This is a genomic window from Actinoallomurus soli (assembly GCF_024055715.1).
Taxonomy (GTDB): Bacteria; Actinomycetota; Actinomycetes; order Streptosporangiales; family Streptosporangiaceae; genus Actinoallomurus; species Actinoallomurus soli.
In genome coordinates, this window is record NZ_JAMXMV010000009.1 from 285,778 (window position 1) to 328,476 (window position 42,699).

The 42,699-nt window shown below is 71.3% G+C and carries 39 protein-coding genes (1 of these 39 only partly in view); 19 read left to right on the forward strand and 20 right to left on the reverse strand.

Annotated elements, in window-relative coordinates; all coding sequences use genetic code 11:
- The 5 genes in view from asnB to NDW01_RS23665 are tightly spaced (at most 50 nt apart) and all read left to right on the forward strand, a layout consistent with a single transcriptional unit that may run on beyond the window.
- A protein-coding gene (gene asnB, locus NDW01_RS23645) for an asparagine synthase (glutamine-hydrolyzing) (protein WP_252823458.1) crosses the window boundary here: on the forward strand, positions 1-44 show its final stretch. The gene continues 1,798 nt to the left of window position 1, outside the view; only the last 44 of its 1,842 coding nucleotides appear in the window; its start codon lies off the left edge, out of view; it ends in the stop codon at positions 42-44.
- The gene (locus tag NDW01_RS23650; RefSeq protein WP_252823459.1) at positions 19-1,071 is read left to right on the forward strand and encodes a hypothetical protein; all 1,053 of its coding nucleotides are present in this window, start codon (positions 19-21) and stop codon (positions 1,069-1,071) included. The genes asnB and NDW01_RS23650 overlap by 26 nt, the downstream gene beginning before the upstream one ends.
- 50 nt (positions 1,072-1,121) lie before the next feature.
- Positions 1,122-2,570 (forward strand): aldehyde dehydrogenase family protein, encoded by a 1,449-nt coding sequence (locus NDW01_RS23655; protein WP_252823460.1) that lies wholly within the window; start codon positions 1,122-1,124, stop codon positions 2,568-2,570.
- 8 nt (positions 2,571-2,578) lie between these two features.
- Positions 2,579-3,604, forward strand: coding sequence for a threonine aldolase family protein (locus NDW01_RS23660; protein ID WP_252823461.1), 1,026 nt, complete (start codon positions 2,579-2,581; stop codon positions 3,602-3,604).
- Positions 3,601-4,359: a phytanoyl-CoA dioxygenase family protein gene (locus tag NDW01_RS23665; RefSeq protein WP_252823462.1), complete on the forward strand. Its 759-nt coding sequence runs from the start codon at positions 3,601-3,603 to the stop codon at positions 4,357-4,359. Before NDW01_RS23660 ends, NDW01_RS23665 begins: the two co-directional genes overlap by 4 nt.
- A gap of 36 nt (positions 4,360-4,395) precedes the next feature.
- Here NDW01_RS23665 and NDW01_RS23670 read toward each other — a convergent pair whose 3' ends face one another.
- The 4 genes from NDW01_RS23670 to NDW01_RS23685 form a co-directional block, all read right to left on the reverse strand.
- Positions 4,396-5,712, reverse strand: coding sequence for an MFS transporter (locus tag NDW01_RS23670; protein WP_252823463.1), 1,317 nt, complete (start codon positions 5,710-5,712; stop codon positions 4,396-4,398).
- 138 nt (positions 5,713-5,850) lie between these two features.
- The gene (locus NDW01_RS23675) at positions 5,851-6,519 is read right to left on the reverse strand and encodes a sulfotransferase family protein (protein WP_308211766.1); all 669 of its coding nucleotides are present in this window, start codon (positions 6,517-6,519) and stop codon (positions 5,851-5,853) included.
- A gap of 31 nt (positions 6,520-6,550) precedes the next feature.
- Entirely contained in the window at positions 6,551-6,985 is a 435-nt protein-coding gene (locus tag NDW01_RS23680) for a carboxymuconolactone decarboxylase family protein (RefSeq protein ID WP_252823464.1), read from the reverse strand.
- 23 nt (positions 6,986-7,008) lie between these two features.
- Entirely contained in the window at positions 7,009-7,875 is an 867-nt protein-coding gene (locus NDW01_RS23685; RefSeq protein WP_308211767.1) for a helix-turn-helix transcriptional regulator, read from the reverse strand.
- 142 nt (positions 7,876-8,017) lie between these two features.
- Here NDW01_RS23685 and NDW01_RS23690 point away from each other — a divergent pair, with 142 nt between their 5' ends.
- Positions 8,018-9,604, forward strand: a complete 1,587-nt coding sequence (locus tag NDW01_RS23690; RefSeq protein ID WP_454923422.1) for an acyl-CoA carboxylase subunit beta — start codon at positions 8,018-8,020, stop codon at positions 9,602-9,604.
- Between the two features lie 50 nt (positions 9,605-9,654).
- Here the strand turns inward: NDW01_RS23690 and NDW01_RS23695 are convergent, their stop codons facing one another.
- Genes NDW01_RS23695 through NDW01_RS23715 form a run of 5 tightly spaced genes read right to left on the reverse strand, consistent with a single transcriptional unit; the run spans position 9,655 to position 14,581 of the window.
- Complete coding sequence (locus tag NDW01_RS23695) at positions 9,655-11,406, reverse strand: ABC transporter ATP-binding protein (protein ID WP_305883805.1); 1,752 nt, start codon at positions 11,404-11,406, stop codon at positions 9,655-9,657.
- A 48-nt stretch (positions 11,407-11,454) separates the two neighbouring features.
- Positions 11,455-11,724 carry an acyl carrier protein gene (locus NDW01_RS23700; protein ID WP_252823467.1) on the reverse strand — a complete coding sequence of 90 codons (270 nt, stop codon included), beginning with the start codon at positions 11,722-11,724 and terminating at the stop codon, positions 11,455-11,457.
- Positions 11,725-11,748: 24 nt separating this feature from the next.
- The gene (locus tag NDW01_RS23705; protein ID WP_252823468.1) at positions 11,749-12,966 is read right to left on the reverse strand and encodes a ketosynthase chain-length factor; all 1,218 of its coding nucleotides are present in this window, start codon (positions 12,964-12,966) and stop codon (positions 11,749-11,751) included.
- The gene (locus NDW01_RS23710) at positions 12,963-14,234 is read right to left on the reverse strand and encodes a beta-ketoacyl-[acyl-carrier-protein] synthase family protein (protein WP_252823469.1); all 1,272 of its coding nucleotides are present in this window, start codon (positions 14,232-14,234) and stop codon (positions 12,963-12,965) included. Before NDW01_RS23710 ends, NDW01_RS23705 begins: the two co-directional genes overlap by 4 nt.
- Positions 14,231-14,581: a TcmI family type II polyketide cyclase gene (locus tag NDW01_RS23715; RefSeq protein WP_308211768.1), complete on the reverse strand. Its 351-nt coding sequence runs from the start codon at positions 14,579-14,581 to the stop codon at positions 14,231-14,233. Before NDW01_RS23715 ends, NDW01_RS23710 begins: the two co-directional genes overlap by 4 nt.
- Before the next feature lie 404 nt (positions 14,582-14,985).
- Between NDW01_RS23715 and NDW01_RS23720 the strand changes: the two genes are divergently transcribed.
- On the forward strand, positions 14,986-15,435 hold the full coding sequence (locus NDW01_RS23720) for a helix-turn-helix transcriptional regulator (RefSeq protein ID WP_252823470.1): 450 nt from the start codon (positions 14,986-14,988) through the stop codon (positions 15,433-15,435).
- Between the two features lie 46 nt (positions 15,436-15,481).
- On the opposite strand, the gene NDW01_RS23725 is transcribed toward NDW01_RS23720, so the two are convergent.
- Positions 15,482-16,258: an alpha/beta fold hydrolase gene (locus NDW01_RS23725; protein WP_252823471.1), complete on the reverse strand. Its 777-nt coding sequence runs from the start codon at positions 16,256-16,258 to the stop codon at positions 15,482-15,484.
- 585 nt (positions 16,259-16,843) lie between these two features.
- Here NDW01_RS23725 and NDW01_RS23730 point away from each other — a divergent pair.
- Complete coding sequence (locus NDW01_RS23730; protein WP_252823474.1) at positions 16,844-17,641, forward strand: AfsR/SARP family transcriptional regulator; 798 nt, start codon at positions 16,844-16,846, stop codon at positions 17,639-17,641.
- 295 nt (positions 17,642-17,936) lie between these two features.
- On the opposite strand, the gene NDW01_RS23735 is transcribed toward NDW01_RS23730, so the two are convergent.
- Positions 17,937-18,338 carry a GNAT family N-acetyltransferase gene (locus NDW01_RS23735; RefSeq protein ID WP_252781625.1) on the reverse strand — a complete coding sequence of 134 codons (402 nt, stop codon included), beginning with the start codon at positions 18,336-18,338 and terminating at the stop codon, positions 17,937-17,939.
- Complete coding sequence (purB, locus tag NDW01_RS23740) at positions 18,322-19,608, reverse strand: adenylosuccinate lyase (protein WP_256512779.1); 1,287 nt, start codon at positions 19,606-19,608, stop codon at positions 18,322-18,324. Before purB ends, NDW01_RS23735 begins: the two co-directional genes overlap by 17 nt.
- A gap of 250 nt (positions 19,609-19,858) precedes the next feature.
- Here purB and NDW01_RS23745 point away from each other — a divergent pair, with 250 nt between their 5' ends.
- The 5 genes from NDW01_RS23745 to NDW01_RS23765 all read left to right on the forward strand — a co-directional run bounded on the left by NDW01_RS23745 (position 19,859) and on the right by NDW01_RS23765 (position 25,964).
- Positions 19,859-21,274 carry an amidase gene (locus NDW01_RS23745; RefSeq protein ID WP_252823479.1) on the forward strand — a complete coding sequence of 472 codons (1,416 nt, stop codon included), beginning with the start codon at positions 19,859-19,861 and terminating at the stop codon, positions 21,272-21,274.
- 2 nt (positions 21,275-21,276) lie between these two features.
- On the forward strand, positions 21,277-22,773 hold the full coding sequence (locus NDW01_RS23750; protein ID WP_252823491.1) for a type I glutamate--ammonia ligase: 1,497 nt from the start codon (positions 21,277-21,279) through the stop codon (positions 22,771-22,773).
- 43 nt (positions 22,774-22,816) lie between these two features.
- A complete protein-coding gene (locus tag NDW01_RS23755) occupies positions 22,817-23,611 on the forward strand; it encodes a DUF3050 domain-containing protein (protein WP_252823501.1) in 795 nt (264 codons plus the stop codon).
- 80 nt (positions 23,612-23,691) lie between these two features.
- A complete protein-coding gene (locus NDW01_RS23760; protein WP_252781630.1) occupies positions 23,692-24,030 on the forward strand; it encodes a 4Fe-4S dicluster-binding protein in 339 nt (112 codons plus the stop codon).
- On the forward strand, positions 24,027-25,964 hold the full coding sequence (locus tag NDW01_RS23765; RefSeq protein ID WP_252823503.1) for a hypothetical protein: 1,938 nt from the start codon (positions 24,027-24,029) through the stop codon (positions 25,962-25,964). Before NDW01_RS23760 ends, NDW01_RS23765 begins: the two co-directional genes overlap by 4 nt.
- A 158-nt stretch (positions 25,965-26,122) precedes the next feature.
- On the opposite strand, the gene NDW01_RS23770 is transcribed toward NDW01_RS23765, so the two are convergent.
- Genes NDW01_RS23770 through NDW01_RS23795 form a run of 6 tightly spaced genes read right to left on the reverse strand, consistent with a single transcriptional unit; the run spans position 26,123 to position 33,478 of the window.
- Positions 26,123-26,863 carry a hypothetical protein gene (locus NDW01_RS23770; RefSeq protein ID WP_252823505.1) on the reverse strand — a complete coding sequence of 247 codons (741 nt, stop codon included), beginning with the start codon at positions 26,861-26,863 and terminating at the stop codon, positions 26,123-26,125.
- A 29-nt stretch (positions 26,864-26,892) separates the two neighbouring features.
- Entirely contained in the window at positions 26,893-28,419 is a 1,527-nt protein-coding gene (locus NDW01_RS23775; RefSeq protein WP_252823507.1) for an FAD-dependent monooxygenase, read from the reverse strand.
- Positions 28,406-29,893, reverse strand: coding sequence for an FAD-dependent monooxygenase (locus tag NDW01_RS23780; protein ID WP_252823509.1), 1,488 nt, complete (start codon positions 29,891-29,893; stop codon positions 28,406-28,408). Before NDW01_RS23780 ends, NDW01_RS23775 begins: the two co-directional genes overlap by 14 nt.
- Complete coding sequence (locus NDW01_RS23785; protein WP_252823512.1) at positions 29,890-30,849, reverse strand: aromatase/cyclase; 960 nt, start codon at positions 30,847-30,849, stop codon at positions 29,890-29,892. The genes NDW01_RS23780 and NDW01_RS23785 overlap by 4 nt, the downstream gene beginning before the upstream one ends.
- Before the next feature lie 29 nt (positions 30,850-30,878).
- Entirely contained in the window at positions 30,879-32,393 is a 1,515-nt protein-coding gene (locus NDW01_RS23790) for an FAD-dependent monooxygenase (protein ID WP_252823514.1), read from the reverse strand.
- Between the two features lie 56 nt (positions 32,394-32,449).
- A complete protein-coding gene (locus NDW01_RS23795; RefSeq protein WP_252823517.1) occupies positions 32,450-33,478 on the reverse strand; it encodes an acetylserotonin O-methyltransferase in 1,029 nt (342 codons plus the stop codon).
- Positions 33,479-33,687: 209 nt separating this feature from the next.
- On the opposite strand from NDW01_RS23795, the gene fabG reads away from it, so the two are divergent.
- Entirely contained in the window at positions 33,688-34,473 is a 786-nt protein-coding gene (gene fabG / locus NDW01_RS23800) for a 3-oxoacyl-ACP reductase FabG (protein ID WP_252823529.1), read from the forward strand.
- A gap of 161 nt (positions 34,474-34,634) precedes the next feature.
- On the opposite strand, the gene NDW01_RS23805 is transcribed toward fabG, so the two are convergent.
- Positions 34,635-35,513, reverse strand: a complete 879-nt coding sequence (locus NDW01_RS23805; protein ID WP_252823531.1) for an NmrA/HSCARG family protein — start codon at positions 35,511-35,513, stop codon at positions 34,635-34,637.
- 47 nt (positions 35,514-35,560) lie between these two features.
- On the reverse strand, positions 35,561-36,289 hold the full coding sequence (locus tag NDW01_RS23810) for an SDR family oxidoreductase (RefSeq protein ID WP_252823533.1): 729 nt from the start codon (positions 36,287-36,289) through the stop codon (positions 35,561-35,563).
- A gap of 184 nt (positions 36,290-36,473) precedes the next feature.
- On the opposite strand from NDW01_RS23810, the gene NDW01_RS23815 reads away from it, so the two are divergent.
- The 5 genes from NDW01_RS23815 to hemG all read left to right on the forward strand — a co-directional run bounded on the left by NDW01_RS23815 (position 36,474) and on the right by hemG (position 42,633).
- On the forward strand, positions 36,474-36,683 hold the full coding sequence (locus NDW01_RS23815) for a hypothetical protein (protein ID WP_252823535.1): 210 nt from the start codon (positions 36,474-36,476) through the stop codon (positions 36,681-36,683).
- 110 nt (positions 36,684-36,793) lie between these two features.
- The gene (locus NDW01_RS23820) at positions 36,794-38,284 is read left to right on the forward strand and encodes an FAD-dependent monooxygenase (protein WP_252823538.1); all 1,491 of its coding nucleotides are present in this window, start codon (positions 36,794-36,796) and stop codon (positions 38,282-38,284) included.
- 32 nt (positions 38,285-38,316) lie between these two features.
- Positions 38,317-39,795 carry an FAD-dependent monooxygenase gene (locus NDW01_RS23825; protein ID WP_252823541.1) on the forward strand — a complete coding sequence of 493 codons (1,479 nt, stop codon included), beginning with the start codon at positions 38,317-38,319 and terminating at the stop codon, positions 39,793-39,795.
- An 80-nt stretch (positions 39,796-39,875) separates the two neighbouring features.
- Complete coding sequence (locus tag NDW01_RS23830; protein ID WP_252823543.1) at positions 39,876-40,979, forward strand: ParB/RepB/Spo0J family partition protein; 1,104 nt, start codon at positions 39,876-39,878, stop codon at positions 40,977-40,979.
- A 184-nt stretch (positions 40,980-41,163) separates the two neighbouring features.
- Entirely contained in the window at positions 41,164-42,633 is a 1,470-nt protein-coding gene (hemG, locus tag NDW01_RS23835) for a protoporphyrinogen oxidase (RefSeq protein WP_252823545.1), read from the forward strand.
- The last annotated feature ends 66 nt before the right edge of the window (positions 42,634-42,699 follow it).

The following is a 42,699-nucleotide window of genomic DNA, read 5'->3' on the forward strand; positions in this document are numbered from 1 at the left end:
GACAAGGAGGTCAAGGGCGTGTGGAAGCATCGGGCCCTCGCTGACGCCGCGGAACTCCCGGCACGGCCGTCGGCGGTGCCGCCGGAACAGGCACAGGAGTGGTGCAATTTCGTCGTGTGGACCCCCGAACGTCTGCCGGCCGGGTGCGAGCTGCTGACGGGCACCCTCCGTAAGGAGGCTCCGCCGGGCCGGCTCGAGGAGCACCTCTCGGGTCACACTCCGTGGAGCGACAACAACCCCGCCGCCTACCGGTTCGAGATCGCCGGGGACGGCCGGCGGCTGCGGGTCAAGGAGTTCCTGTACGACTGGGCCTTCCCCGCCCTCGACCACCCCTGCCTCTGGGAGAGCCGGACCCACGCGGCTCCGGTCGACGACCGCCACGTCGTGTGGTTCGGCACGGACTATCTGAAGAACGCCGCCGCGTCGGCCCGGCTCGACCGTACGACGGTGGAGCTCTCCGTGCTGTCGGGGACGTTCGCCGAGGAGGAGATCCTCGACCTCTACCGGGCGATGCGGCCGGCCGACCCCGCGGTCGCCGCCGAGTTCGCCGCGACGCCGTTCGCCGCGCTGAGCTACTGGGCGCGCCGCGCGGACGCCGCCGCCGTCAACGTCCCGGTGGGGCTGTGGACCTTCCGCCGCCGGCGCTCGCACGAGAGCCGGTGGTCGACCGGCGCGGAGGCCGAACGCCTCGTCACGGAGCTGGGCCTGCCGCCCGCGCTGGGCGGGCTGGACCTGGACAGCGCGGCACGGTTCGTCGACGACCAGGGCCGCGAGGACGTCGAGGCCGTCTACTCGGGCCGCCCGGAGCGGGGCCGCGAGCTGCGGGTGATCGCCCAGAAGCGCGGCCGGGGCAGCCTGCGCGTCCCGTCCGAGCCTGAGGACCAGCCCGGTGAGCGGGACACCGTCCGCGTCGGCGGCGTCGATGTCCAGCTCGGCTGGATCGACGAGCGGTACGGCCCCTTCCAGGCCGTGTACGCCCACGGCGACGTCGAGGCGACCCTCCTCAGCAGCACCGGGGTCGGCCTGGACCGCGCGTGGTTCCTCGACGCGCTCGCCGCGGCGATGCCCTGACGTCCCCGAGACGAGAAGTCCCGATCCGCTCTACCCGGAGGTGAGACAGGATGACCCCGCGTCCCGGCCTGCTGGACCGGATCGGCGGTGTGGCCGTACGCGGCCGGATCGAGAAGGCGCGGGGACCGTCCCGGGTGCTGTACGACCCGTCGTACGGCACGCCGATCGCCGAGTTCGCCGAGGCGTCCGCCGATGAGGTCGCCGCGGCCGTCGCAGAGGCGGTGCGGGCGTTCCCGGCGTGGGCCGGATGCCATCCGCGGGACCGGCAGGACGTCCTGCTCGCGCTCGCGGACCAGGTCGACCGGGCCACGGACGAGCTCACGGAGCTGGAGGCGCTGAACTCCGGCAAGCCGCTCGCCCAGGCCCGCGGCGAGATGACCTTCGCCGTCCGCACCCTGCGCTATTTCGCCGGCACGCCGATGCGGCCGACCGGCGAGCTCAATCCGTCGGCCGGGGGCACGCTCGCCTACACCGACCGCACCCCGCTCGGCGTCTGCGCGGCGATCGCGCCGTCGAACTACCCGCTGCTCCTGTCGGTCTGGAAGCTCGCCGCGGCGCTGGCGTACGGCAACACCGTCATCCTGAAACCGGCGGAGGAGACGCCGCTGTCGGCGCTGCGGTTCGCGGAGCTGGCGCACGACGCCGGCCTGCCGCCGGGCGTCCTGGCCGTCGTGACGGGCGGTCCGGAGACGGGCCGGCTGCTGTGCCGGCACCCCGACGTGGCGGCGGTCTCCTTCACCGGATCCACCGCCGCGGGCCGCGACGTCGCGGCCCTGTGCGCCGAGGGGATCAAGCCGGTCTCGCTGGAGCTCGGCGGGGTGAGCCCGTTCGTGGTGCTCGCCGACGCGGACCTGGACGCGGCCGCGGCGGCGCTGGTCGAGGGGTTCACCGGCAACACGGGCCAGATGTGCGTGGCCGCCGGGCGGCTCATCGTCGAGAGCCCGGTGCGCGAGGCGTTCGTCGAGCGGGTGGCCCGGGCCGCGGCCGCCAGGCGGATCGGCCCGGCCTTCGACCCCGGCACCGAGCTGGGGCCGCTGGTCAGCGCGGAGGCACGGGACCACTGGGCGCGGCAGGTCGACCGGGCCCTGACGGCCGGCGCACGCGTCGTCGAACCGCGCGGCGCCGAACCGTCCGGCGGCGGCTACTACGTCGCTCCGGTCGTCCTGGACGGCGTGCGCCCGGACATGCCGATCGCCCGGGAGGAGGTCTTCGGGCCGGTGCTCCCGGTCATCGACGCCCCTTCGGCGGACGAGGCGCTCCGGCTCGCCGCCGACACGCGGTTCGGTCTCGCCGCGTCCCTGTGGACCCGCGACCTCCACCAGGCGCACCGCGCCGCCGGAGCCCTCCGTGCCGGGATGGTGTGGATCAACACCTACGGTGACACCGAGGAGCACATCAGCGTGGGCGGCATCGGCCTGTCCGGCTACGGCAGAGAGCTCGGCGAGCACGCGCGGGAGCAGTACACCGCCACCCGGGCCGTCTTCCTGGCGCACGGTTAGGCGGCGGCGTGCACGTCATCGACCTGCGCAGTGACACGAGGACGAGGCCGGACTCCCGGATGCGCGCCGCGATGGCGCGGGCGGAGGTCGGCGACGACAGCTTCGGCGACGATCCGACCGTCGCGGAGCTGGAGGAACGGGTCGCCGACCTGCTCGGCGCCAAGGCGGCGCTGTTCACCGCCGGAGGGACCATGAGCAACCTGCTCGCGGTCCTCACCGGTGCCGGCGCCGGCGGAGGGTCGGTCGTGGCCGGGGCGCAGTCGCACCTGCTCCACCACGAGAACGACGGCGCGCGCGTGCTCGCCCGCGCGCGGATCCACACCGTGCCGGACCCGCACGGCGAGCTCGACGAGGACGCCGTGACCGCCGCGCTGGCCGAGGGGGCCCGCCCGTCCCTCCTCTGGCTCGAGAACACCAGCAACCGGTACGGCGGCAACGCCCTCGACGAGGCGTCCCTGCGCCGGCAGGCCGCTCCGGCCCGGAGCGCCGGAGCCGCGGTGCACCTCGACGGCGCCCGCCTGGCCAACGCCGCCGTCGCCCTCGGCCGCAGCCCCGCGGAGCTGGCCGCCGTCGCCGACACCGTGTCGTTCTCGCTGTGCAAGGGGCTCGGCGCGCCGGCCGGATCCCTGCTGTGCGGTCCGGCCGAGCTGATCCAGGAGGCGCGTTACTTCCGCCGGATGATCGGCGGAACGCTCCATCAGGCCGGGGTGCTGGCGGCCGCCGGCCTGGTCGCGCTGGACCGTCTCCCCGACCTGGCCGAGGACCACCGCCGGGCCGCCGCGCTACGCGCGGCGCTGGCCGGCGTCGCGGGCGTCGAGCCGTCCGCCATCCCCCGGCCGACGAACATGGCGTTGTTCCGGGTCCCCGGCGTCCCCGCCGAGAAGGCGCTCGAACGGCTGGCCGGCGCCGGGGTCCTGGGGCTGCCGATCACCGCCGACCTCGTACGGCTGGTGGTGCACCGCGAGCACTCCGACACCGACATCGAGCGGGCCGCCGAGCGGATCGCCGCGGTCTTTCCCGGAGGGAAGATATGAACCCGATCGACGAACTGCGGACCGAAGGCTACGTCGTCCTGAACGGGCTGGCGGACGCGGCCGGCCTCGGCCGGCTGCGGGCCGTCGTCGCCGGCCTGGAGGCGGCGGCCGCCGAGATGACGCGATCCACCGACGACTTCGTGCTGGAGGCCGAGGGGGTCGGCGGCTGGGTGGCGTGGCAGCAGGGGACCGCCGCGGTGCCCGGCACCCTGCGGTCGGTCAGCCGGGTCCACGTCCACCGGCCCGAGCTCGTCCGGATCGCCGCGGACCTGGGCCTGCCGGGCAAGCACGTGGAACCCGCGGTGGGAACGCCGGTGGAGCTCATCAACACCTTCCTCTGGGCGAAACCGGCGCGGGTGGGCTCGGAGAAGCCGTGGCACCAGGACATGGCCTTCGCCCCCGACGGGTTCACCGACCGGCACGGCAACGTCGTCACCGTGTGGGTGGCGATCGATCCCGCGACACGGGAGAACGGCTGCCTGGAGTTCTACCCCGGCTCGCACCGCGGCGGGCTCCTCCCCCACGTCGGCGACGAGGAGCGCACCGGCGACGGGCCGCGCCTGGAACGCCCGGTCGAGCCGCACATCGACGCGGCCGCGCTACCGGCGGACTCCACGCCCGTACGGGTGCCGCTGGCCCCGGGCTCGGCGGTGATGTTCGACGGCCGGATCGTGCACCGGTCGGCCCCCAACAGCGCGGGGACTCCCCGGCGGGCCATCAGCTTCGTCTACGCGCTCCCGCGCGACGGCAACTGAATCCCGCAGGACGGAGCCGGGCGCCGCTCCCGGCGGTCACTCCGGGGTGACGGCGGTGGCGTGCCCGTCGTAGGGGGCCGGGCCGTCCTGGAGCCCCCCGCTCCGGGCGCGGCCGCCGAGCCGTGCCGGCAGGACGCAGGCCGCGCCCAGGACGGCGAGCCCGACCGTCGAGAGGCCGGAGAGCAGCAGGGTGCCCCCCGAGCCCAGGTCGGCCACCAGCCGCCCTCCCAGCGCCGCGCCGAGCGGGGTCGCCGAGACCAGGATGGCGCTGCGGAACGCGCTCAGGCTCACCAGCTCGTCCGGGGGCGCCTCCCGCTGCATGAGGGTGACCGACAGCGGGCCGTACGGGGCGTAGATCAGCCCGCCCACGGCGAAGCCCGCGATCCCCGCGGCGAGGGTGCCGAACGCCGCCAGGGGGAGCATCGCCAGACCCCAGCCGGCGACGATGGCGAGCGTGGCCGGCCACAGCGGCAGGCGGCGCAGCGCTCCGGTGATCACCGTGCCGGTCACCGCTCCGGCCCCGAACGCGCCCCAGATCCAGCCGAGCGTCGTCGGGTCCCCGCCCAGGTGGTCGGCGACGAACACCGGGACCGCCACCTCGACCGGCCCGTAGAGCAGGTAGAACAGGTAGCTGAGCGCCAGCAGGCCCACCAGCGCGGGACGGTGGGCGAAGGTCCGTACGGTCCGGCGCAGCGGGATCGGCGGCCGGCGGCCCACCGTGCCCCGCACGCGTACGCGTACGACCGTCAGGGTCATGAAGGCGTAGCTGAGCGCGTCGCACAGCAGCACGGCGCCGGGGCCGAGCACCGACGCCACGGCGCCCGCGAGGGGCGGGCCCGCGATGTAGGAGAACTGCTCCTCGCCGGCGATCATCGAGTTGCCCGCCAGGCGGCTCTCCGGCGGCAGGCACTCGGCGACGAAGGTCTGCCGCCCGGCGATGCCCCAGGCGTGCAGCAGTGAGGACGACGCGAGCAGGATGATGTAGGTGGTGGCGTCCAGCAGCCCCGCCCACTGCAGCACCGGGATCAGCGTGAAGACGATCCCGCGCAGCACCGAGTCCAGGAGGATGAGGCTGCGGGCGTCGCGTGAGCTCAGCCAGCGTCCCAGCGCGATCGACCCGATCGCCCCCGGCAGCGAGTAGGCCGCGACGGCGAGCCCGGTCACGGTGGCCCGGTCGGCGGGCGAGGCGAGCCGGATGGCCAGCCAGGCGACGCCCAGCAGGCTCATCCCGTCGCCGATGAAGGAGACCAGGAAGCCGGGCTGCATCCGGCGGAAGTCCCGGTCGGCCAGGCAGCGGGCGTAGCCCTCGGGCACCAGCCGGCGAAGACGCCCGCTCCGCCCGCTCAACGTCATCGGCTGGTGGCCTCCGCCTCGCTCACCGCGCGCCGGAACCCGACCTCCGGGCTCCTGATCATCGGGAGCTTACCGGCTCGGAGTACGGCGGTCGGCAGGGCCGGTGAGGGCGGGCAGGGAGCCGACGAGCGTCTCGCCTCAGCGTCCGGCCGCCGCGGGGCCCGCCACGCCGAAACCCTGGCGAAGGAAGTTCTGCATGGAAGCGGAGTCGTTGGCATGCGGGAATTCCTCAGAGGGCACATCGACCCCCAGATAGGCGCACAGCGGTTCCCAGCCCTGCTTCACGTCGTACACCAGGAGGTTGTCCGCGCCGACATTGCGAATGACCTCCTGGTTGTGCCGGTGGAATACCTCGATCGCGTGCTCCTTGTCGGAGAACCGGCCGTCGAAGAGGCCGCTCCAGGTCATGGTGTCGGTCACGCGGTACGTCCGCGCCGGCCGGGAACCGGCCGGCGGAGGGTTCTCCTCGCTTTTCAGGGCGAATTGGTAGAGCGTGTCGTAGGTGCTCCGATACCAGCGCTCGGCGTCGCGGACCGTGAGGATCATCTTGGCCTCGGGGAACGCCTCCATGAGCTGCCGGTAGTAGATGGCGCTGGGCCCGTCCACGGCGGAGGTGTAGCCGTCGAAGACGGCTTTCCAATCGGGCGGTTGCCCGTCGCAGACGATCTTTTCCCACTGCCCGAGACGCTCTTCGCTGCCCACGATGTCGAACATGTGGTAACACGGCCCGTATCCGAGCCGTTCCAGCGCCACCTTCAGCGAGGTCGTACCCGTCCTGCCCAGCCCCGCGTTGATGAGCTTCAACAAGGCGATGTCCCTTTCCTCGTCCCTTTCGTCCTCAGCTTAGATCGCCCGGTACCTCGCGAGTGGCGACGTTGATGCGATTCCAGAGATTGACCAGTCCGATCTGTATGACCACCGCGCCGAGTTCCTGCTCGGTGTAGTGACGGGCGGCCTCCAGCCAGACCTCGTCCGGCACGGGGTCCTCCGCCCGGTCGCTGATGCGGGTGAGCACTTCGGACAGCGCCAGCGCGGCGCGCTCGGCGTCGCCGAAGCAGGACGCCTCCCGCCACTCCGCCGCCTTGAGCAGACGTTCGTCCGTCTCCCCTTCCGCGAGGCGGATGGGACGCCCGTTGATCTGGCTGACGCGCAGGCGGATGAGGTCGAGCGTTCGCTGCGGCAGGCCGACCTTGCCGATGACCTTGGTGAGTTCGAGAAGGGGGGGCAGGGCGTCGGGAACGACCAGCGACGGGTTGGTCATCCGTGGTGACATGGGTTTCCTCCCGGAAGACGTGTTCAACTGACGGAATGGCGCAGATGAAATCCGGCGGCCCGGCGGTGGCCGGCCGAGACGGGGCGGGGGGTGATGGCGGGGCACCCGGCGACCGCCGCGAGGGGAGGCGGAGGCTCGAGGTCGGGCAGCGCGAGCAGGACGGGCGGGTCGGCCGGCCGGCCGCGGCGCAGGCGCACCGCGGCGCTCGTGACGCTGTCCGCGGTCACCGTCACCGCGTCGCGACCGCCGATGAGCGTGGTCCGGTCGTCCCACGGGTCGGGGCCGACGCCGTCGGCCACTCCGACCGCGTGCACGAACCAGGTGCCTTCGGGAACGTCCGGCAGGTGGTAGCAGGACGGACGGCCGCTGGGCACGTCGACGATGACGGCGGCGGCCGACGGGTGCTGGACGATGGGCGTCCGGAAGGCGCCCACGTACACGCGCGCGTTCCCGTGGCCCTCCGGCAGGCTGATCGTCCCCGCGACCGCGCCGACCCCGGTGCGCGGATCCGGCTGCGGGCCGGGCAGGTCGAATCCCCCGGTCCGCGACAGACGGCGGAACCGGCCGGGAGAGACGCCGACACTCGCCGTGAAATAGTTCGTGAACGAACCCAGGCTGTTATATCCGACCGCGGATGATATGTCGGTTATGCTCATAGAGGTGTTCAGCAGCAGCCGCTTGGCCTGGTGGATGCGGATCGCCGCGAGGAACCGGCAGGGAGTGATTCCGATCGTGTCCCTGAAAAGGCGGGCGAAGTAGAAGCGGCTGAGCAGAGCGCTCTCCGCGATCTCCGTCAGCGACAACGGCTCACTGTAGCGCTCCCAGATACACTCGATCGCCCTTTCAATTGCGCTGTCCATAGTCACCTCACTGCATTCCGTACCGGCCATCAGAGTGGCCCGCGTGCGTCGCGGTCAGGTCGAGCAGCGCTCGGGACGCGCCCGGAGGGCAAGCTACGAGATGGATGCGTCGGGCGATCGGCGCACGCTAAGAGATCGCCGAAGCCCCGCCGTAGGAGAAGAACGCATGACCATGAGCGAACAGCCTTCCGATCCGGTGCCGGAATCCGCGCGGCACGCGGCGACGACCAGAGACCACGTCCGCCGCCTGCTGGAGATCCGCGAGCGGGCGGTCAAAGGGGATGAGCTGGCCACCGAACGCCAGCACGCGAAGGGGAAACTGACCGCCAGACAACGGCTCGAGCACCTGCTCGACAGCGGTTCCTTCACCGAACTCGACCTGTTCCGGCGGCGGACGGCCGGCGCGGGACCCGCGGGACCGTTCACCGACGGGGTCGTCGCCGGCGCCGGCACCGTACACGGCCGCCGGGTCTTCGCCTACGCCCAGGACTTCCGCGTCTTCGGCGGCTCACTCGGCGAGGAGCACGCCGCGAAGATCCACAAGGTGATGGATCTGGCCATCGCCGCCGGCGCCCCGCTCATCGCGCTGAACGACAGCGGCGGCGCGCGCATCCAGGAGGGCGTCACCGCGCTGGCCGGCTACGGCGGGATCTTCCGCCGCAACGTCCGCGCCTCCGGCGTGATCCCTCAGATCAGCATCGTGCTGGGACCGTGCGCCGGCGGCGCGGCGTACTCACCGGCGCTCACCGACTTCACCTTCATGGTCCGCGAGACCTCGCACATGTTCATCACCGGACCGGACGTCATCAAGACCGTGACGGGCGAGTCGGTCACGCACGAGGAGCTGGGCGGCGCACAGGTGCACGCGGCCACCTCCGGCGTCGCGACCTTCGTCTACGACGACGAGGCGGCCTGCCTGGACGACGTCCGCTACCTCCTGTCGCTGCTGCCGTCCAACAGCCACGACCTCTCCCCCCTCTGCGAGACCGGCGACCCGCCGGACCGGCGATGCCCCCGGCTCGCCGACATCGTGCCGGCGAACCCGAAGATCCCCTACGACATCCGCGAGGTGATCACGGAGATCGCGGACGACGGCGAGTTCATGGAGGTCCACGAGCACTGGGCCCAGAACCTCGTCTGCGCGCTGACGCGCCTTGGCGGCCGGACGGTCGGCATCCTGGCCAACCAGCCGGTCGTCCGCGCGGGGGTCCTCGACATCGACGCCTCCCAGAAGGGTGCCCGGTTCGTGCAGATGTGCGACGCGTTCAGCATCCCGCTGGTCACGCTCGTCGACGTGCCCGGCTTCCTGCCCGGCGTGGACCAGGAGCATCAGGGGATCATCAGGCACGGGGCCAAGCTGCTGTACGCGTACTGCAACGCCACCGTCCCGCGGGTGCAGGTGATCCTCCGCAAGGCCTACGGCGGTGCGTACATCGTGATGGACTCGCGGTCCATCGGAGCGGACCTGTCCTTCGCCTGGCCGATCAATGAGATCGCCGTGATGGGCGCCGAAGCCGCGGTCGGAGTGATCTACCGCAAGGAGCTGGCCGCCGCCGACGATCCCGAGGCGCTCAGGTCACAGCTCATCACCGAGTACACCGAAGAACTCATGCACCCGTACTACTCGCCGGAGAGGGGCCTGGTCGACGACGTGATCGATCCCGCGGACACGCGGGTCATGGTCATCCGGGCGCTCGACCTGCTCAGCGAGAAGCGGCCGGAGCTGATGCCGCGCAAGCACGGGAATCCCCCGGCGTGACGCGCTCCCCGGCCCGGAGGCCGGGGAGCCGGTCCGCGTCGTGTCAGGGGTCAGGCCGTCCGCCGGGCGGCTTCGACCAGGTCGGCGTCGCGGTTGACCAGCGCCGCGTACCGGCCGCCGAGGGCGAGCAGCTCGTCATGGGTGCCGCGTTCGGCGATCTGACCGCGCTCCAGCACGATGATCTCGTCGGCGTGCCGGATCGTGGACAGCCGGTGCGCGATCGTGATCGTGGTACGGCCGGCGCTCGCCGCGTCGATCGCCTCCTGCACGGCCCGCTCGGTCTGCGTGTCGAGGGCGCTGGTCGCCTCGTCCAGGACGAGGATGGGCGGGTCGCGCAGGACCGCGCGGGCGATCGCCAGGCGCTGCTTCTCCCCGCCGGAGAACCGGTAGCCGCGCTCCCCGACGACCGTGTCGTAGCCGTCGGGCAGAGACGTCAGGTGGTCGTGGATCTGGGCGACCTTCGCGGCCGCGAACAGCTCCTCATCGGTCGCGTCGGGCTTGGCGAACCGCAGGTTCTCGGCGACCGAGGCGTGGAACAGGTAGGTCTCCTGGGAGACCAGGCCGACCGCGGCGGCGAGCGCGCCGAAGGACATGTCCCGTACGTCCGTGCCGTCGATCGTGACGCGGCCGGACGACACGTCGTACAGCCGCGGGATGAGGTAACTGAGAGTGGTCTTGCCGGACCCGGTCTCGCCGACGATGGCGAGGCTGTGCCCGGCGGGGACGGTCACGTCGATGCCGCTCAGCGCGGGCCGTTCCGCGCCGGCGTAGACGAACCGGACGTCCTGCAGGCGCACGTCCCCGCGCAGGGGGACGGGATCCCTGGGGTGATCCGGCTCGGCGATGTCGACGGGCAGGTCGAGGTACTCGAAGATCCGGCCGAACAGCTCGAGGGAACTCTGGATCTCCACCCCGACGCTCAGGAGCTGGACCGCCGGCCGGAACAGCTGCTGCTGCAGGGTGGTGAACGCGACCAGCGTGCCGAGGGAGATCGCCATGTCGTCGCCGCGGCCGGTCAGCCCGGTCACCCAGTAGATCACCGCGGGCATCGAGGCCAGCACGATGTTGATCATCGACTGGCTCCAGCGGCCCGCCATGCTGGAGCGGACCTCCAGATCGGCGACCTTGCCGGACTCGTCGGCGAAGGCGCCGGTCAGCGATCGGGACCGGCCCATGCTGTGGCCGAGCAGGATGCCGCTCACCGACAGCGACTCCTGCACGATCGAGGCGATCGTGGCGAGTTGCCGCTGACGGTCACGGGTGATGCGACGGCGTTCGGCGCCGATGCGGCGGCTGATCCAGAGGAAGATCGGCATGATCACCATCGACGCGATCGTGAGCCGCCAGTCGAGGACGACCATGGCGATGAGCGTGGCGATCGCGGTGGTCAGGTTGGACACCAGCGTCGTCGCGGTGGTCGTGACCGTGGCCTGCATGCCGCCGATGTCGTTGGCGATGCGCGACTGCACCTCGCCGGTGCGGGTCCGGGTGAAGAAGGCCAGCGACATGCGTTGCAGATGCGAGTAGACCGCGGTGCGCAGGTCGTGCATGACCGACTGGCCGACCTTGGTGGACACGTAGGTCTGCCAGACGCTGAACGCACTGTTGGCGACCGCGACGACGATCATGCCGAGCGCGAGCAGGGTCAGCAGACCCGTCCGCCCCCGGGGCAGGGCCACGTCCATGATCTCGCGGATCATGAACGGGTTGACGAGGGAGACGAGCGATGAGGCGCCGACGAAGATGGCGACGGACAGCAGGCTCCACCGGTACGGGCGGAACAGCCGGAAGATGCGCCGCATCGGCACACGGGGGTCGGCGGTAGTCGATTCGGCGGTAGTCACAGGACCCTACGAGGCTTCCTGCACGGTGAGCTGCGCGTTGACGGCCTCGATCAGGGCTCGAGGGGTGGGCGAGTCGAACAGCGTCGAGTCGTCCAGCGTGATGCCGAACTCCCGCTCGATCCGGCTACCGGTCTCCAGCAGCGCCAGGGACTCATAGCCGAGCTCGATGAACTCGGTGTCCATGGTGCCGACGTCGACGTCGGCGCCGTCACTCTCGCCGGCGGCCTCGTGGAGGATGCGCTTGAGGTCCTGAACGGTGAATTCACCGGATGCCATGCTCGTTCCCTTCGTTCGGTCCGTTCAGTCGGTGGATCGCAGGACGACGGCCGAGTTGAAGCCGCCGTGGCCTCGCGCCAGGACGACGGCCGCGTTCACGGACGCTCGCCGCGGCAACGTCGTCACCAGGTCGAGGTCGTACTCCGGAGAGAGGGTGACGTTCGCCGTCGGCGGGATCACTCCCGTCCGCATGGCCAGGAAGGCAGCGGCGACGTCCAGCGGAGCGGCGCCCGAGCCGAGCCTGCCCGTCATGGTCTTCGGCGCCGTGACCGGGACCCCGCGGCGGCCGAACACCTCGGTGATCGCCGTGGCCTCGACGCGATCGAGCTCCGGGACGGCGGCCGCGTCGGCGAAGACGACGTCGATCTCCCCCGGTGACAGGCCCGCGTCATCGAGCGCGATCTCGATCGCCTTCCGCAGCGCCGGCTCCCGCCCGCTGCCCGGCCTCGGGTCGAACGTGGACCCGTAGCCGCGGATCTCGCCGTAGACGCGGGTCACACCGCGCCGGCGCGCGGCCTCGGCGTCCTCGATGATCAAGAGGGCGCCGCCTTCGCCGGGCACGTGCCCGGCCGCGTCGGTGTCGAAGGGGAGGTAGGCCCGGTCCGGCTGCTCGCTGGTGCTCAGCCTTCCGCCGGCGAGCTGCGCCACCCACCCCCACGGGCAGATCGACGCGTCGACGCCGCCGGAGAGGATCAGGTCGCTGCCCTTGCGGATCAGCCGGCGCGCCTGCGCGATGGCGTCCAGCCCGCCCGCCTGGTCGCTGACGAGCACGCCGCTGGGGCCGCGCATGCCGTTCCGGATCGAGATCTGGCCGGTGTTGACCGCGTAGAACCAGGCGAAGGACTGGTACGCGCTGACGTACTGGCCGCCCTTGCTCCAGAGGTTCTGCAGCTCTCCCTGGCCGAACTCGAAGCCGCCGCAGGAGCTGGCGGTCACCACGCCCATCCCGAACTCGGGCAGGTCCCCCGTGCTCACCCCGGCGTCGGCGAGCGCGTGATCCGCGCCCACCAGGGCGAGCTGGGTCATCCGGTCCGTCTGCGGGATGAGCCTGCTCGGGAGGTGGTCCTCCGCGCTGAACCCGGACACCTCGCCGGCGAGTCGCGCCGGATATCGCTGGGGGTCGAAGCGTGTGATGCGGCCGATGCCGCTCTTACCGCCGCAGGTGGCGGTCCAGTAGTCCTCCGCGCCGAATCCGTTGGGAGAGACGACGCCGATGCCGGTCACGACGGCCCGCGAGGTCATGCCGGGTTCCTCTCGGGACGGGTCAGGACCATCGCGCTCTGGAACCCCCCGAAACCGCTGCCCACCGTCAGGACCGTGTCGGTTCGCCAGTCGCGCGCGGTCAGCGGCACGTAGTCCAGGTCGCACTCGGGGTCGGGCACGTGCAGATTCGCGGTAGGAGGGACCACGTTGTTCTCCATGGCCAGGACCGAGGCCGCGATCTCGATCGAGCCGATCGCGCCGAGCGAGTGGCCGACCATCGACTTGATAGAACTCACGGGCGTACGGCGGGCGTGCTCACCGAGGCTGCGCTTGAAGGCGGCCGTCTCGTGCCGGTCGTTCTGCTTGGTGCCCGAGCCGTGCGCGTTGATGTAGTCGACGTCCTCCGGATCCGCCCGCGCCTCGTCCAGTGCCGCGCGGATCGCCTCGGCCATCTCCCTGCCATCGGGACGCAACCCGGTCATGTGGAAGGCGTTGCACCGGGAGGCGTATCCGGCGATCTCGGCGTACAGGTGGGCGCCACGGCGACGCGCGGACTCCAGCTCCTCCAGGACGAACATCGCGGCGCCCTCACCGAGCACGAAGCCGTTGCGCGTGCGGTCGAAGGGCCGCGAGGCGTGCTCGGGATCGTCGTTGCGCGGCGTGGTCGCCTTGATCGCGTCGAAGCACGCGACGGTGATCGGCGAGATCGGCGCGTCCGTGGCACCGGCGATCATCACATCGGCCGTGCCGTCGCGGATCAGCTCGACCGCGTAGCCGACCGAGTCCAGCCCCGAGGTGCAGCCGGTGGAGACCACGGTGGCCGGCCCCTCGGTACCGGCCGACCAGGCCACCTCGGCCGCGAAGGAGCTCGGCACGAAGTAGTCGTACAAGTGCGGGACGGCGTACTCATGGTCGACGAGGTCGAGCCGGCCGCCGTCGCTGACCACGCGGTACTCCCGGTCCAGGCCCATGGTGGCGCCCACGGCGCTGCCGACGGTCACCCCGGCGCGATGAGGCGCGACGTCGTCCAGGTCCAGGCCGCTGTCGGCCATCGCCTCCCTCGCCGCGACGACGGCGAACTGCGCCGCCCGGTCCATGCGGCGTATCTCCTGCGGCCCGAGACCGTGCTCCCAGGGATCGAAGTCCGCCTCGGCCGCGACCCGGGAACGGAACGGCGACGGATCGAAGAAGGTGATCTCCCTGGTCGACGTCCGGCCTTCGCTGAGGAGGCTCCAGAAGTTCTTGACCCCGATGCCTCCCGGCGCCAGTACCCCGATTCCGGTGATGACCACTCGCCTGCCGGTCACGCGGACTCCCAGCTGTAGAACCTCTTCGCCATGGCGTCCGCCGGCGATCGCCAGGTCGCCGGGTCGTAGGGGTCGATGAAGGGCTTGAGGTCCGCGCTGATCCGAATGAAGCGCGGATCGGTCTTCGCCTCCTCGATGAGCTCCCCGCCGTTCTCGCCGTCGAAGTCCTGGAGGTGGAAGTACAGGCCGTGGAACGAGAAGAGCTGACGTCGCCGCGTGCCCATGCGATGGGGCATGTCGGTCTCGTCGAAAGCGCGGAAGAGCTCGGCCACCTCGGCGCTCGAACGAGGGTCCATCCTGGCCACGATCAAATTGCTGTGCATTGTAGCGCCACCTCGGTCATTCATGGCAGCAACGTGCGCGTACGCCGGGGAAGAGCGCCTCCATTCCGGATGTCAGGGTCAGGCCCCTTGTCGCGGGGTTCGCGCGCCCCCGGCCCACTCCGCCGTCACCTGTCCTAGGACGGGGAACCAGCCATCGCCACTTTGCGCCGCGGCTCTCAAGAGAGAGCCGAGAAAGCGTCGAAGCTCGCTGGAGACCCGGTTCCCGGCGGGCCCCGGCACGGCGGTGGACGATCGTCTGCAGGAAGAATGGCACCGGGCGTTCCGGCGAAGATTTGGGAAATGCCCGGAATAGGGGATCGCCGGCCGTAGGCGCGCGGCCCGGGATGATGCCGAGCGAACCCGGCCAAGCCGACACGAGACCTCAGGGATGCTGGGAAACGTCGGTGGCCCGTGGGACGATTCCCCGTGTGACCAGCAGACCCGACAACGCGCAGCACCTGCGCGACCTCGCACGCCTGCGCCGTGTCCGCGACCGGATCGACCGGGAGTACGCACAGCCGCTGGACGTCGAGGCCCTCGCCCGCGGTGTGAACATGTCGGCAGGGCACCTCAGCCGCCAGTTCCGCGCCGCCTACGGCGAGTCGCCGTACTCCTACCTGATGACGCGGCGCATCGAGCGTGCGATGGCGCTGCTGCGCCGGGGGGACCTGAGCGTCACCGAGGTCTGCTTCGCGGTCGGCTGCTCGTCGCTGGGCACGTTCAGCACCCGCTTCACCGAGCTGGTCGGCATGCCGCCCAGCACCTACCGGCGGCAGGCGACGGGCGCGACGGCCGGGATCCCGGCGTGCGTGGCGCAGCAGGTGACCAGGCCGATCAGAAACCGGGAGGCGCGGCTCACCGAGCCGCAACCGGCGTGACCACCGGGGCCGCGCTCGGCGTCGCGGCCCATGGAGCGGCTCCGTCTCAGGTGGTGGCGAACCCCACCAGGACCCGGGCGAGCATCTCCGTCTCGATCCTGTGCCACGAACCGGGCAGTTCCAGCCCCCAGCCGTTGGGCAACGCGGCCGCGGTCGCACGGGCCGCCGCACGCAGCCAGTCGCCCGTGCCGTCGCTGTTGAGGATCAGCGCCGGCGTCCGGAGAGCGGCGAGACGCTCGGCCGGAACCTGGAAGTCCCCGCAGATCTCCGTGTCGTAAGGGAGGGTGTGGGCGTTCGCCTCGTTCGTCGCCCACAGCGGGCCCTGCCGCCAGTCGGCGATCATCTCGGGCGGGAGGCCCAGGAGTTCGGCGAGGAAGTACTCCGAGGCCTCACCGCGCTCCCCGCCCGCCAGCAGGCCCCGAAGGTGCTCCATGAAGTCGGCCGGGGGCTTCGGATAACCCTCGACCCGGTAATACGGCTCGTGCAGCGCCAGTTTGGTGATCGGTGTGCCGGCCATCGCCGCTTCGAGCGCGAGGTTCGCCCCGATGGATCCGGCGAACACCACCGCCTGGCCGCCGGCCTCGTCGATCACCGCTTCGAGGTCCTCGATCTCCCGCTCGACGGCGTAGGCGGGGGAATCACCGCTCTCCCCCCGGCCGCGGCGGTCGTAGACGTACGTCGTGCAGTGCGGCGCCAGCTCCGGAACCAGGGAGTCGAAGATCGTGTGATCACGGAAAGCGCCGTTGAGGAGCACGATCGGCGGGCCGTCGCCGGCCTTCTCATAAGCGATCGTCGTGCCGTCGCGCGAAACGACCTTGTTCATGACGCTCCCCTCACACCGAATGGATGCATTCGCGTCGCCAATTTCGAGCATGCCGGTTGACGGCCGGTCGAGAATCGGTAACAACCATCGGAGGGTGGCGAGCGTGTTGACTTCTGCGCAGCGAGTAATCGCGGCACTAAAAGCCCAACGAACCGAGACATTATCAGCCGAGCCGACTCGACAGCAAGACACGGAAGTCGCCCCCAAGGCGACCCCTTGATCATTAACGCGCGGCCGTTGCGGCAGAGCGTTTCCGCAGGTGGGGGCACTCATATGCGCAGGTGAGGCCGCTCGACGGGCACGGCGAAACCATCCGGTAAGTGCTCTTGATCACGGCCGGCTCGGACCCAAGAGCCCGTACACAACCCAAACACGGAAATCAACACGCGATCCAGGTGACAAAACTATGACTTTGCCCGGCAGAGTCCCCGGATTAGTCTCTTATGCCCCGCCCGAAGTCCTGGATGCGTCGTTAGGCCACCCCTTTTCGCTATGTGACATTCTCACTGGAAATTTGAGCCGCCCTAGAGGCATGCTCAGCGGGACAGAGATCCGCCTGTTACACGAGGGGTATGAGGAGACGGCATGAACCGGGATCCCAGGCCGCTGAGCATCGGGCTGCTCGGCCCCCTGTCCCTGCGCCTGAACCAGACGCCGGTGAGGACCAGCGCGCCCAAGCAACGTCAGGTCCTGGCGGTGCTCGCGCTGAATGTGGGCCGGGTCGTCACAGTACCGACGCTCATCGAGGAACTCTGGGCAGATTCCCCGCCGCGCAGTTACGCAACGACGTTGCAGACTTACATCTTGCAACTGCGGAACGCGCTCGCTGCCGCGAATTCCGGCAACCCGGACGCACGGCAGATGCTCAGCACCCGCCACAACGGTTATCTGCTTGAGGAAGACGCATGTCGCACGGACGTCGAAGTGTTCGACCGGCATGTACGTGCCGGTCGCGCGGCCGCCGAGGAGGGTGATCATCGCCTCGCGTCCGAGGAGTTCAATCGCGCACTGCAGCTGTGGCGCGGCCCTGCTCTGGTGGACGTACGCATGGGTCGTGTCCTGGAGATCGAGGCGGCGTCGCTGGAGGAGTGCCGGCTCGGCGCGCTCGAGCGGCGCATCGAAGCCGATCTGGCCCTGGGCCGGCACGCCGACCTGCTCGGCGAGCTGACGCTCGTCACGGCCAGGAACCCGATGAACGAGAACCTCTGCGCGTTCTTGATGACCGCTCTGTACCGCGCGGGGCACGTGGGGCGCTCGCTGCAGGCCTTCCACCGCCTCCGCTCCGTCCTGAACCGCGAGCTGGGCGTCGAGCCCTGCGCGAGACTGCAGCGCCTGCAGGCGGCCATCCTGTCGGGGGATCCCGCGCTGGTGCTCCAGGGCTGACGTGATCAGGGCCGGGCGCCGAGCCCGGCCGGACGGGCCCACGGACCTCCCGTCGCCACGGCGTCGACCGAGATCGACGAACGGCGGGAACTCCGTGGGCCTTCTGCCGTCCGCGGCCCGGACGCGCTCTGAGCCGGATCGCCCGAGCGCCGGCCTGTCACCGGAGAACGCGCGAGCGGCGCGCCGCGCCGCCTGAGCCGGATCGAACCGGTGGATCAGGCGGCACCGCGCGCCGCTGCGAATGGAGCACCCGGGCGGAGCCGCGAATGGGGCACCCGGGCGGAGTCGTACGCCGCTAAGGGTTCAGCACCCACGCGGAGTGGTGCTGGGTGAAGCCGATGTGCGGGTAGTAGTCCGTCGCCGCGGGTGCCGACAGCAGCACGATCTTGGCCTGCGGCGCCTCTTTACGGGTCGCGTCGATGAGGGCTCTTCCGATGCCGGACCGCTGGTGCTCACGGGCGACCGCTATGTCGGAGAGATACGTCACATAAGAGAAGTCCGAGACGCTCCGCGCGATGCCCACGAGCTCGCCATCGACGCGGCAGGTCACGACCAGGTTGGCGGTCCGCACCATCGCCGCCATGCGTTCGGTGTCCGCGATCGGCCGGCGTTCGCCCAGCCCCGATGACCGGTAGACCTCGAGCACGTCGTTCAGGTCCAGGTCGGCGCCGTTCTCGCGCTTAATGTCCCAGGTCACGCAGGGCTTCCAATCGCTCGAAGATGACGTCATGGTGCGTGAGGAAACGCTCCGGCCGCAGCGGGCCGACGTCGATTCCCTCGGCCCGGAGAAGAGTACCGAGATCCCCGTCGCCGGATATCGCGCCGTTCGCGGCGGCCTGGATCGCCCGGTAGGCCCGTTCGCGCTCCGTACCGCCCTCCAGGAGGTCGGCCAGCACCGCCGAGCTGTACGCCAGGCCGTTGGTCTGGTCGATCGCGGCGCGCATCCGTTCCGGGAAGACCTCGAGCCCCGCCACCAGGTCCGCGGCCGCGGTCGTCTGGTAGTGCGCGACGATCAGCGCGTCCGCCATGGCGACCCGCTCGACGGACGAGTGGGACAGGTCCCGCTCGTGCCAGAGCGCCACGTTCTCCAGCATCGTTCCCGCGTACCCGCGCAGCAGCCGGGCCAGCCCGCAGAGGCGCTCGCTGGTCGTCGGGTTGCGCTTGTGCGGCATGGCGCTCGACCCCTGGTAGGCGGCCGTCCGGCTCTCCTCCACCTCGCGCACCTCACTGCGCGACAACAGCCGCACCTCGGTGGCGATCTGCTCGATGCAGGCGCCGAGCGTCGCCACCGCCTGCAGGAGCTGGGCGTGCCGGTCGCGGGCCACGACCTGGCTCGGCGCGGGCTCGACACCGAGGCCGAGTTCGGCGCACACGTACTTCTCGACGAAGGGGTCGATCAGCGCGTACGTCCCGACGGAGCCGGAGATCGTGCCCACCGCGACCTCCGCGCGGGCGGTCTCCAGCCGGCGTACGGAGCGGTCGATCGCGAAGGCGAACCCGGCGAGCTTGTGGCCGAACGTCGTGGGCTCCGCGTGCATCCCGTGCGTACGCCCGATGCAGACCGTGTCCCAGTGCTTCACGGCCTTGTCCACCAGCACGCCGCGAAGCCGGGCCGCCGCCTGGAGCAGGAGGTCGCAGGCACGGGCGAGGGTGTGCCCCAGGGCCGTGTCGACCAGGTCATAGCTCGTCATGCCGAGGTGCACCCACCGCGCGGAGTCGTCGGGGATGCCCTCGCAGAAGGCGGCCAGGAAGGAGAGGATCTCGTGGTCGCGCTCGCGCTCGTGCTCGGCCACCCGTGCCGCGGACGGCGCCGGGGCGCGCCGGATGTCGGCCAGCGCGCTCTCGGGGACCCGGCCGAGCAGCGCCTGCGCCTGAGACGCCAGAACCTCCACCTTGGCCCAGGTGGCATAGCGGGCCTGATCAGACCAGAGCTCCACCATTTCGGGCAGTGAATAACGGGAAATCATGATCGCAGTCCCTTCAAAATCATAACTGCCGAGCGCAGGATACAAATGCGGGCGGCGAGGTGTATAGCAGGCCTCCGCCGGAACGCCCCCGACTTCTCCGTGCGTGCTGTCGTTCGACTGCCGATTCTCCCCAGTTGAACGCCCTGAGCCCGACGACTTCCGGATTTACTTATCCGAGCTTGCCGCACCCGGCGCGTTTCTCCGCGTTCGCGACTTGCACCGCATTCCACCGGCGTCATGTAGTTGGGCTGTGTCAGTCTTCACCGCCACGGTAAATAAGCAGCCGATCTGCCGCAGCATTCACGAGACGCGGCAGGCGTTCCTCCAAGGTCGTTCCACGGTCGCCGAGCACGTGCGATCCGTGCTCACCGCCATCCGCGAGACCGACGCGGGGCTCGGCGCCTATGTCGCGGTCGCGGACGATCGCGCGCTGCGGGAGGCGGAGGCGGCCGACCGGCTCATCGCCGGCCTCGGCGCGGCCGCCTTCCGCGACCGGCCGCTCCTCGGGGTCACGCTCTCGGTGAAGGACCTCATCCAGACGCGGGACCTCCCCACCAGGAGAGGGTCGCTTCTGCCGCACCGCCGCGCCGCCGCGGACGCGCCCGCCGTGGCGCGCCTCCGGGCGGCGGGTGCGATCGTCGTGGGGAAGACGGCGACGTCGGAGCACGGGTGGAGCGCGAGCACCGTCAGCAGGGTCGCCGGCCCGACCCGTAATCCCTGGGCGCGCGACCGGTCCGCCGGAGGCTCGAGCGGCGGCTCCGCCGCCGCCGTGGCGGCGGGACTGTGCACGGCGTCGCTCGGCACCGACGGAGCGGGATCCATCCGCATCCCCGCGGCGTTCTGCGGCGTGGTCGGGTTCAAGCCGTCCTTCGGCCGGATCCCGTACGTGCCGCCCTGCGCCGAGCGGCTCTCGCACGTCGGGCCGCTCGCGCGGAGCGTGGCCGACGTCGCCGAACTCACGTCCGTGCTGACCGGGCCGGACCCCCGCGACCCGGACTCGCTGACCGGGCCGCCCGCAGCCGGGACGCGGCCCGCCCCGCTGCGGATCGGCTGGATCGAGTTCCCGCGGACGTCCGACGAGGTGCGCGGGGTGACCGAGGACGTCCTGCCGGCGCTGACCGGGCTGGGGCACCGCGTCGACCGCGTCGACGTCCCCTTCCCCGACCCGTACGCCGCCCTGGTGGACGTCCTCGCGGCGACCGAGGCGAGCGGCACGGCGCCCGAGGACGAAGAGTGGTGCGACGAGGGCAGGCTCGCGGTCGTACGGTACGGGCGCTCCCTGAGCGGCGCCGCGGTCATGCGCGCCGAGGAGACGCGGCTCGCGCTGCGGGCCACGCTGGCCGCGGTGATGGAGGACTACGACCTCCTGGCGATGGCGACCGTTCCGGCCGAGCCGTTCGCCGCCGGCGCGATCGCCCCGCCCTGGGCCGCCGACCCGGAGGACCTGCTCTGGCTCGCGTGGTCGCCCGCCACCTATCCGTTCAACATCACCGGCCAGCCGGCCCTGTCCCTTCCCGCCGGTTTCACCTCCGACGGGCTCCCGGCCGGGCTGCAGCTCGTCGGCCGGGTCGGCGATGACGACCTGGTCCTCTCGGCCGCCGGACGCATCGAGGCGGAACTGGCTCTCACGATGGTGCCTCCCGCCGGGCACCCGAAAGGGGAATGAACATGATCTCCAGGCCATGGTCCCGGTACGGCGACGAGAGCGGCGTCGGGCGCCCCTCGTTCGTGGCCGAGTTCGGGCTCTGGGACGACCGGCAGACCGCCGCGGCCGAGCAGGTCGAGGTGGAGCTGGACGAGGTCGATCTCGTACGGGTCGTGTTCTGCGACCCGCACGGACTGGCCCGCTCCAAGACGGTGCCCGCGAACGTCTTCCGCACGGTGCTGCGCAACGGCATGGACTTCAGCGCCGGGCCGTTCCTCTTCGACACCGGCCACGCCGTCGCCGTCGACTTCCTCGCCGACTCCGGCGTGGGGGTCGGCGAGCTGCTCGGCGCGGGCGACTTCGTGCTCGTCCCGGATCCGCGCACCTTCCAGGTGCTCCCCGGGACCGAGCCGAGGACCGCGTGGGTGCTCGGGAACGAGTACCTGCGCGACGGCTCGCCGCACCCGCTCGCCTCCCGTGACGTCCTGCGGCGTGTCTGCGCCGAGTACGCCAGGCGCGACCTGGCCCCGGTCATCGGCCTCGAGGTCGAGTGGTACCTCACGCGCCTGATGGGCGGGCCGCCCGGCAACGCGGGGAACGGTTTCGGCCTGCAGGGACCCGCCCCGGCGGTCGAGGCGATGAATCCCGGCTACCAGTTCAACCTCGACGCCTACTACGACTCGGTGGCCGAGGTCGCCGACCCGCTGGCCGGGATGCTCATGGCGCTCGGCCTGCCGTTGCGCACGCTCGAGCACGAGTCCGGTCCCGGGCAGCTCGAGACGACCTTCGGCCCGATGCTGGCCCTGGACGCGGCGGACGCGATGCTGCTGTTCCGTACCCAGGTCAAGCGGTTCTGCAGGCGCCGCGGCTTCCACGCGTCCTTCATGACACTGCCGCGCCTGGACGGTTTCGACCCCAGCGGCTGGCACCTGCACCAGTCCGTCACGAGCACGAAGACGAACGCCAACGTGTTCGCGCCGGACGGCGGCGCGCAGGACACCATCTCCTCCGAGGGAGAGGCCTATGTCGAGGGCCTGCTGTCCCGCGCGCGGGAGTTCTGCCTGCTGTCCGTTCCGACCGTGAACGGCTACCGGCGGATGGATCCGCGGTTCACGCTGTCCCCCACGTCGGTCGACTGGCGCTTCGAGGACCGCAGCGCCATGGTCCGGGTGCTCAGCGGTGACAGCTCCACGCACGTCGAGAACCGGATCGGCGAACCGTGCGCGAACCCCTACCTGGCCATCGCCTCCCAGCTCTACGCGGGCCTGGAGGGACTGACCGCCGGCACGCCGGCGAACCGCGCCGCGTATCCGGCGCTGCCGAACTCGCTGCCCGAGGCGCTGGACGCCTTCCGGGAGAGCGGCCGCGCCGAGGAACTGCTCGGAACACCACTGAAGACCTGCCTGACGAAGCTGAAGGAGAGCGAGGCGTCGCGGTTCGGCGAATGGTGCGCAGCCCAGCAGCCGCCCGCGGACGAGGTGACCGAGTGGGAGCACCGCGAGTACTTCGGTGTCTTCTGACCGCAGACGAATCCCTGTTACCTGAATTGAAGGAGAGAAAGTCATGTCACGGTACGAATGGGGAGAGACGAACCCCGCCATCGAAAGGCTCAAGGAGTCCATCGAGCCCGCCCGTCAGAAGGTGATCGGTCATCCGCTGTATCACCAGTTGAACACGATGGACGCGGTGGTCACCTTCATGGAGCACCACGTGTTCGCGGTATGGGACTTCATGTCGCTGCTGAAGTCCCTGCAGCGCAGTCTGACCTGTGTCGAGGTGCCCTGGGTGCCGTCCGGGCCGACCGGCAGCCGCAGGCTCATCAACGACATCGTCCTCGTCGAGGAGAGCGACGAGCTCGGGCAGGGCTTCATCAGCCACTTCGAGCTGTACGTGGAGGGCATGCGGCAGGCGGGCGCCGACACGACCCGCGTCGACGCCTTCCTCGGCCTGCTGCGCGCCGGCCGGCCGGTCCTCTCGGCGATCACGGAGGCGGACGCGCCGAAGCCGGCCGCCGAGTTCGTGGCCAGGACGTGGGACTTCATCGAGAACGCTCCGGTGCACTGTCAGGCCGCGGCGTTCGCGTTCGGGCGCGAGGACCTCATCCCGGACATGTTCGACCAGGTCGCCGCGCTGAACGCGGAGTTCGGCGCGCTGTCGACGTTCGTCGACTACCTCAGGCGGCACATCCAGGTGGACAGCGAAGAGCACACGCCGATGGCGATGCAGATGCTCGCCGACCTGTGCGGCGACGACGACGGCGCATGGGCGCAGTGCGAGGAGACCGTCAACCTCGCGCTCGCGGCCAGGACGAGCCTGTGGGACGGCATTCTCGGCAGGATCCTCGAGCGCTCCCGCTGATCGGACCCGATCTCCCATCCCCCGGGCCCGCACCCCCACGGGCCCGGGGGCGTCGCCAGAAACCAAGGTGAGGACACGACATGCCGTGGGCGAAGGAAACCCCTCCCGCAGCGAACACCGGGCGCGCGGAGCGGATCGCGCACCGATCCCGGAACGAGAACTGGAAGAAGCCGCCGCGTCGCATCGAGGCGTCGGAATGCATCACGTGCGACACGTGCCTGCGTAACTGCCCTCCTGAATTCGGGGCGATATTCGATCGCGGACTGGACGTCGTCATCATTCCTGAACTGTGCTCCGGCTGCCCGGTGTGCGTGATGGTCTGTCCCGTCGACTGCATTTATGTGGATGAGCAATGGACCCCGACCGAGGCCCAGATGTGGGACCACATCGAGCTGACAGCCGAAGGAGAGTCGCGATGACCTTGCCGATCGAACGGGATACCGGGCTGTCCCGTAAGGCCGCGCTGGCGAAGGCGCGGCAGAGCCGCCGGCCCAGCCGGCTCGGCCGGCGGGCCGGGACGGCGGCCGAGCCGGACTACCCGGTGGCCGAGGACGCCGGGTTCCCGGGACTGCTCAAGCGGGTCTGGCGGGAGGCGTCCGCCGCTCCGGACCTGCCCTCCGCCGTGGACACCCTGCTCACCCTCGCCGGGCACGTACCGGCGGACATCCAGCTGCGGGCGCTGCCCGTCGCGGACGAGTGCGCGCTGAAGGTCCTGTTCGGCAGGTCGTGGCGAGGGGACGGCATCGAGGCGGCCCGCGACGCGGAGGTGGTGGGCGACGCCGAGGCGGCCCGCGCCATCGGGGCGGCCGACGATGCCGAGGCGGCGTTCCTCGGCGAGGTCGGGCTCAACACGAGCGGCCGGGTCGTCCTGCGCGTTCCCTCGAAGGGGCCGCTGTCCGGCGCGGAGGAACTCGTGGGCGGCGTGCTGCGCGTGCCGTGGTCCGGCCGTGACCTGGCGGACTACCAGGCCGAGCTCGCCCGCGCCACCGCGCGCTTGCGGGACTCGGTCGCCGACTGCCGCGCGTGGCTGACGGCGGCCGGCCCCGACGGCCGCCGGGACATGCTGGAGACCCTGAAGGAGGCGGCCCGCCGTACGGCGCCCTTCGTGCTGTACTCCGGGGACCGGCAGTACACCAACTTCCGCGACCGGAACACGCTGACCGGGAAGACGCTGTGGCCGGGTCACCCCGACTGCGCGCTGAGCAGTCTGGCGCCGATCCCGCTGGAGCTGTGGTCGGACAGCGACGTGCTGATGGTGACCTGCCTGACGCTGCTGGTGCGTTCGGCCGGCTTCGCCCGGATCGAGGAGGCCAACGGGACACAGCTCACGATCGACCACGTGGCCCACCTCCTGGAGCGGACGCGCCTGGCGTACAACGGCGTGCCCGGCGGTGGGCAGGTCCCGCCCGCGGCCTCGCCCCGGGTGGCGGCGCTCGGTGACCTCGCGGAGGCGGTCGCCCGGCGGCGCCGGGAGATCACCTCGAAGGTTCAGCTCTACCGTGAGATCCATGGTCCGCTGATGCACAAGATCGAGCGCGTCGCCGGCGCTCCCGCCGGCGACGCGCGGCGGCTGGAGGCGGACCTCTGCGCCCGCGTACGCGACCGGTTCCCGGTCACCGGCGACACGCTCGGGGAGCTGGGCGCCGCCATCGCGGCATCACCCGGGTGGCTGGCCGAGCCGCACGGCGAGTTCGGGACGGGCCTGGAGTCCCTGGTCCATGAGACCGTCCGCGCGGCGACCGCGACGTTCGACGCCGACTTCGCGATGAGCCGCGGGATGCGGTCGCTGACGGCGCTCGTCACGGCGCTGCGCGAGCAGGAGTGGGCGGAGATCGCCACCTGGGACCTCCCCCACTTCTTCTGCTGCGTCGTCCCCACGCCCGAGGCCCGGCGGTACTTCGCGGACTCGCCCGCGCAGCTGGCCGACGTCGCCTGGTCGATGTCCGCGCGGATGCAGTACAACTCGTGGCACTTCCTGGTCGGCAATCTGCCGAAGTCCCCCGAGATAGCCGCCCGCGACTACTTCGTCCCGCCCACGATCCCGGACATCGCGTACTACTCCGACCAGCATCACCACGGCCACGTGGCCGCCAAGGTGCGCTTCAGCATCCGCAGCCCGCAGTCGGTGGAGGTGCTGGGCCGGGCGTTCAACGGCTTCGTCGATCTGCGGCTGCTGCGCTGCGAGGGGCTGCCGTTCGACGAACAGGACCTGCTCGCCGCCCATCGCGCCTCGGGCTTCATCGCCAAGGCCACCGGCCTCGCCGCCGCGCTGGCCGCCGAGGGCGCGGACTTCGACATCACGGCGTTCGACACGCAGTGGCACTGGGAGAAGATCGCCCGGTCCCCGCGCTGATCGGAGGTACCGGGACGGACGGACGGCGAGCCCGCCCTCGTCGCACCACCGTTCGCCCGACACCTGACGCCCGACGCCCGACGGAATCGACGCCCGGCCGTGGACCGCCCTGTACGGGCGGGCCCACGACCGGGCGTCGATGGGTGTGGCCGGTCCGGTCAGGCCGTCGCCGGCTGCGGTGCCGACCGGGTGTGGACGACGCGGTAGGTGTTCCAGTCGGTCGCGGTCGTCAGCGCGTTCCGCCGGTCCTGGCTCTTGCGCCGCGCGGCGGGCCGCTCGTCCTCCGCGAGCGCGCGGTACGCGTCGTAGGAGCCCTTGCCGTCCCACTGGGAGTAGACGACCACGAAGTCGTTGTCCGTGCCGATGGCCGCCAGGCCGCTGCCGCCGTCGGGGCCACGGGACCGGATGCCGCGCAGCACGGTCTGCGAGCGGTAACCCGGCACGTCCACCAGCCAGTCGTGGGCCGCTCCGAGGACGCCGATCAGGTCGGTCTGGTCGCGGGGCTCGACCCCGAGGATCTCGATGACCGTGTAGTCGTCGCGGTCCGGGGAGATCTCCGTGACGTCGCCCTGCGCGGGGTGGCGCCGGCTCGACTCCACCTCCGTCTGCATCAGCCGCATGTACGTGGTGATCTGCTGGAACACCGGCACCGTGTGGTGCTTGAACTCGGCGCCGTCGTACCGCGACTCCAGGTCCTGCCGACCGCGCCACTGGATGAAGTTCGCGGTTCCCGCCTTCTCGTGACCCCGGTGCACGGTGCTGGAGATCCAGCCGGGGAAGGCCGCGGTGTCGACGATCGCCCGCATCTCGTTGACCAGCCGGTCCACCCGGTCCGGCGCGTCCGTCTTGAACAGGTTGAGGACCGTCAGGTACCCGTCCTCGGGATTGATGAACGGCATGTTCTCCTCGCTTCTTCCGGTTACCGTGCCTACGGCCGTGCGCCCGCCGCGGCGGGCGTCACGCCGTGGTGACCTTCCTGTGGCCGGCCGAACCAGCGGGTCAGGGCCTCCGGCAGGCCCGTCGCCCCGGCCCCGCCGGAGCCGATCCACGCGATGTAGCCGTCCGGCCGCACCAGCGCGGCCTCGATGTCCGCCAGCGCGCCGTGCGGGCGGGAGGTCGTGGTGACGACGTCGATCCGGTCCGCCCACGGCGCGGCGGCGGCGCGCACCTTCCCGTCGCCGGCCAGGTCGAGGACGACGCCGCGCCCGGCGTTCAGGAGCCGGAAGGCGCGCGCCGTGCCGGACGGCCCGAAGTCGCCCGTGAGCTCGGCGTCCGGCAGCCGCCGGCCGAGCAGCGGGTGGTCGCCCGCCCCGACGTCGTACCGGATGTCCAGGCCGGTGACCATGCCGACCAGCAGCTCCTGGACCTCCTCATAGGCCAGCAGCTCGGTCAGGACGGCCCGCATCGGGTCCATCTCGTCGCCGCTGAGGTACAGGATCCGCTGGGCGAGCGTGTTGACCAGGATGCGGGCCCCGACCGGGTGCCGCTCGGTGTGATAGGTGTCCAGCAGGTCCGCGGGGGCATGACCGTTGATCTCGGCGCCGAGTTTCCAGCCGAGGTTCACGGCGTCGCCCACGCCGGCGCTCATCCCCTGGGCGCCGATCGGCAGGTGGATGTGCGCGGCGTCGCCGAGAAGGAAGACCCGCCCCCGGCGGTACTCCGCCGCCTGGCGGCTCGAATCGGTGGTCCAGCTCGTCCACAGCGGCGTGGCGCCGCTGATGTCCTCGCCGGTCAGCCGGTTCCACGCGGCGGCGATCTCGCCGAAGTCCGGCGCGCCGTCGCCCTGTCGCGTCCCGCCCCGCTCGTGGAGGATCACGCGGTTGATTCCCGGGCCCGTCGGCAGGACCATGACCATTCCGCCCGGTACGCGCTCGCCGGAGAACCGCGGCCGCAGGTCGCAGCCGGCCACGTCGGCGAACCACAGCTCGATGGCCGGATCGCTGCCGGGGAAGTCGACGCCGATCAGCTTGCGGACGGCGCTGCGGGCGCCGTCGCAGCCGGCGACGTACCGGGCGCGCAGGCGTTCGCGGCCCTCCGGCGTGACGACGTCCACCGCGACGCCGTCGTCGTCGGAGGCGAGCCCGGTGACCTCGTGCTCCCGGCGGACCACGGCGCCCTGTTCGGCGGCCCACCCGGCCAGCACCCCCTCGGTGAGGGACTGGGGTTTCCCCCGCGCGCCGTAGGAGCCGCCCTCGACCACCCGGTAGTCGATGGGCAGCCCGCCGAAGTGGCCGAAGGGAATGGTCTGCAGGTCGCCGAAGCGCGGCAGCAGCCCTCGCTGGTCGAACTCCTCGATGGCGCGTGCGGAGAAACCGAGCGCACGCGACTGCCTCGTCGGCTCGGCCAGCCGTTCGAGGACGATGGTACGGACTCCGGCCAGGCCCAGCTCACCCGCGAGCATGAGCCCGGTGGGGCCGGCCCCCACGATGATGACGTCCGCGTCAAAGCCTTGCATCGTCCTTCCCTTCTTCCGCGCGCAGCAGCCTTCCGAGCGCCCGGTCCAGGTCCTCATCTCCGTCGTCGGCCCAGGCGACGTAGCCGTCGGGCCGCAGGAGGAGGGTGGTGATCCCGGGGAGACGGTCCTCGTCAGCGGTCGCGCGAATCGTCGGTACGGCGAATCGGCCGAGGTCGCCGGCGGAGTCCGTGCGGCCGGCGGACTCCCCGCGGCCCGCCGGGCCGGTCAGCCGTACGAGGACGGGCTCGGTGCCCGTGGCCCGTAGCGGACCCGACTCCGTCCGCAGCCGGAGGTTCGGGACGCGCCGCCCGGCCAATGAGGAGCCGGGAGGGCCGTACCGGTCGTCGAGGTTGCCGGCGACCCTGGCCAGGTGGTCACGGACCTGCGGCAGGCCGGTCAGCTCGGCGAGCACCGCGCGCAGCGGCTCGATCTCGGGTCCGCCCAGCAGCAGGAGCTCCTGGGCCGCGACGTGGTCGAGCACCCGTGCCGCGGCGGGATGCCGCTCGTCGTGGTAGCCGTCCAGCAGTTCCGGCGACGCCCAGCCGTTCACCGTCCCGGCGAGCTTCCAGCCCAGGTTGACCGCGTCCTGGAGTCCCACGTTCAGCGCCTGGCCGCCGATCGGCATGTGCCAGTGGGCGGCGTCGCCGGCGAGGAGGACCCGCCCCCGCCGGTAGGAGTCGGCCTGGCCCCTGGCGTTGTCGAAGGAGTCCAGCCAGACGGCGGTCCCGCCGGAGATGTCCTCGCCGGTCACCTTCTCCCAGAGCCGTACGACCTCGGCGAACTCCGGCGGCCCGGTGCGTTCGGCCACTCCCTGGCCCGCCGCGTGCATCATCACCCGGGTGACGCCGTCACGGGTCGCCGCCACCGCGAACCCGGTCGCGAGGCGCTCGAATCTCCGGTCGCGGATCTCGACGCCCGTCAGGTCGGCCCGCAGCAGTTCCTTCGTCGGCGCCGTGGCCGAGACCGGGAACCCGCACAGTTCGCGCACGGTGCTCTGGGCCCCGTCGCACCCCACGACGTACCCTGCCCGGATCCGGACGTGGCCCTCGGGGCCCCGTACGCCGCAGACGACGTGGTCCGGCAGCTCGGTGATCTCGGTCAGCTCGTGCGCCCGCAGCAGTGTCGCGCCCAGCGCCTCGGCGCGCTCGCCGAGGACGGCCTCGGTGCGGTACTGGGGCACCTTCCAGTTGCCCGCGTAGTCGCTGTCCAGGCCGGACAGGTCGAACCCGAGCCCGCCGTAGTGCGACCGCGGCTCGTGCGCGGCCTCGTCGAGCAGCGCGTCGAACCCGCGTTCGTGCAGGAGCTCGGCGGTCAGGGTGCTGAGCTGGCTGGCCCGCGATTCGGTCATCGGGACGGCCAGCCGTTCGACGACGACGACCGGCACCCGGGCCCGGCCGAGCTCACAGGCGAGCAGGAGCCCGACCGGTCCCGCGCCGACGATGACGACCGGCGTGGCCGCCTCGGATCGGGTCACGACGCCGCGCGCTCGCCGCCGGAGCCCTCGGCGTAGGCCTTCGCGGCGCGCAGGGTGGTCATGCTGTTGCCGCTGAGGGCCGTACGCACGAACCGCTGCGCGGTCTCCGCGTCCGCTCCGGCGCCGAGGACCTCGGTGATGCGCTCCGTGTTGATCCGCACCGTGTGCCGCGACGTGACGGACACCCCCGCCCCGTCCCGCTCCTCGATGAGCCAGCGCCCGGTGTGCAGCGTCATCAGCGCGGGCACGACGATCTGCTTGTACACGATGCTCGTGTACGGCCGGCAGACGCGTACGGACCGCGTGGTGTGCACCGATCCGTCCTTCGTCGAGGTGTCCATCTCGAGTATCTGCAGGCCCGGCGTCTCCTCCTCCAGCGACACCCGGGCCACGTGCGGGAGCCGCTGCGACCAGAGCCGCGCCTCGTTGATGAAGTCGTAGACGTCCTTGGCGCTGCCGTCGACCGTCACCGTGTCCTCGAAGGTGATGAGCCGGTCGGGCCCGGTCAGCTCCGCGCTCGTCTTGAGCGCGGCCAGCTCCGACCTGCTGTTCCGCTCGACCGCCTGGTCGATCCACTCCAGATCGGCGGGATCGTCGCTCGCCGCGAAGTAGTCGTGCAGCAGGCGCACGCGGCATTCGGACGCGGAGACGGGTTCCACGATCCACTTCCCGCCCATGCCGCCGACCGGGTACTGGGACCGCTCCTGGCGGAACGAGACGCTCATCTGCTCCGGGTCGTGCTCACGCCTGGACGTCCAGGTCTTGGCGGCGCCGTTCGCGGTCGCCCAGAGCCGGATCAGCTCGGAGTTCCCGTCCCTCTCCACGCACTCGGCGTGCACGGTCGGGGGGAAGATCTCCGGCCACCTGCCGACGTCCGCGATCAGCGCGTACACCCGCTCGGCAGGAGCACTGACGTTGATCTCGTGTTCGGTGTCACGCACCGCGCTCGCAGCCACGATTCCTCTCCTCTGCATTGCCGAAACGTCTAGCGGACGGACGCCAGCGGCTCGGAGTCCCGGATCTCCGGGAACCGCCGTGCCTCGCCGAACCAGCGCCGTAGCGCCTCGGCGAGCGGGCCCGCGCCCGGCGCCGCCCAGGCGACGTAACCGTCGGGGCGGATCAGCACCGACTCCGTCGCGGCGCCGCCCTCCTCCGGGCCCGCCGGGAAGCTCTTCACGCGGACCGTTTCGACGCGGTCGGACCATCCGGCGGCGCACCGGCCGACCTCGCCCGAGTCGTCGGCGGTGACCAGCACGCCCCGCGCCGGGTGGAGCAGGCGCGCGATCCGCTCACTCCCGCCGCCGGCGAGCTCGAGCTCGCGGTCGGCCATCCGCGCGCCCAGCAGCGGATGCCCCTGGTCGTCAACGTCGTAGCGGATGTCGAACCCGCTCACCATGCCGGACAGATGCCGCGCCACCGCCGGGATCGCGACGAGCTCCGTCATGACGGCCCGCAGCGGCTCGACGGACCTGCCGCTGAGGTTGAGCGTCCCCTGGGCGCGCGTGTTCCGGAGCACCCGCTCACCCACGGGGTGCCGCTCACCGTGGTAGGTGTCGAGCAGGCCGTCGGGCGCCCAGCCACGGACCGTCGCGGCCAGCTTCCAGCCGAGGTTGACCGCGTCCTGCACCCCGACGCTCAGTCCCTGACCGCCGGCCGGGAGATGGATGTGCGCGGCGTCCCCCGCCAGCAGCACCCGGCCGCGCCGGTACTCGGTGGCCTGGCGGGTGGCGTCGGTGAAGCTGCTCACCCAGCGCGCCTCCCCGCCGTGGATCGACTCGCCGGTCAGCCGCTGCCAGGCGTCCGCGACGTCGGCGAAGGTCACCTGGCGGTTCCGGTCCGGCGGCGGCGTCCCGTTCTCGCAGACGATGATGCGGTGGTAGCCCTTCTCCAGCGCGGCCGACATGACCATGCCGTTGGGCACCAGCTCACCGATCATCCGCGGCCGGATGTCGCAGCCGGTGACGTCCGCCAGGTACATCTCGCGGGTCGCGTCGGAGCCGGCGAAGTCGAAGCCCACGAGCTCCCGGACCGTGCTCCGCCCACCGTCGCAGCCCACCAGGTAGCGGGCCGAGCACTCGCCATGGCCGTCCGGACCCTCGACGACCGCGGTGACGCCGTCCCCGGTGTCCTCCAGGCCCGTGACCTCGTAGCCGCGGCGCAGCGACACGCCCAGTTCGAGGGCCCAGCCCTCGAGCATCTCCTCCAGCTTGTACTGGGGTACGCCGCGCACTCCGAAGTGCGAGCCCTCGAGCACCCCGTAGTCGATCGGGATGCCGCCGAAGTGACCCTGCCGGGTGATCTCGGCGTTCTCCAGCCGATCGAGGAGCCCGCGCTGGTCGAGGATCTCGGTCGCCCGCGCGGTGAAGCCGATGCCGCGCGACTCCCAGCTGCGCTCGGTCCGCCGCTCGAAGACGGTGACCTCCGCGCCGCCGAGACGCAGTTCACCCGCGAGCATCAGTCCCGTCGGCCCGGCACCGACGATGATCACATCAGTATCCATGTCCTGTCCTCGGCTTCGCGTGGGGGCGTCTGGAGGCCGGTGTCGCTTCCGGGGCTTCAGGCGGGGACCGCTTCGATGATCGAGACCGGCGAGGTGGTGGGGACCGCTCCGACGACCTTCAGGCCCGCCTTGGCGAACAGCTCGGTGTACTCCGGCAGCGTGCGCTCCCTGGCGCCCAGGAGCAGGAGGAGCCACAGGTCGATGATGTTCCCGATGTGCCGCTCGTTGTTCCCGTTCAGCACGTACTCGATGACGAGCACCTTGCCGTCGGAGGCCATCGCCTCACGCACGTTCTTCAGAACCGTGAGGCACTCGGGCTCCTGGAAGTCGTGCAGGATGTGCTTGAGCACGTAGGCGTCCGCGCCCGCCGGCAGCTTGTCGAAGAAGGTGCCGTTCTTGATCGTGACCCGCTCCGCGACGCCGGCCGCCTCGAACACCTGCGGCGCGTCCGCGGTCGAGGACTCGGAGTCGTACAGCACGCCGTGCGAGCGGGGCGCCCGCGAGAGGATCCCCGCCAGGAGGGCCCCGCGCCCGCCGACGACGTCCACGATCGTGCGGAACCGCGAGAAGTCGTACGCCGCCAGCACCGGATCCGTCTCCGGATCCGACATGCTGCGCATTCCCTGGAAGAACACGCCCGCGTACTCGGGGTTCGCCATCAGGAACTCGTACGCGCCCATGCCGCGCAGCTTCGGCATGTTGGCCTCGCCGGTGCGCACGGACTCGAGCAGGTGCCCCCAGTCCTCCCAGAGCAGGGAGTGGCCCAGCAGCATGGCGATGCCGCGCATCGAGTCCGGCGCGTCGTCGCGGAGCGCCTCGGCCATCGGCGTCAGCTCGAACCGGCCGTCCGGCCGGACCGCGAACACCGAATAGCCGGACAGCGTGCGCAGCAGCCGGCGCGTCGCCTCGGGGTCGGTTCCCACCCGCTTGGCTATTTCCTCCGCGGGCAGCGGCCCGTCGCCGAGAACATCCGCTATACCGAGCTTGGCCGCGACAGAGATCGCCTGGGTTATCACCGCGCCTTGAATCAGATCGAGCAACGAGTAAGCGGCGGACTGATCCCGCACCGCAGGCGACGTGGCCATGGTTTCCCTCCTGAATTCCTAGCCGCTGGGTGCCGACGATAGGTCGGCGCGTTTTCGGCCCGCAACTTCGGTTTTGCGGTGACCCTCGTGAACGTTCAACTGAAAAAGCGCGGCAGTCGAACTCGATCGGATCAACCCGCGCTCGACCAGAATTAGTGGAATCACCGCCAGACTGCTGCGACACCGTATTCATGAAAGGAGCAGGCCGAATGACGGACAACGGACAGCAGGTCGCGCTCGTCACCGGCGGGACGAGCGGCATCGGCCTGGCGGTCGCCGAGACCCTCGCGGCTCGCGGCCTCAAGGTCTTCATCTGCGCGCGGAACTCCGAAGCCGTCGAGGAGACGGTCGGCAAGCTCCGGTCGAACGGTCACCAGGCCGACGGCGTGGCCGCGGACGTCCGGCGTCCGCAGGACGTGAAACGCCTCGTGAGCACCGCCGTGGAGCGGTACGGACAGGTCGACGTCCTGGTGAACAACGCCGGCCGCAGCGGCGGCGGCGTGACGGCGGAGATCGAGGACGAGCTCTGGTACGACGTCATCGACACCAACCTGAACAGCGTCTTCCTGATGACCCGCGAGGTGCTCAGGTCCGGGGGACTGCTCGAGCGCGGCTGGGGACGGATCATCAACATCGCGTCGACCGGCGGCAAGCAGGGCGTGGTGCTCGGCGCTCCCTATTCCGCCTCCAAGCACGGCGTCGTCGGGTTCACCAAGGCGCTGGGCCTGGAACTCGCGAAGACGGGTGTCACCGTCAACGCCGTCTGCCCCGGATACGTCGAGACCCCGATGGCGCAGCGGGTGAGGCAGGGCTACGCCGCGCACCACGAGACGACCGAGGAGGCGATCCTCGAGCGCTTCCAGGCGAAGATCCCGCTCGGCCGCTACTCCACCCCCGAGGAGGTCGCCGGCCTCGTCGGTTACCTGGTCACCGACGCTGCCGCGCCCGTGACGGCCCAGGCGATCAACGTCTGCGGCGGCCTCGGGAACTACTGAGGCGCGGCGTTCCCGACGCGAACGACGGACCCCTCATCCGGATCAGCGGTCCTGCTCCGGATGAGGGGTCTTCTTCGCCGAACTCACCCGCCTGGACGCGGCGTCCAGGCGGGTTCTTCGTCTCCAGGCGGGTGCCTCCGCGGTCGGCGCCGCGGCCGAGGTCACCGGGGCGGCTGGGCCTCCGGCGCCGTCCAGTTGTCGCGCAGCCAGTCCTCGAGGGTCGTGAGGTCCGGTCTCATGCTCCGGAGCCGGGGCAGGTCGGCGCGGTAGCCTTCGCGCTCGAACCAGTCGAACATGGTGGCCAGGTCCTCGCGAACCGCACGGAGCCGCTCGATGGGCTGCTCCTTGTACCGGGTCGGGATGCCGGACACCCGCTCGAAGGCCTCGGCCATCCGCGGTCCGGTCAGTTCGTCGCTGGCGATCTCGACCTGCCGGCCGAGCCAGCCGCCCGGGTCGTCGAAGGCGTCCGCGGCGAACGCGCCGATGTCCCTGGTCGCGATCACCTGGACGGCGGTCTCGGGGCGCAGCCACAGCCCCAGGACGAGCTCGCCGTCCACGAGACGTGGACCGATGTCGTGGAAGACGTCGTAGAACATGGTCGGCCGCAGGACGGTCGCCGGCAGGCCGAGCTTCTGGATGTGCTGCTCGATGTTCCACTTGCTCTCGAAGTGCGGTACGCCGGTCGAGCGCTCCGCGCCGCCGACCGAGCTGTAGACCAGGTGGGCCACCCCGGCGTGGGCCGCGGCGTCGGCCACCGCCTTGCCCTGGCGTTCCTCGGCGTCCACCCCGCCGGGCGTCCGGAAGGTCTGGACGCTGAAGACGCCGTGGACCCCTCGCATCGCCGCCCGCAACGACGCCTCGTCCTCCATGTCACCGCGCACGAGCACCGCGCCCGCGTCCGCGAGCGCCCGCGCCGCGGGCGCCCGCGGGTCACGCACCAGAGCGTGCACCGTGTGCCCACGGCGCAGCAGCTCGCGCGCCGTCGCGCCGCCCTGCCGTCCGGTACCGCCCAGCACCAGGATCGTCCCGTCGACCGCCACCGCGTTCCTCCCTGTCCATTCGCTGTCGGAATCCCGTTCTCCGGGGGCTACCACGGGACGATCCCGTCCTCCGACAGGCACGATCCCGACGGTCCCGCGGCGTCCAGCAGCGCCAGCCGGACCGCGATCACGGCTCCCTCGGCGGGAGTCCGTCGTCCTTGATGGTGGTTGATGTCCGTGGCCACCACTCCGGGGTTGGCCGCGTTGACCTTGATCGGCGTCCCCCGCAGCTCCTTCGCGTACGCGACCGTCAGGGCGTTCAGCGCGGTCTTCGAGGACTGATAGGCGATCATGTTGAGGCGCGCGAACGGGGAGGCCGGATCGGAGTTGAGAGCCAGCGATCCCACGTGGCTCGACATGTTCACGACGCGCCCCGCTTCCGAACGGCGCAGGAGCGGCAGCATCGCGTTGGTCACGGACACCACGCCGAAGACGTTGGTCTCGTAGACCTCCCGCAGGTCGTCGGCGGTCGCCTCACTGGGGGTTCCGGTGAAGCCACCGGCGATGCCGGCGTTGTTCACCAGGATGTCCAGGCGGCCGTAGCGCCGTTCGATCTCCGTCGCGGCGTCGGACACGGTGGTCGCGTCCCGCACGTCGATCCGCAACGGCACCGCGGCGATGCCGCGGGCCGCCAGCGAGTCGGCCGCGTGCTTGCCGCGCACCTCGTCCCTGGCGCCGACGAGGACGATGACCCCCCGTTCGCCGAGCTGCCGTGCCACCTCATAGCCGATGCCCTTGTTGGCGCCCGTGATCAGCGCGATCTTCTCGACCGGCACGTCGGGACTCCCTTCCCGTCGCAGGAGGCTCGCCTCAGGCGCGTCTCGTCTCTTCGCGGTGCGTGCCGCGCCTCGGGCGATCCGCCGCGCGCTGCCACGGGTCCGGCAGCCGGCCCGCCGCGCCGGGACGCGCCCACGCTCCGCTCCCCCATGACCGCCGCACCGCCGTTCCAGAGAAAGCGGCATGCGGGTCGCCGAGCGGTCCACCTTCGATGACCAAATTGCCGATGCGGACGATGCCAGGCCGCATATCGATCCTTTCACTTCACGTGATCGCAGGACTCTCGCGTTCACCATGAAGGGCCGTATGTCCCGTCGGCATCTTCGATATTGCCGTGAAAACGGCAGTGTGTTCAAAACGGCGGCGTGTTCAACCGGCGAAATCCACAGTTGAACGAACACCTCTTCGCCCGGCACCTGCATTCCTCATATTGAAGCCGAGCCATGAGGGTGTGTAGTTTGACGCTGCCGATTCTCCAGATACAGCGTGCGGAAGGCCAGAACATGAGAACTGGCGTAATAGTCGTCGGCGCCGGACCGGTCGGTTTGATGCTGGCCGGGGAGCTCCACCTGGGCGGGGTGGACGTCACCGTCTACGACAGACTGACCGCCCCGACCGGGGAATCCCGCGCCCTCGGCTTCAACAGGCGCGCGGCCGAATCGCTGGATCAGCGCGGGCTGCTCCCCCGGCTGGGCGGCTTCCGGTGGGGCCCGATGGGCCACTTCGGCGGCGTCCGTTTCGACCTCGGCATGCTGGACGAGAATCACAGCGGCGTGCTGGGCCTGTCCCAGGCCAGGACCGAGGAGATGCTGGGCGGCCGGCTGGCCGAGCTCGGGGTGCCGGTGCGACGCGGGTACGAGGTGACCGGCCTGCGCGAGACACCGGACGGCGTCGTGGTCGCCTTCGAGGGGCCGGACGGCCCCGGTGAGGACACCGCCGCGTACGTGGTCGGCTGCGACGGTGCGCAGAGCACCGTCCGTACGCTGGCCGGCATCGACGCTCCCGGCCGGGCGGCCACCCGGGGCATGTACACCGCGGAGATCAGCGGGATCGCGCTGCGCCCACGGCCGATCGGCGAGCGCCTTCCCGGCGGCAACATGGTGGTGTGCACTCCCCTGGGAGACGGCCGCTTCCGTATCGTGATCCACGACAGGAGCCTGCCCCCTGACCCCGACCCCGGCGCCCTGACGTTCGGCGAGGTCGCCGACGCGTGGCAGCGGCTCACCGGCGAGTCCATCCACGACGCGCAGGCCCAGTGGCTGTGGGCCTGCGGCAACGCCGCCGGGCTGGCCACCGAGTACCGGCGCGGCCGGGTCCTCCTGGCCGGTGACGCCGCGCACGCGATACCGCCACTGGCGGCGTGGGGGCTGAGCGCGGGTCTGCAGGACGCGGTGAACCTCGGCTGGAAGCTGGCGGCGGTGATCAACGGCTGGGCGCCCGACGGCCTGCTCGACACCTACCACGCCGAACGCCATCCCATCGGACGGCAACTGATCCGCAACGCGCAGGCGGCGTCGATGCTCTACCTCGGTGACGCCGACATGGACCCGATGCGCGAGGTGATGGGCGAGCTGGTGGCGTACAAGGACGCCGCCGGCCACCTGGCCGGGATCGTGAGCGGGCTGGGCATCCGCTACGACATGGGACCCGGCGACCACCCCCTGCTGGGCAAGCGCATGCCACCCGACCAGGAACTCACCCTCACCGACGGCACCCGCACCCGCATCGCCGACCTCCTGCACACCGCACAAGGCCTCCTCATCACCACCACCGGCCAGACCGACCAACCCGCCCACGACCGGACCGACCGCCTCCACACCCTCACCGCCACCTGGGCCCCCGGCCACGACCCCGGACTCGACACCGTCCTCATCCGACCCGACGGCTACATCGCCTGGACCTCCCCCGGCACCGACACCCCCCTCACCGACGCACTCGACCGCTGGTTCGGCACCACCCGCACCACCGTCACCGCGCAGCCGGCCGGCCGTTGACCGGCGGCACAAGACCGAACGGGAGCGTAAGAATGACAAGGGACGTGATAGTCGTCGGCGCGGGCCCGGTCGGGCTGATGATGGCCGGCGAGCTCCGCCTGGGCGGCGTCGAGGTCGTCGTCTACGAGAAGCTGCCCTCCCCGCCACGGGAGTCGCGTGGCGCCAGTTTCACGCGGCGTACCGCCGAGTGCTTCGATCAGCGGGGGCTGCTCGGCAGGCTCGGTGAGACCGAGCCCGCCGACAGTCATTTCGGCGGTGTGCCGATCGACCTCGGCATGTTCGAGGAGAATCACTTCGGCGCCAGGGGGATCTCTCAGTTCCGCACCGAGCGGATGCTGGAGGGCTGGGCGACCGAGCTCGGCGTGCCGATCCTGCGCGGATATGAGGTGACCGGCTTCCGCGAGACGCCGGACGGCGTCGTCGTCGCCTTCGATGGGCCGGACGGGCCCGGTGAGGACACCGCCCGGTATGTGGTGGGCTGCGACGGGGGGCGGAGCACCATCCGCAGGCTGGCCGGCATCGACTTCCCCGGCCCGGAGCCCACGCGCGGGTTCTACACGGCCGATGTGACCGGGATCGAGACCCGTCGCCGGCGCATCGGCGAGAACCTGCCGGGCGGCAGCATGGTCATGGCGATGGACCTGGAGAACGGCGTCACGAGGGTCGTCGTGCATGAGAGGGGCATGCCGCCGCGGGACCGCGACTCGCTCAGCTACACCGAACTCGCGGACGCGTGGCAGCGGCTCACCGGCGAGTCCATCCACCACGGGGAGTGCCGCTGGATCAGCTGCTTCACCGACGCCTCCCGGGTGGCCTCCGAGTACCGGCGCGGCCGGGTGTTCCTCGCGGGCGACGCCACGCACGTGCAGCCTCCGGCCATGGCGCAGGGACTGAGCGTGGGCGTGCAGGACGCGGTGAACCTCGGCTGGAAGCTGGCGGCGGTGATCAACGGCTGGGCGCCCGACGGCCTGCTCGACACCTACCACGCCGAACGCCAGCCGATCGGGCGGCAGTTGGCGCGCAACGCCCGCGCGGCGATCGAACTGCGGCTCACCGGCGAGGAGATGGACCCGATCCGCAGCGTGATGGGCGAGCTGGTGGCGTACAAGGACGCCGCCGGCCACCTGGCCGGGATGCTGAGCGGGCTGGGCATCCGCTACGACATGGGACCCGGCGACCACCCCCTGCTGGGCAAGCGCATGCCACCCGACCAGGAACTCACCCTCACCGACGGCACCCGCACCCGCATCGCCGACCTCCTGCACACCGCACAAGGCCTCCTCATCACCACCACCGGCCAGACCGACCAACCCGCCCACGACCGGACCGACCGCCTCCACACCCTCACCGCCACCTGGGCCCCCGGCCACGACCCCGGACTCGACACCGTCCTCATCCGACCCGACGGCTACATCGCCTGGACCTCCCCCGGAACCGACACCCCCCTCACCGACGCACTCGACCGCTGGTTCGGCACCACCCGCACCACCGTCACCACCGGTCCGGCCTAGGGACGTCCACCCACGCTCGACTGCGGCTAAAGACGGCTTTGCCAGGCTCCTCGGGTGCGGCGCAGAGAGGAGCGAACGCAATGGTTCGTAACAATGGGCAGGCCGTCTTGATCGCAGGCGGCTTCGGTTCTGTCAGACCGGAGCACGACGAATCGGCAACCGACGACGGATTCGATCTGAAGAATTTCGATAAGCTACCGGCACAGGATGTGGCGGTAAGCGCGTTGTCTTCTGGATTGTACCTGCGTCAGGGCGGAATGAATGCCGCTCACGTTCAATTGCTCATCGACGCAGCGGGCTCATCGGAGCTCCCGCCCATCCTCGTTCAGGAGGACGGCTGGCGCGTCATCGACGGGCTGCACAGGCTGGAGGCCGCCCGGCTCCGCGGCGACCACACCATAAAGGCGCGCTTTCTCGACTGCACGGACTCCGAGGCGCTCGTTCTCGCCATGAAGGCGAACAGTTCCCACGGGCTGCCGCTGTCGAGGGCCGACCGCGTCGCCGGGGCCAAGCGGGTCCTGACCGCTCACCCCGACTGGTCCGACCGCGCCCTCGCCGACATCACCGGGCTCAGCGCGAAGACGATCGCGTCGTTGCGCAGCAGGTCGTCGGACGGGACGCGGTCGGGCGGCAAACGCCTCGGCCGCGACGGGAAGCGGCGCCCGGTGACCGCCGGCGAGGGCAGGCGCCGCGCCGCGGAGTACATCAGCGCACATCCGAACGCGCCGCTCAGGCAGGTCGCCAGGGAGACCGACGTGTCACTCGGCACGGTGCACGACGTGAGCGCCCGGCTTCGCCGCGGCGTCAGCCCGGAGCGCAACGGGCACCGGGCGGCGGAGGCGGCGGCCGTGCGCCCGGTCGGCGTGGTCACCGAGACGGTCACCCCGGGGCCGGAGGCCGGCGCCACCCCGCTGCGGCGCAAGAACCACATCGACACCCCGCTCACCTGGGCCGAAGTGGCCGCCAAGGTGGCCAACGACCCGGCCATCCGCTACACCGAGGGCGGTAAGGAGTTCCTTCGGTGGATGGGGTTGCACGCGACCGATCCGGACCGGTGGCGGCAATTCCTTAACGCGATTCCGGCGCACTGGCTCAGCGTCATCGCTCCGATAGCCGAGAGCATCGGCAAGGAATGGAGCATGTTCGCCGAGCGAATCAAGAACAGGCAGGAAACGGTCCGGTAGTCATCCGGAGCGCCGCCGGGGGAACCCCTGCGCGGAAGGCGTCCCCCCGCGGCCGGCCGAGCGTTCACGTGGCCGGGACCGGAATCCTGAGATCACCCGATCCGAGCCCACCCACGCTCGACCGAGATTATTGGAGCCCCATTCAGACTGCTGCGGAGACCGTTCTCACGAAGGAGCAGGCGGAATGGCGGACAACGGACAGGATCGGACAGACGGGGCGCCGCATGTGGTCGTCGTCGGGGGCGGCATCGCGGGGCTGGCGGCGGCGTTCTACCTCAAGGACGAGCCGGTACGGGTGACGGTCCTCGAAGGATCGTCCAGGCTCGGCGGGAAGCTGGCCGTGTCGGAGGTGGCGGGCGTCGCCGTCGACGAGGGCGCGGAGGCGCTGTACGCCCGGCGTCCGAAGACGACCGGGCTGCTGAAGGCGGCCGGGCTCGGCGACCGGATCACGTTGGCGGGCACCAAGGCGGCCGCCGTCTGGACGAGGAACGAGATACGGTCGCTGCCCGGCCGCCAGATCATGGGCGTGCCCGGCGACCTGGACGAGCTCGCCAGAACCGGCATCCTGTCCGCCGACGGGGTGGCCCGGGCACGGGAGGACTCCGAACTGCCTCCGTCCGACCGGAACGGAGACGTCTCCGTCGCCGCGTACGTCGCGGGGCGGCTCGGCCAGGAGGTCGTGGACCGCCTCGTCGACCCGTTCGTCAACGACGTCTACGCCGGCCGCGCGGAGGAGCTGTCGTTCGAGGCCACGCTGACCCCGCTGGCCGTCGCGTCCCGCAGGTACCCGTCGCTCGCCGCCGCGGCCGCCTCGGTGACGCCGCCGCCGGACCCGGCCGAGGAGAAGATGCCACCGGGCATCGCCACCCTCACCGGCGGGCTCGGCACGCTGCCCGACCACCTCGCGGAGGTCGTGCTCGCCGCCTCGCCCGGAGCTGCCGTACGGACGGGGGCCACGGTCACGCAGCTCGCGCGGAGTGAGCGCGGCTGGCGGCTGACCGTGGAGTCCGCCGCCGGCCCGGAGCACATCGACGCGGACGCGGTGGTGATCGCCGTTCCCGCCGGCCCCGCCGGCCGGTTGCTGGCCGGGGTGCCCGGGGCGACGCAGGCCGCCACCGGGCTCGCCGAGATCCCGTACGCCGACACGGCGATCATCACGCTCGCCTACCCCCGCGCGGCGTTCCCCGGCGAGCTCACCGGCCGGAGGCTCAGCGGCTACCGGGTTCCGGTGGTGGACGGGCGTACGGTCAGCGCGGTCACGTTCACGACCGTGAAGTGGCCGCACCTGGCGGGCGAGGTGGAGATCGTACGGTGCCAGGCGGGCCGGATCGGCGACGAGAAGCTGCTGCAGCGCGACGACGCCGACCTCGCCGCGGTGGCGGCGTCCGAGCTCGCCGAGGCCACCGGCGTGGCCGGCGGTCCGGTGGCGACCCGGGTCACGCGGTGGGACGGCTCGCTGCCGCAGTACACGGTCGGCCACCCGGACCGGGTGGCGCGTATCCGCGCCTCCGTGGCGGAGCAGCCCGGCCTCGCGGTCTGCGGCGCCGCGTACGACGGCGTAGGGGTCGGAACGTCCATCGCGACGGCGCGTAAGGCCGCCGACCAGGTCCTCGCCTTCCTGCGAAAGGACGCCGCCGCTCCTGCCGGACGGTGAGATCGAAGGCCGCCGGCGCCGGCTCCCCAGGGTCGTGGGGCCGGCGCCGGCCGACATGAACACGGG

What these genes read in the sequence shown, in the direction of transcription:
- NDW01_RS23655 (WP_252823460.1), top strand. Translation starts at nt 1,122, where the DNA reads ATGACCCCGCGTCCCGGCCTGCTGGACCGGATCGGCGGTGTGGCCGTA.
- NDW01_RS23665 (WP_252823462.1), top strand. Translation starts at nt 3,601, where the DNA reads ATGAACCCGATCGACGAACTGCGGACCGAAGGCTACGTCGTCCTGAAC.
- NDW01_RS23670 (WP_252823463.1), bottom strand. Translation starts at nt 5,712, where the DNA reads ATGACGTTGAGCGGGCGGAGCGGGCGTCTTCGCCGGCTGGTGCCCGAG.
- NDW01_RS23680 (WP_252823464.1), bottom strand. Translation starts at nt 6,985, where the DNA reads ATGTCACCACGGATGACCAACCCGTCGCTGGTCGTTCCCGACGCCCTG.
- NDW01_RS23685 (WP_308211767.1), bottom strand. Translation starts at nt 7,875, where the DNA reads ATGGCCGGTACGGAATGCAGTGAGGTGACTATGGACAGCGCAATTGAA.
- NDW01_RS23690 (WP_454923422.1), top strand. Translation starts at nt 8,018, where the DNA reads ATGAGCGAACAGCCTTCCGATCCGGTGCCGGAATCCGCGCGGCACGCG.
- NDW01_RS23695 (WP_305883805.1), bottom strand. Translation starts at nt 11,406, where the DNA reads ATGCGGCGCATCTTCCGGCTGTTCCGCCCGTACCGGTGGAGCCTGCTG.
- NDW01_RS23700 (WP_252823467.1), bottom strand. Translation starts at nt 11,724, where the DNA reads ATGGCATCCGGTGAATTCACCGTTCAGGACCTCAAGCGCATCCTCCAC.
- NDW01_RS23705 (WP_252823468.1), bottom strand. Translation starts at nt 12,966, where the DNA reads ATGACCTCGCGGGCCGTCGTGACCGGCATCGGCGTCGTCTCTCCCAAC.
- NDW01_RS23715 (WP_308211768.1), bottom strand. Translation starts at nt 14,581, where the DNA reads ATGAATGACCGAGGTGGCGCTACAATGCACAGCAATTTGATCGTGGCC.
- NDW01_RS23725 (WP_252823471.1), bottom strand. Translation starts at nt 16,258, where the DNA reads ATGAACAAGGTCGTTTCGCGCGACGGCACGACGATCGCTTATGAGAAG.
- NDW01_RS23730 (WP_252823474.1), top strand. Translation starts at nt 16,844, where the DNA reads ATGAACCGGGATCCCAGGCCGCTGAGCATCGGGCTGCTCGGCCCCCTG.
- purB (WP_256512779.1), bottom strand. Translation starts at nt 19,608, where the DNA reads ATGATTTCCCGTTATTCACTGCCCGAAATGGTGGAGCTCTGGTCTGAT.
- NDW01_RS23750 (WP_252823491.1), top strand. Translation starts at nt 21,277, where the DNA reads ATGATCTCCAGGCCATGGTCCCGGTACGGCGACGAGAGCGGCGTCGGG.
- NDW01_RS23755 (WP_252823501.1), top strand. Translation starts at nt 22,817, where the DNA reads ATGTCACGGTACGAATGGGGAGAGACGAACCCCGCCATCGAAAGGCTC.
- NDW01_RS23760 (WP_252781630.1), top strand. Translation starts at nt 23,692, where the DNA reads ATGCCGTGGGCGAAGGAAACCCCTCCCGCAGCGAACACCGGGCGCGCG.
- NDW01_RS23765 (WP_252823503.1), top strand. Translation starts at nt 24,027, where the DNA reads ATGACCTTGCCGATCGAACGGGATACCGGGCTGTCCCGTAAGGCCGCG.
- NDW01_RS23770 (WP_252823505.1), bottom strand. Translation starts at nt 26,863, where the DNA reads ATGCCGTTCATCAATCCCGAGGACGGGTACCTGACGGTCCTCAACCTG.
- NDW01_RS23775 (WP_252823507.1), bottom strand. Translation starts at nt 28,419, where the DNA reads ATGCAAGGCTTTGACGCGGACGTCATCATCGTGGGGGCCGGCCCCACC.
- NDW01_RS23790 (WP_252823514.1), bottom strand. Translation starts at nt 32,393, where the DNA reads ATGGATACTGATGTGATCATCGTCGGTGCCGGGCCGACGGGACTGATG.
- NDW01_RS23795 (WP_252823517.1), bottom strand. Translation starts at nt 33,478, where the DNA reads ATGGCCACGTCGCCTGCGGTGCGGGATCAGTCCGCCGCTTACTCGTTG.
- fabG (WP_252823529.1), top strand. Translation starts at nt 33,688, where the DNA reads ATGACGGACAACGGACAGCAGGTCGCGCTCGTCACCGGCGGGACGAGC.
- NDW01_RS23815 (WP_252823535.1), top strand. Translation starts at nt 36,474, where the DNA reads ATGCGGGTCGCCGAGCGGTCCACCTTCGATGACCAAATTGCCGATGCG.
- NDW01_RS23820 (WP_252823538.1), top strand. Translation starts at nt 36,794, where the DNA reads ATGAGAACTGGCGTAATAGTCGTCGGCGCCGGACCGGTCGGTTTGATG.
- NDW01_RS23825 (WP_252823541.1), top strand. Translation starts at nt 38,317, where the DNA reads ATGACAAGGGACGTGATAGTCGTCGGCGCGGGCCCGGTCGGGCTGATG.
- NDW01_RS23830 (WP_252823543.1), top strand. Translation starts at nt 39,876, where the DNA reads ATGGTTCGTAACAATGGGCAGGCCGTCTTGATCGCAGGCGGCTTCGGT.
- hemG (WP_252823545.1), top strand. Translation starts at nt 41,164, where the DNA reads ATGGCGGACAACGGACAGGATCGGACAGACGGGGCGCCGCATGTGGTC.